This is a genomic window from Pseudomonas deceptionensis (assembly GCF_900106095.1).
Classification (GTDB): Bacteria; Pseudomonadota; Gammaproteobacteria; order Pseudomonadales; family Pseudomonadaceae; genus Aquipseudomonas; species Aquipseudomonas deceptionensis.
This window is the reverse complement of record NZ_FNUD01000002.1, coordinates 2,831,261-2,888,931: the sequence shown is the minus strand read 5'-3', so window position 1 is coordinate 2,888,931 and position 57,671 is coordinate 2,831,261. Positions and strand designations below refer to the sequence as shown.

The window sequence follows — 57,671 nt, the reverse complement described above, 5'->3', positions numbered from 1 at the left end:
CCTGAAAACTGCCGATCGGCTTGCCGAACTGCTTGCGCTGGGCGGCATAGTCCACCGACAAATCCAGCATGCGCTGGGCAAGGCCAACCAATTGCCCGGCCACCGACAGCGCGCCACGGTCCAGGGTTTGCGCCCACAAGGCGCGGCCCTGCTCACCTTGCGCCACCCGTGTGGCGGCGCAAGGTTGCCAACTGACCAGCGCCAGACGCCGCGAGGCATCGATGCTGCTGTGCCCTTGCACATCCACCTGGCTGCGCGGCACGGCGTGAACTTCATCGCCATGGGCCAGCAGCAGCAAATCCGCGTGGGCGGCATCGGCCACCAGCGGGTTCACCGGATGGCCGATGGCAATCCGCAGGCTGCCGTCGGCGATGCCTTCCAGCCATTCGCCGCGACAGGCAACGCTGTCGGGCAACCCGGCGATCAGGGCGCTGGCCACATAGGCGGTGTCGGCCAGGGAGTCCGGGATGGCGTAGTAACCCAGCTCCTGAGTCATCAGGGCCCAGGCCACATCATCCATGCCCAGGCCACCGAAGGCTTCGGGCACCGACAACGCCGTGAGGCCCTGTTCGGCAATTTTGTTACGCAGGTCCGGGGAGCGACCGACGTCGGTTTCCCAGATTTCACGGAGCATTTCCGGCGCTGCTTCGGTCATCAAGAAACGGCTGATGGCTTCGCGGAAGGTGTGCTGGTCGTCAGTAAAGGTAAAGTCCATCCCCGGCCTCACTTCGGCAGGCCGAGCATGCGCTCGGCGATGATATTGCGCTGGATCTCGTTGGTTCCGGCGTAGATGGGCCCAGCCTGGGCAAACAGGAAGCCCTCCATCCAGTCGTGGCCATCTGCCGATTTGCCGGTCAGTTCGCCGCTGGCGCCGAGGATGCGCATTGCGGTTTCATGCATGCGCAAATCCAGTTCCGACCAGATGATTTTGTTGGTGCTCGACTCGGCGCCAATCTGCGCCCCGCGGCTAAGCCGGCCCACCGTGTGGTAGGCGGACAAGGCGTACGCTTGCGCATCCATCCAGGCTTTGCACACGGCCTCACCCAGGCTAGGGTCGCGGTCGGCGCTGGCGCGGTTGGCCTGATACAGCTCGACCAATTTGCGTGCGGTGTACTGAAAGCGCGCCGGGGAACGCAGCAGCAAGCCACGCTCAAAACCGGCGGTGGCCATCGCCACGTGCCAGCCCTGCCCTTCTTCACCGATGCGGTTTTCCAGGGGGATGCGCACGTCGTCAAAAAACACTTCGGCAAACGCATCCTTGCCGTTGAGGGCCTTGATCGGGCGCACGGTCACGCCCGGTGCGTTGAGCGGCACCATCACGAACGACAGGCCGTGATGACGGCTGGACGCGGGGTCACTGCGGAACAGACCGAACAGCCAATCGGCAAAAATGGCCCGAGTCGACCAGGTCTTCTGACCGTTGAGCACATAGCCGTCGCCATCGCGGGTCGCTTTGCTGGTGATCGCGGCCATGTCCGAACCGGCATTCGGCTCGGACCAGCCCTGGGCCCACATATCGGCACTGGCGGCCATGCGTGGCAGAAAGCGTTTTTTCTGTGCTTCGGTGCCGAACTCCATCAGGGTGGGGCCAAGCAGTAACTGGCCGTTCTGATTGACCCGCATCGGTGCGCCGGCACCGTAATATTCTTCTTCGAAAATCAGCCACTCGATCAGGTCGCAACCGCGCCCGCCCAGCTCGGTGGGCCACATCACCATCGACAGGCGGCTGTCGAACAGCTTGGCTTCCCACTGGCGGTGCTGTTCAAAACCTTCGCGGGTGTCGTAGCTGGCCAGCGGTTTGTCCGGCAGGTTGGCGGCCAGCCAGTGGCGCACTTCGTGACGAAAGGCCTTTTGTTTGGGGGAGTAAGTCAGTTCCATCGTCAGCTCCTCAGAACGTGGCGTCGCGTTTTTCAACGAACGCGCGGCGCGTTTCAGCGGAGTCCGCGCTGGTGTACGCCTGGAGCGTGAAACCTTGCTCCCAGCGGTATTTGTCTTCCAGGTTGCCGTCTTCGATACCGTTCAACGCCTCTTTCGCGATGCGGATCATGTCCGGGCTTTTGCTGGCAATCTTGTGGGCGATCTGCAACGCGGTTTCGCGCAGTTGTTCGCGTGGCACTACGCGCTCGATAAAGCCGTATTGCTGGGCTTCGACCGCACCGATCTTGTCGCCGGTAAAGAACAGGTAACGGACTTTTTGCACCGGGAACAGGCGCTGTAAATGCGCACCGCCACCCATGGCGCCGCGATCAACTTCCGGCAAGGCAAACGTGGCGCAATCCGAGGCGACCACGATGTCGGCGGCACCGGTAATGCCGATCCCGCCGCCCAGAACATAACCGTGAACCGCAACGATCACCGGCACCGGGTTGCGATGCACCGCCTTGAAGGTGGCGTAGTTGCCCGCGTTGACCTTGACGATGAGCTCCGGGTGGGCGTCGAGCTCCTTGATATCGACACCGGCGCAAAAACCGCGGCCTTCGGCGCGAATCACGATCACCCGCACCTGCGGGTCCTGGCCCAGCGCTTCGAGGGTGTGCGCCAGATCCAGCCATTCCTGACTGTTGAGGGCATTGACAGGTGGCCTGTCGATCACCAGCTCAGCGACGCCTGCGTCGATACTGGTGTGAAATGCGGTATGAGTTGCGCTGTTCACAGGTGCTCCCGGGTTGGCAAAGGCATGGGGGCAGTATGGGAAGGCGCAGGGGGCGGATCATCGTCCGTTGAGACTAAAACCCGCAGGCGCTGGCAAGGCAGTGCCTGCGGGGAGCATCAAGTAAGCGCTGGCTAGCCGCTCACAATGGCTTTGGCGGTGTTATTGAGCAAATCGTGAACGCGCTGGATCTCTTTCGGGCTCCAGTGCCCCTGATGCAGTTGCAGGGCATGTCGCAGGTTGTGCATTGCCTCGTGAATCTCTGCCGGTCGATCCAGGCCACGAAGTGACCGCCTGCTGACATCAATGCGCATGTGCACACCTTTAAGCGCCACCACTTGCTGCCCGAGATAGAGATGCCCGGCCTCGGTAATGCTGTAACACTTTTTTTCGCCCTGAACCTCAACGCTCACCAACAGCCCGGCCTCGAGAAAAGCCAGTGCCGGGTAAATCACTCCCGGGCTGGGGGTATAGGCACCGTCAAATAACCCCTTGATCTGCTGAATCAAGTCATAGCCATGACGGGGTCGCTCACCAATAAACTCCAATAACAACAACTTCAAGTCACCAGATGCAAAAACCCGCGGGCTGCGCGCCATACGTTCACGGCCCGTGCATTGCGCAAAACCGGAATGCAATTTTTGATTTGCCGATTGATACAAATGATTATTCATTTTTCAAATACCCTCCATTGAAGAACAGAGCCTGAAACTTATGCCAAGCTGCAAGCCAACTCGAAAAAGCTATAACTCACTTCACTTGAAAGGTACAAACAATGCGACATAAGAAGACATATCTTAATTATCAAAAAGACATATAACCCACACAGCAAATAAAAACATAACCTTCATTTCTGCCTGCACACTTCTCAAAAAACCTGTTAAAAGCGGTAACAATTGCACACACACAACTCTCTACACACTAAAGAAACTTCAACAATCCAACGCGAGTCACTCTTGGAATTCTGGCTGCCTGCCTGATGATAGACACTTCAGACAAAGACAGCGCATCAGCAATGTAGGAAATTCCCTTCAATACAAAAAGCAAATAACTACAAGCCACATCGCATACAACTACATCCATTACCTCGCTAAAAAGTAAGAATTCATTCGCTTTAAATTTCAATCAGTCAGCACCAAACGACTGAACATTCAACGCATAGACGACAGGAACGTTCAGCGCTCCCCCCGGGGGCCAAGCAACTGGGTCGTCATTAACCAAGCAGCATTTAAATCAGGTAATTGACATGCTTAAATCAATGGCTATTAAGAGCTCGGCCATCATCCTCGCCATCGGTTCTTCCAGTGCTTTGGCTGCCGAGTCCCGCTCTGAGATCAATATCAAAGCTGTAATCCCGGCCAGTACATTCCACGCCCTGCCGTTCAACAATCCAACATTCGGCCAAGATGAAACACTGAACTATAACCAGGCTACCGGCAGGCTGGATCCCCTGACCCAGATGTACAGCCTCAAAAGCGCGACCCAGGCAATCAAAGCCTACATCGTAGGTGGCCCAGCCATACTGTTCAACGGTAATCCTGCTCAAGATATTCCACTCATCACCACCCTCGGAGGCGTAATACTGTCAGACATCTCACAGGAAATAGCCGCTGCTGGTACCCCAACCGCAGCAGGAGTCCAGTCCCTGCTGGAAATCAAGACAGGGACAGTTCCCGCTGACGCCACCGGTACATTCAACTCAAACTTCACCATCATATTTGAAGAAGGCGCCTGATACCCGTCGCTCGATCGCACCATTGATCCAGCACGGCAAGTATAGCGTCCGGTCGGCACCTGCCGACCGGACGCTACTTGACGTTTATATTGCTTGTTCTCGAGTAATTCGAATATGTTTCCGATGACTCCCATCGCGGCGGCGCTAGCCCTCCTGATCGGTACATCTGCCTTTGCAGCGTCACCCACATCGGCAACGAACGGTACTTCGCCGCGCAGTTTACTGGCTCAGGCCAAGGGACTGCCCGCAGACTTTGAAGAACACTTTTTCGATGTTCCTCTGGCCGTACAAATCGAGCGCAACGGACAACTGATAGGTGAGGCAATGATTGTGCTTAGTCGTGATGATCGATTGACACTTGTTGACTTTACCAACTTCGACGGCAGCGCTGTGCCGGTTGCCGAACGCGATACATGGTCGGACTATCTCAAACAGGGCGTTGCATTGGGCAGCTGTACTATCAAGTGCCCCGAACAATTATTGGCCGTGCATTACAACCTCGATAAATCGCTGGTCTCGATGCTGACTGAAAATGCCGAGCATGAAAGCCAGCAGAGCCAGTACTACGAATTACCAGCAAGCGGCAGCCGTGGCCTGATAGTGCGTAACCAACTGAATATCAATGGCGGCCAGGAAGAGAACCCTGGTGGTCGCTTCGGCCTGGAAGCCAGCAGCAGCCTGGGCAACTGGACCCAGGGGCTGAACCTGCAACTGTCGCGCATGGGTGGGCCTGACAATACCAAGCTTTATCACGCGGTGCATGAGGCTTACAGCCAGCGTGAGTTTGAAGGCAACTTTCTGCGCATTGGCTATTTCACCCCCAACTCCTCTGGCCTGACCCGGCAAATCCGCACATTCGGGGCCAGCCCCGATACTGCGCTAGGTGCAATGTATGGCAGCTCCGACAGCCTGGCCATCGACATGCCCAAGCCCAGCATCTACCCCATTTACATCACGGCCAACCGTGAAGGATCTGTAGAGATTCACCGCAATGGCCAGTTGATCAACACCCAACCTGTGCAGGCTGGCTTGCAAAACATTGACACCAGTTCCCTGCCGGGCGGAATTTATGAGGTCGAAGTGCGCCTTATCGAGGACGGCAAGACCACCAGCACCACTACAGAACTTGTCTACAAACCCAACAACTGGCGCAACCACGATCAGCGCTGGCGCTACAACCTGTTCGCCGGGCGTGAGACCCAGTTGCTCAGCAACTGGGATGAACAGCGCAGTGGTGAAATGACCGGCGGTGCCTCGTTCAACTATCTGCTGCATCCCCGCGTGGTCCTTGGGCTGTCCGGGCGCCAGGTCAAAGGCAAAATGCAACTGGGGACCTCCGTCGACTGGACTCTGGCCAACAACGCCAGCGTTTACGCTAACGTCTACCAAACCCAGGACTACGGCACGGGTGCCGACTTTAACGGGCTGTATAACTACGGCCAAGGCAGCCTGGGGTTTAACCACACCCGCAGTTGGCTAGACACTCGCGACACCTACGAAACCCTGCCGGACGGAACACGCTTGCGCAAGCGCGGGAGTTTCGTCGGTCAGGTCAGCAACTCATCAATCTCGCTGAACCATCGCTTGAGCACCAAGAGCAGCTTCAACGCCCGTGCCTCTTATGCACAAGGCAACACCAAGGGCTATGGCGTTGACCTGGGTCTGACGCAAACCACCCATTTGTTCGGCAGTGACGGCAACTGGCGGCTATGGGTATTTGACCGGCCCGCCAGCCAGAGCAGCGGCACCAGGCGCAGCCGTGGCTTCGACCTGAGTATCAGCCTGGCCCTTGGCGGCCCGGGTGAACAATGGTCTGCCAGCCTCGGCTCGCGCACCTCCCGCGACGGTGCCCGGGACAACAATGCCTCGCTGACCTATAGCAAAACCCTGGAAAACCACCTGCTGCAAAGCGTCTCGGCCACGGCAACCACTGATACTTACGGTGTGGGACTGTCCGGGCGGGCAAGCTTCAAGAACCAATCGGTCAATGGCGACGGCTTTGTCCAGCGCTCCTCGTACAACGGCAAATTGTCCGGTGGCCTGAACCTGGACAACACCTTCGCCGTCGGCGGGGGTAAAGCTGCAATGACCAGTGAATACAGCGGCCGGGGCGCAGGCATGATTGTAGATGTGCAGTCCGATCTGGACGGCATCGCACTGCGCGCGGATGACTTGAGCGGCAGCAGCACGGTACTGCGCCCGGGGCGTAACTTTATTCCGCTCACGGCCTACCAGAACAGCTCGGTGAATTTCGACTTCGAGGGCACGGACGTACCGGCCGCCTCCATTCAACCCGCCCGCAGCCGCTACCACCTGAACAAGGGCGGCGTGGACTACCGCACCATCAAAATTGTGCAAACCGTAACCGTGCTCGGCCGCCTGCTCGACCCACAAGGCAACCCACTCAAGGGCCATCACATCATCAACCACGCCAGCCGGGGCATCAGTGAAGTTGACGGGTTCTTTTCGATGGAAATGAATGCCCGCACACCCACCCTTGAAGTTCGCAAGGGCGACCAATTGTTGTGCCAGTTCAGGATTGATGCCAACAACACCAAAAAAGAGAAAGACGTTTTGCAAATCGGTGATTTGCGCTGCCATCCCGACACCTTGGCAGCCTCGAAAAACACAGCGCCTATCGCAGGCTAGTAGTCGCCGTAATCAAACGTACAACTGTTATTCATGACACGCATGCCCAATAGTGAGATTCAAACATGAAACACCTCTGTTCAATCATTGGCCTTTTACTGATTTCGTTCAATGCCGCTGCAGGCCCCAACATTAACCCCGGCAGCATGCATGACTACATGGACAGCGACAAAAGTACCTATTTGAAACGCATCTTCAATGGCGGCAACAGCACCGCGTTTATCCGCATCAGCATCCTGGAGATTATTTACAAGGCAGACGGTACCTCTGAAGAAGTGCCATTGAAAACCCAGGCAGGCAGTGTTCGCGACGGTTTGATGGCAAGCCCGGCGCGTTTGATTGTGCCCGCCAACGGGACTCAGGGCTCACGCTTGTTGTTCATGGGCAACCGCGACCATGAACGCTACTTTCGCGTACGCTTTGTGCCGGTGGTTCCTGAAAAAGAAGACGAGTTTGCCTTGAGCCAGGAACAAACCGAAGGCTACAAAAAGACCCTGTCTGCCGGCGTTAACGTATTGGCCGGTTACGGCACCATTTTTATGGTACGCCCCAAGAACATCCGTGTTGACACACTCATTGATGACAACAAGGGGCTCTACTCCATCAAAAATAAAGGCAATACCGTGGTGCTGGTCGATGATTTCAAGGACTGCGCAACCAAGGAATTGCAAGACTGCAAACCCGTCACGAAAAACCATGTGTTGCCGGGCCGTACATTCAGCTTCACCAAAGAACCCGGACGCCACTATCGCTTTAACCTGATTGAAGCCAATAAACAGAAAATCATTGAGGTAAAAGGCTAATGCGTGAGCCTGCCTGCAAAATCTCGCACCTGGCTATCGCGGCAAGCCTGGCACTCTGGATGCAGGCAGGGTTTGCAGCCCGTGAAGAGCAAATATTCGAAGTCACTGTGAGCATCCCGACGGCGGACTTTTACGTGCTGCCCGTCGACTCCAGGTTTCTGGAGCACGAGCAGATAATGAGCTGGGATTCAAGCCGCGAAACGCTTAAGCCGTTGCGCGCATTATTCGACGTGCGCAACGTCAGCGGTGGCATCACGGCGCGTCTGGGTCATGAGCCTCAAATATTCAATGGGGAGGACTTGATCGGCCTGAGTGTCAAGTTCAATAACCAATTGCTCACGCTGACTGACACCGTAGTGGTGCCCGAGAGTGAAGCAAAACCCGGTGCAAGGGTCCCGTTGGCAATCGAAGTCATCAAGCCGCAAGGCGGTTTCCGACCGGGGGAGTATTACGGCAGTATGATCATTATTTTTGAGGCGCAGACGCCCTCAGGTTGAGAGCAAACTTGTAAATAAAATTCACTGCAGAGTGAATCTGCTCACTCAGGCTCAGGCAACCAGTGCATGTAAACCGGTGCTCAGAGTCGACACAACGGTATTCACATGAAACACACACTGAAGTTTATAAATAAAACTTTTTTTATTGTACGAACTTAGTAGCTGCCACCGTCATGACTCTCGCCAGCATGGCCATAGCACAAGGTGCCGAACTTAACATCCAGGCGGAATTTAAGCCTGACCCATCAAACCCCTTCTTTAATAAATTCGAAAACAAGACAGAACCTACCGGATATTGCTTTTTCTACCCTAGTAAGTGCCAAGCTAACAACATGTTCAGTTTACGCACACCCATTGCCTTTAACTCAAAACACCCCATCGTAGCCAAGCATACTGACCCGCGCCAAGGCGCAATATTTTACATCCCTACCGAATGGCGAGATTTTATGGTTACCCATAGCCAGACAGGTGCGCAAGAAACCGTTCGAGTTCGAATTGTTGGATTCGGTTCGCAGTACCGAGTCGCTCCGGACGACATCAGGTTACTTGTAAATGACGGCCTTCCCGGCATAGACATAGGCCCGGCACATAGAATGATGTGGGGAGTATCATGGAACACACCACCTGGAAATTGCTCAGGCTACAGCGATACTGTGTCGTACAACCATATTGACTTTACGTTCTTCTGGACAACACCTTCTCAGGCACCTTGTCAAAAGCAGGCACAATTCAAAATCCCTAGATTTCGCTACAACTATCTGGACTTTGCCTATGAACTACAAACGCCCAACCCACTGAAAATGTCAACGGGCAGTTACTTCGGAAACATCACTTATACGCTCGGCCCAAACGAGGATTTTGATATGGGCGATGTCATGATCCCGACAGACTCTCTTTTATCGTTGAATTTCACCCTGAATGTACAACACACCCTTAAAGTCGCTATCCCACCCGGTGGTAACAAAGTCGAATTGACCCCCAAAGGCGGTTGGCAGCAATGGCTGCAAAAGGGCCGTGTACCCGAAAAAATATACCGAGACCAAACCGTTCTGATTTCCGCCAGTTCACGCTTCAAGATGCAACTGAGTTGTGAGCAGATGATGGGCGATACCTGTGCAATCAGTAACGGCAGCCATGAAGTACCGGTAGATGTACTGGTCAGTATGCCCAATGGTATCGCCAATGACGGTGATTCTTCCGCTGTTTCCCGCAAGCCGCTGAGTGTTACTACAGCCCAGGTCTTCAAATCCACGTTTTATGTGGATAACAGAGCCTCTTCGTTGCACTTCGAAATCCAGAAAAGACATGTAGAAGAAATGCTCTCCGAGCAAGGCAATTACAAAGGCAATATCACGGTAATCTGGGATTCCGACCTCTGATGCAGAGCCCTCAAACGGACTAGTCCGGCTCAGGGATTGCACCCGTGCTGGACGCTTTCATGCTGGCGCCTTGATCCGTATTTCTACGACGAGGCCCATATGGAGCTTGCCCTGACTGACGAGCAGCGAATGATTCAAACCGCTGCCGAACGCTTTTTGACCCAGGTTGCCAGCTCCAGCGCCGTGCGCACGGCGATGACCAGCGAACGCGGGTATGACGCCGATACCTGGGCGCAAATGGCTCAAGAACTGTACTGGCCCGCACTGGCGATTCCCGAAGCCTATGGCGGGCTCGGGTCGGGCTTTGTCGAAGTCTGCCTGTTACAGGAGCAATTGGGCCGCCGCCTGCTGCCTACACCTTTTTTTGCCACCTGCTGCCTGGCTACCCCTGCCCTGTTGCTCAGCCGCAATGAAGCACTCAAGCAACGCTGGCTGCCCTTGATTGCCGCAGGCGAAGTTCGCGCCAGCGTGGCCTTTACCAGTGCCCCGCGCTGGGACGACAGCGGCGTGCAGGTCTATGCGCAGAGTTACGCCGGGGGCTATCGCCTCAACGGCGAGTATCGCTATGTGATCGACGGCGCTGACTGCGACCTGCTGATCATTGCCACACGCACCCCGGGCAGCGTCGGTGAAGCCGGTATCCGCCTGTTTGCACTGCCAGCCGACACACCTGGCCTGCAGCGCCAGTTGCAACCGACACTGGATCAGACCCGCCGCCTGGCCACCATCACGCTGCATGACGTTGCCGTCTGCGACGAACAGTTGCTCAGCGAGCCCGGACAGGGCTGGCCCATGCTGCGCGATGTGCTGCAGATCGCTTGCGTAGGCCTGGCCAGCGAGCAGACTGGCGGCGCTCAACAGTCGCTGGACATCACCTTGGGCTACATCAACGGCCGTGAGCAGTTTGGTCGGCGCATTGCCAGTTTTCAGGCCATCAAGCACCGTTGCGCCGACCTGATGCTCGCCATCGAATGCGCCCGCTCGGCCAGTTACTACGCCGCCTGTATTGCCGCCGAGTGCCTGAATATCGATGGAGACCCAAGCATTCGCCAGCAACTGGGGGAAGCCGCGGCCACCGCGAAGATTTTTGCCAGTGAAGGTTTTTTTCAGTGTGCCGCCGAGTCCATCCAGTTGCATGGTGGCGTGGGCTTTACCTGGGAATACGACCCGCATTTGTATTTCAAACGGGCACGGGCCAGCGAGCAAATGCTCGGCACCCCGGCGTTTCATCGCGAGCAACTGGCCCGGCAGATTTTCGGAGAGCGCACATGAATATCGGTTTTAGCGCGGCAGATGAGCAGTTTCGCCAGCAGGTGACGCAATGGATGCACCTGCACTTGAGCGGTGACTTTGCAGCCTTGCGCTTTCGCGGTGGCCCGGGGGATGAGGCGTTTGCTCCCGAGTTGCGCAAGCGCTGGGAACAGGTGTTGGCCCAAGGCCGCTGGGTGGGTGCAGGTTGGGCCACCGAGCATGGCGGTCGTGGCTTGAGCATCAACCAGCAAGTGATCTTTTTCGAAGAGTATGCCCGGGCGGGCGGCCCGGGGCGCATGGGCCATATTGGCGAAGGGCTGGTCGGGCCGACAATTGCGGCCTTTGGCACCCGCGAACAGCAGCAACGCTTTTTGCCGCCGATTCTTGCGGGCCGGCACTTTTGGTGCCAGGGCTACTCCGAGCCGGGTGCAGGGTCGGACCTGGCCAATATCAAGACCCGCGCCAGCTTCGATGAAGACAGCGGGCAATGGTTGATCAGCGGGCAAAAGGTCTGGACCTCGCTGGCCCACGAGTCGGACTGGTGCTTTGTGCTGGCGCGTACCGAACCGGGCAGTGTGGGCCATCGCGGCCTGTCGTTCTTGTTGGTCGAAATGGACCAGCCGGGCATCCGGGTGCAGCCGATCCGGCAACTGACCGGCACCAGTGAGTTCAACGAAGTGTTTTTTGATCAGGCGCAGGCGTCGCCAGACAACCTGATCGGTCAACCGGGCGATGGCTGGAAAATCGCCATGGCGCTGCTGGGGTTTGAACGCGGGGTGTCGACCCTGGGTCAGCAGATGCAGTTTCAGAATGAACTGGACGAAGTGGTGCGTATCGCCAAGGCCAATGGCGCGGCACAAGACCCGGTGCTGCGCCAGCGCATCGCCCAGGCCTGGAGCGGCTTGCGGGTGTTGCGCTACAACTCGCTGCGCATGTTGTCCGGGGTACAGGATGGCAGCCTGCGGCCTGAGGCGACTATCTACAAACTGGCTTGGTCGACCTGGCATGTGGAGCTGGGCAAGCTGGCGATGGATGTGCTGGGGCCAGAGGCCGAATTGCTGGCCGGGGCGCCCTATGAACTGACCCGGTTGCAGGCGCTGTTTCTGTTTACCCGGGCGGATACCCTTTATGGCGGCAGCAATGAGATTCAGCGCAATATCATTGCCGAGCGAGCGTTGGGGATGCCGCGGGAGGCGCGGTAAGACCGCATTGAGTAAAAAAACCTCACCCCAACCCCCTCCCGGAGGTAGGGGGTTGGGGTGAGGGCTGGTCCTGCCGCCCTCCCCTCACCTTCAGAACGTGTACTTGCCGTTAAACGACAGGTAGTCCCTGTCCGCCATGGTCCGCCCCTGGGCGATATCTGCCGAGCTCAGGTACGCCACATAGGTCAGCCCCAACTGAAAGTTGCCCAGGTATTTGAAGTCTCCGCCCAGGGTCAGGCGCTTTTCCGCACGACCCAATCCCGAGTAAGCACTGCCGTCGATGTTCTGGGTCCAGGTGGCCTTGGTGGTCAGGTCCCAACCATTGAACACGTTCGGATGATCGAAGTACGCGCCCAACCCCAGCAGGCTCGATCCCCGGGTCTGGCCGTCGTACACGAATTTGTTGAAGGTCCCGTCAGTTCCCGCACCGCCACCGGTGATGGTCAGGTCATCCACACCCTGAATGCGCTGGTGCACCACTTCGGTCATCAAGGTGGTTTGTTGCGCCAAAAACGATGGCCCCAGGATGTACACCGCGTTCAGGTTGCCTTGCCACACCTGGCCACGGGCCGGGGCGCCATTGCTCAGGTACACCGCCGCACCGTCGCGGTAGCTCAGGTCGCCGGCAAACTGCACGGAATCCCCCACTTTGGTGGTGAAGCTCATGCCAGTCAGTTTGATGTTGTCAAAGTAGCCCAGCTGGTAACTCGGTCCGTTGCCATTACCGCCCACCTTGTTCAGCGAGGAGTAGTGGGTCTGGCCGGTAAAGTCGAAAAACAGCGCCGGCACTCGGTCGTGGTAACGGTAGTGGAACAGGCCGATTTCGGTGTTTTGCGTCACCCGGTAACGGGTGCCAAGGCCCCACTCGCCACTGTTGCCCGGTTTGACCGAACCGCCATACCCCACAGCGGACGCATCCGGCAGGTTGTCGACAATGCCCGGGGCCAAACGAAAGAACTCGGCGCCCGGGCCAAACGTGTCGCTGCCAAAGTAGTCGCCCACCGGGTTGAGTTGTGTCTCTTCCCACTTGTATTGGTAGAAGCCAAGCAAGGCCAGGTCTTCATTCACCGACCACGAGCCCGAAACCTGCCCCACCGGCAGGTAGGCATCCTTGGCTTCTGTGCCCGGCACGTTGAATTTGGTCGCGTCCACCGGTGCCTGGCCCTGGCTGATGTTGGGCCAGAACAGGCTCTCGCCCCAGGCCACCAGATGCCGCCCTGCCTTGAGGGACACATACTGATCGTCGTTGACGGTGAAGTCGCCGTACACGTAGGCGTCCAGCAGGCGCGCCTTGCTGCCGCTGAGTTTGCGTGTGTCCTGGCTGAAGTCGTTGTAGCGACCTGTCTTGTTGACCGTGTCCGGTGAGTCGTTGTCGTTGCGCTGGTGGTAGACCTCGTCATAGAAGTGACTGCCGCGCATCACCGCGCCGAGGTTGTCGTGCTTGAGCATCAACTCGCCAAACACACTGACCCGGTTGTTGATCAACGAACCGCGCTTGAAGTTGCGTGTGGCATCGTCGTAGTTGATGTTGTTGAGATATTCGTGATCCGGCTTTTCAGTTCGCATCGAGGCGGTGTAGTTCACGGTCAGCGACGAATCCAGGGTGGTGTTTTCTCCCAGTTCGAGGGTCGGCGCCCCCAGCGCCAGAGTGCTCAGCCCCGACAGCAAACCGGTGCCCACAAAACGTGTGTAGTGCTTGAACATGCCTTGCTCCTTTTTATTGTTTTTTTGTTTCGCCCAGCCCTCTGCGCACAGGCAGGGCCTGTGGCAGTGGGCGTTGGGCAAAGTCAGGGAGTTACAGGGTTACTTGCCGGCCCGGCGTGCCGCTTCGGGGCCAAAATCCCCCGGAGCAAAACCGCCCTTGTTCAGGACATAGCCGTTGCGCTGCTCGTTGATCAGGTTGAAAGCCAGGTAGCTGCCGGCATTCAGGTCGTGATACAGGCCAACACCGGCCTGCCAGGTCTGGGTTTCCGGGGCGTAGAAGTAGTTGACCATCGAGGTGCGCCACAGCTCGCCACGGTTGTCGTAGTTGTCGCCCATGATCGGGAACCAGCTGTCTTCGTCGATGTACATCGTGCGCTTGCCATACAGGTGGCGGTTGCCGGGTTTGAGTACGCCTTCAAGCACCCACACGCGGTGCAGCTCGTAACGCATGTTGTCCGGGTTGATATGGCCGGGGGTCAGCAGGTTGGCGTATTTCAGGTCGTTGCCGTGCAGGCGCGCGGTGTTGTAGGGGATATACAGCTCTTTTTTACCCACGATGTTCCAGTTGTAGCGCTGGGCAGAGCCGTTAAAGATCCGGACTTCGTCGACGGTGATCGAACCGCCCGAGCCCGGGAATGCCATGTCAAAACCATAACCCGGGGACTGGCGCACGCGGCGAGTGCCCGGGTCGTAGCGCCAGCTCTGACGCGGCTCGGTCTTGTCGTTCCAGTACTCGGTACCAGTGTTGATTTCGCCCTTGTCACGCTGCGGCAGCAGGGTTTCGTTGAGGTAGAACGAGGAGTTGCCGGTGGTGTCGCCAATCTTGCCCGGCTCCAGCCCCGGCGCCATATTGCGTGAGTGCACGCGGCCCCAGTTGATATTGCCGTCCTTGAGCACATAGGCGTTGTCGGAGGTGTACTCCTCGGTCCAGGCCCGCACGGTAAACAGCGAGGCGTTTTTCAGCAGTTCAATGCCGTTTTGCGGGATCGGGAATGCCACACCGCCGGTGCGTGCGACCACGCCTTCGCCGTCGTCAACCAGCTTGGCGACCGATGCGTTTTCAAGGGTGGCCTTGCACACCGTGTCAGAGAAGCGGAAGTCGCGGTGCGACGTGTAAATCGGCATGCGGAAGCTTTGCGGGTAGAGCTTGAACAGGGCTTTTTGCCCCTCGGACAGATGCGCGGCGTACTGGTCGAGATTTTGCGCAGTGATCACAAACAACGGCTTTTCGCTCGGGTAAGGATCAATCGGGTGTTTGCCGGTACCCTCGAATTTCATCCCCGGCGCCGCGCCCAGCCATTGCCCGCCAAACGCCGGGATGGTGCCTTCGGCATTGCCTGCCCTTTGTGCCCCGACGCAGGTCAGGTCCTTGCCCAGCCGGGCGATCTGGTCGGCGGGAGCCTGGGCGGATACCAGCCCGCTGTAACCGTTCAAAACGAGGGCAACTGACAGCCAGCCGCCCATCTGTGTGATACGTCGCATGAGGGGAGTTCTCCTTCTTATTGTATGAATGCAAAACCTCGTAGCAGCTGTCGAAGGCTGCGTTGGAGCGCGAAGCGGTCCTGATCGGGGCCACTCAATCTGTCTGAACAGTTGCATCAAGGGGTTTACGACCGCTTCGCGGCCGGACACAGCCTTCGGCAGCTGCCATAGGGGATCTGTCCGCCACCAACGGTTTGCCCAGGTTGAACCAGGCGGCCAGGGCCGGCAGCAGGAAGATCGCGCCCAGCACGTTGACCATAAACATGAAGGCCAGCAGCAGGCCCATGTCGGCCTGGAACTTGAGGGGCGCAAACACCCAGGTACACACCCCCAGCGACATGGTGAGCGCGGTAAAGACCGCCGCCGTACCGCGCTGGCACATGGCGCGGTAAAAGGCTTCGCGCAGGTCTTGCCCCGCAGCCATTTCATGCTCGATGCGCTCGTACAGGTAGATGCCGTAATCCACCCCCACCCCGACACCCAGCGCCATCACCGGCAGGGTCGCGACTTTGAGGCCAATGCCCAGCAGCGCCATGAGCGCATTGCACAGCACCGCGACTATCGCCAGCGGCACCAGAATGCACAGCACCGCACGCACTGAGCGGAAGGTCAGCAGGCAGAACAGCGCGACCGAGATAAACAGCGCCGCGAGCATCACCACCTCGGCGTGCTTGACCGCTTCGTTGGACGCGGCCATGACGCCGATATTGCCGCCCGCCAGTTTGAACTCCACCCCCGGCACCTCAATCCCGGCAATGATGCGTTTGGCCTCGTCCACTACATGGGCCACGGTGGCACCTTCGTGATCGGTCAGGAACACGAGGATCTGCATCTGCTGGCAACCATCAGTCACCAGCCCCGAATCCGGCGAATAGGCGTAGGCGCCCTGCTGCAAACCCTGGGCAGATCCGGGGATGGCCGCCCACCGCGGGTTGCCTTCGTTGTTGCCGGCGATCACTTGCTTGCTCATGCCCGCCACGCTTTGCACCGACTGCACGCCGGGCACTTCGCGCATCTTGAAGTCGAAGGTTTCCACCGCACGCATCACGGCCGGGTCGAGGCAGGCCTCACTGCGGTCGCGAATCGTCAGGAACACCGACAGCACATCGAGACCGATGGAGTAGTTGCCGATAATCTTCTGGTTGTCCTGGTTGTAGCGCGAGTCGGCGCGCAGTTCCGGGGCGCCGGAGCCAATGTCGCCGATCGCCAGCTCACGGGCCTTGATCGCCCCCACCGCCAATAGCACCAGGCTGAAGGCGAACACCCAGAGGGCCGGCCCCGGCGTGGCGAGCGCGGACAGGCGCCACCACAGCGGATGGCGGGCGTCGCCGGTACGCGCCTTGACCGTCATCAGCCGTGGCTCAAGTTGCAGGTGGGCGATGATCAGCGGCAGCATGATTTTATTGGTGATGATCATCAACATGACGCCAATGCAGGCCGTGACCCCCAGCTCGTGAACGATGGGGATATCGATCAGCATGATCACCCCGAACCCCAGGGCGTTCATCAGCAGCGCCAGGGCGCCGGGGATGAAAATCTTGCTGAACGCCGCCTTGGCGGCACTGACCGAATCACTGCCGGCCAGCACTTCCTGCTTCCAGGCATTGGTCATTTGCACGGCGTGGGATACGCCAATGGAGAAAATCAGGAACGGCACCAGAATCGACATCGGGTCGATCCCCAGGCCCAACAACGGCAACAGGCCCAGTAGCCAGACCACCGGCAGCAAGGCGACAAACAGCGCCACCAGGGTCAGGCGCAACGAGCGTGAATACACCCACAGCAAGGCACCGGTGATCAGGAACGCAATGGCGAAAAAGCCCATTACCGTGTTCAGCCCCTCCACCACATCGCCCACCAGTTTGGCGAAACCGACGATGTTGATTTCGATGTTGGCGTTGCTGTATTTGGTGCGGATATCTTCCAGGCGCTGGGCGATTTGCACATAGCTCACCGGCTGCCCTGTCTTGGGGTCCACGTCCTGTAGATCGGCGCGCACCATGGCCGACTTCAAGTCGTTGGCCAGCAAGCGGCCGATCTGCCCGGAGCGTGCGGCATTGCTGCGCACTTGCTGTAAATCTTCGGGGGTGGCGGCGTATTGCGGCGGCACCACCAGATCACCGACATACCCGTCTTCGGTGATTTCGATGTAGCGCACATTGGGGGTAAACAGCGAGGTCACACTGGGGCGGCTGACCCCGGAGATAAAGAACACGTCATCCGTGACCTGTTGCAGGGTCTGGAGGAACTCGGGGTTGTAGATATCGCCCTCGCCCTTCCAGTGCACGCTCACCAGCAGGCGATTGGCACCGGTGAAAATACGGCTAAAATCCAGAAAGTTGAGCATGTAGGCATGGCGCACCGGGATTTGCTTGTTGAACCCGGGGTCCAACCGTACCTGGGTGGCGCTATAGCCCAGGGCCAGGGTGACCAGCAAAAAGAAGCCGAGCAGGAGTTTGCGCCGGGCCATCAATTGCTCGGCACAGCGGTTGACGAAGCGCTGCATGGGGGTGAGTTCAGGTGCGTTGGTCATTACGACCTCGCACAGCAACTGTAAAGACGATAACGCCCATGCTGTCGATCCCTCGCACACTTGTTGTAAGTGATCGCGATAATCAAACGCCCCCGACCCCTGAACATCGTCCATTGGGGTTAGGCTGTTTGAGGGATAGACACCTATTGAGCCTGTAGTCGCTGCCGACGCATCAGGCTGCGATCAGGGCCGAAGGGCCTTCAGGAGATCGGGGCCGCCATGCGGCCCATCGAAGCCAGGTGCCTCGGTAGCCGCGGCTACGAGTCTTTGCTGGTCTGCAACTGCTCCAGCTCGCGGCGCACCATGCTTGCGTATTCGGCGGGACGCAAGCTGTACAACTGGCCCGCGCACCAGTTGAGCCAGGCGCCTTGCAGGACTGCCTTTTGTGCAAACAGCTCAGCCGCCTGAGCCCGCGCCTGCTCAAGGTGCTGCTGGTGAAACGCGTGGCGTGTCAGGGTCACTCTTTGCTGGCCTTGAACGTCAGCTCGCCCTTGGGCCATTTGGCGGCTTTGGCGGTGACGGCCTTCAGGGTTTTGCTCAGGCCTTCTTTCAATTGTTCCTGGGCCGCGAAGATCAACATCACGGTCTGGCCTTCCTTGAACACGATGCCTTCGCCCAGAGGCGAACTGACATAGGCGTACTCGCCGATGCCGTAGATAGTCATTTTGATATCGCGGAACTTTATTTCGAGCTTGCCGCCTTCACGGCTGGGCAAGACGGCGGCACGAAAATGATCGCCGACCTTGAGCCCAAGGCCCGGTTTGTCATCTACCACCATCGCTGTTTCTGTATCGATCTCAGCGATGTAAATACCTTCTGCGGTCTGCTCTGTGATGTACACAAAACGGGACTGGAACAACTTGACCAAGCGTGCCCGCAAGTCACCCAGAACAAACAACGCATGCATCTCCAAATTGCTGACTGCCAACGAAAAACCCTCGAAAACTTGAAGTGGGACTGCCAGATAAAAGACAGGCAGCAGAAAAAAGGCCGCAGCCACTTGTTGAAGTAAAAAACCGAGTACAACAAGGTCTCCTGACTGTTCGAGTCAGAAGTGACGTATGACATCAGGACTAATAAGTCGCGCCATGGTTAACCCGGCGAACAGGTACCCGCAGCTGAAGGGCATCAACCTGGGCCCGCAACAGCGAAAACTGGCTAAAAAATACTGCCGGGACGCCATTCTACCGGCTCAAACCTGAAGTTGGGTATACACAACCGCGTCTCTATCAGGCAATCGGTGTATTTTTTGCTGCATTAGGGCCCCGTTCGGCAGGGCTTTCGTCGCACCAATGCGTTAACTGCGCCGCTGGCTGTCAACAACTGCCATACTGGCGAAAAATCGGCCTGGCCCATGCCGCCGGGTTGTCTGGCTCCATTACCTCGAAGGGAAAGTGACACGTGACGGAATTTGATATTGGCGAATTTTTTATCCGCGGCGAGTCCAAAGAAGTCGACGGTGAGTTTCAGGCAGTGATTGTGATGCGGGCCAAACCACCGCTAAAAACCGTGACTTACCACCAGGTCGAGAAAGACCGCTGGTTCAAGACAGCCGAACAGGCAGAAATCGCGGCCAAGGGTTCGGCTCAGGAATTGAAACTCGCCGTGGACGCTGGTGCCCTCAACGCCTGAACCGCAGCCACGCAGCCCAGCAACATCCCCCACTGATCACGTCTCAAGCACGCTGAGCCCGAACCTGCATTGCGCAATGGTTGGCGCTCAGCTGCGCCAGCCATGCTGCGCGGCATTCTTCAGCTTCCAGACGGCTGGAAAACGCCGTACCACGCTGTTCGCCATTGACCAGCACCACCCAGCACACCTTTTTCCCCAGGGCTCGCAAGCCCTTGGGTACACCGCTGCCTATCATTACGGCGACATCAACCTGATTGGACATGATGGTCATTCCACCTATTTAGTTAGTTACCTAACGATGTCCGCCATAGTAGAGAGTAAAGGCAACCGGAAAAAGCTATGTACTGCATAGATCCATTGCATCAACGGTAACAATACCCGGGCTTATGCCGGGGCCTTCTGATCATATACAGAGCGCCCGCCCTCTTGCGGTATGTTGAAAAAAGCCTTGTCCAGCATGCCAAGACCGTCGCCCACATTGGCATTCCAGTTGGCCGACTGGTGAACGTAGCGCTGGCGCAACAAGCGCTCTTCGGCAACGCTCAGCCGGATGCTCCCCTGGCGCACCTGCTCCTGTAGCCGCGCCGCAACGGGCAGCAACTCATCGGGCAACCCGGCCTGTGCATCGCTCAATTCGCCAAAAGGCACACCGTTCTCACACGCCAACCCGTGCATGATGCGCAGGTACACCCGTGAAAGCTGGCCCTGTACCCGCCGCTGCATGAAGACGGCAGCCTGCACACGCTTCATCGGGTCTTCACGGCTACCCTCGGGTTGCTCGCGGGTGCGAATCTCCAGCACCGCATCTGTGTCCAGGGGGTCGATCAAGTCTTCAGCCTGCCATGCCAGCAGCTGCGCGTGGGTGAACTTCCAGGCCCGGGTGTGCTGGATCGAGGTGGAGGGGCTGACCAGGTTGCTCTGCCACCGGGTCAGGAACACTTGCTCCTGCATTTCGTTGGGGTAGCCGCCGCCCACATCGGCATGGGCGCCGGGCACTGCCAGATCCACCGGCCATTGCGGGGCGATTCGGTTCAACGAAAAATTGCGCCGCAGCTCATCACGGGCATTCAACTGCACGACTTGCCGTGCGCACTTGGGCCCCAGGTACAGATTAAGCCCCGGGTTGACCTCGTCACCAACATCCCCCAGATCCTCCAGCCCGCCCATTGCCGCGACGGTATCGAACAGGCCCACGAACTGGATGACGCACTCAAAGTCCGGGGCCAGTTTAAATTGCGTTTTGAAGGGAATGCTGGCGACCTGATTGACGAAATGCCGGGCCGCCGCTGCGCCGCGACTAAAACCGAAAATATCCAGTTGCACTCGGGTGATGGGATGGGCGGCATCCAGGCTCACAAAGTGGCGCAGGCACTCAGTCAACTGCGCCCGGGCCTGATCGGCCTTGCCCAATACGCCGGTGCGGCCACGGCCATAGGTCAGGCCCGGGAAAGGTGTGTCGGCCGCTCCCGTGGTGGTGCCGATACCGCTGACATAGAGCGAGGCCACCGCCCGGCCGGCGTCGTCAAAGCCGTCCTGCGTCGGGTAGCAGTGGTACAGCTTGGCGATATTGGTCGCAACGCCGGCATAGCTGCTGCCCGCATCCACCGCCTGGCCTTGGGCCTGACGCACTTGTCCGGTGAGGGTATTGAACGCGTTATTGGCTGTGCCATCGAAAAAAATGCCGACACGCAACACGCGCGCCGTCTTGCTGGAGTGACTCATGACGCTGGCCCTCGATTAATTCCGCTTTGCGCAAAAACGCCGTGCCGAATAATAAGGGGACACAACCGAAACACTCAGCTCAACGTCTACATTAAATTTTAGCGGGGATTACAACAGGCTGTATGGCCGGCAGTGCGAATGACTGCGGGGCCCGGCAAGCTGCCGGAGCCGCATGGTGCGGCCCCGGCAAGGTCAAACGCTTAGGCTTGACGCTGATGCTTGTCGATTTGCTCGTGACGCTCTTGAGCTTCGATGCAGTACTTGGTGGTCGGGCTGATCAGCAGGCGCTTAAGGCCGATTGCGTCGCCACTGTCATCACACCAGCCGAAGCTGTCGTCCTTGATGCGTTCCAGAGCCTGTTCCAGCTGAGGCAACATGCGCTGATCACGATCAATTGCGTTCACCAGCCAGGTGCGCTCTTCTTCAACCGAAGCGGCGTCAGCAGGGTCGGCAGGAGTATCCAGGCTCTCGATCGCGATGCGGTTCTGCTCAATACGCTCGTGGGTTTCGACCTTCATGTTTTGCAACAGCTCACTGAAAAAAGCATGTTGCTCGGCATTCATGTAGTCATCCGCCGGCATGGCCAGCAACTTATCCTTTGTCATTGATTTCTCTATAAAAAATACGTGCATTAAGGCGAATTAGGGAGCGTCCTGACCGTTCTTCATCCCAACCAGTTAGGTGCTATCTATTTCAAGCGCCACCCGGCACTCAATTTACGAGGGGCGGCAGTCTAAGGCCGACTTATCGACTCAGCAACCGAAAAGACAGCTATTTGTCCAGCAAAACCTGAAAAGTGACGAAAAACGTGTTCCGCAGGGGCTAATGGAGTGCGTTTATAGCAAGAAATTCCATCATGGGGCTGAAAATGCGCACACCACGTGCGAAGACGTGGTGTGCCGGAGGGGATTGCCGCGCTATTGCCTTGTGTCTCGCGGGGGGCCTGACTTCAGCTTTTCAGGTATTCCATGATGGGGGCAATGTTGCTGATGGGCGGTGCGCCATCAATCATTTTGCCAGGCAGGCACCACGGATAGTCCAACGCCTGCAGCCAATTCATGACCGGTTCCAGGTCCTGCGCCGTGCAAGCCTGCATGTATTCGATCGTGATGCGTAAATGTTCTGCGAGCCCGGACTGCGGCTCAAAACGCCAGTGATACTCCCCGCAGCCGATACGCAGTTCGCCGGTTTCTTTGACCGACATGCCCACCAGCCATTTGCAGGCATGGCTGCCTGCCCCTGCCTCGGGGGGTGCGCCCAGGCAGAACGTATAGACGTTTTCATAGGTCTGGCCGAAGCGACGAACCAATACGTCAGCGATCCCTGCCCGACCGCTGACCTGGGGCGGAAATGAAATGGCGCCTGTGTGCACGACCATTTCAAGGCTTGAATCGGGTGTGAAAGCCTGGCGCAGAAGGTGTGGGCGGTTTGCGTCCTTGGCAAAAATATAGTGTTCAATCGAACGAGCTGTGGTCGACATTCTGGATGCGTCCTGAAAGTTGAAAGTGATGTGTGCGCAAAAGCAGGAACTGCAATGCGGCGCCAAGCAACGCGACGACACCGGCTCCGATCGCCAGGCTCCAACCCGGCATGTTCAACAGCAACAGCAAACCTCCGGCGCCAGCCCCCAGTGCGCTCCCCAGGTAAAGTGCCGACTCGTTCAAGGCCACTGCCAAATTACCATCGCCATGCTGCTCGCGCTGCAAGAGCAACTCGTTGTTCTGAGGGACCTGCAAGGCCCATCCCACGCATCCCCACATCGCAATGGGCACCATGGCCAACCAGGGTGACACGCCAGCGGCCAGCGGCAAGACCAAGAGCGAAACGGCCAGCACCAGCATGATGATAAATGTCAGCAACGGCCCCTCGATGCGCTCAATCAGTGGGGCGATCAGGAAACTTCCAGCCACCCCGCCAAGGCCCCATACCCACAGATAAGGCGTCACGCTCTCAACCCCTGCGTATGCGGGGTCCGTCAGGAGCGGAGCAATAAACGTGTACATCCCCAGACTGGACACAGCGGCCAGCAGCGAAACCAGCAGGATGCCCACGACCCTTCTGTTCTCAAGTAACAGAAGTTTGCTGTGGATGGTCATTGCCGGCCCGGCAGGGAGCGCTGGCAGGTAGACCGCCAACCCCAGCCACGACCCTGCCCCCAGCAGTGCGATCAGCCACAGAGCTGCCTGCCACCCTGCCTGCTCCGCGAGCAGCAGGCTCAAAGGAACGCCAATCACGGTGCCGCAAGCCATGCCAGCCATGATGATGGCAATCGCCCGACCGCGCTTGTCCGGCGCCGATACCGCCGCACAGGCAGTGATGCCCGTGGCCAGATAAACGCCGGCACCCAGCCCGGCCAATGCGCGGCATACCAGCAGAACGCAGAAGTCATCCACCACGGCACTCACCCCGTTGGCCAGGATAAAAACCCCCAGCGCGGACAACAGCCCGAGCCTTTGGCGCTGCGGGGGCAAGAGGGCCACGCACACGGGCGAGCCGATGCCATACGCCAGGGCAAAGGCCGTCACCAATTGAGCCGCCACCGCCGCCTGCACACTGAATGCCTGCTCGATCATGGGTATCAGGCCGGCCGTGACAAAGGACGCCATGCCCAGCGCAAAGGCGCCGAGGGCTATCCAGTAGACCGATGAGGGTGTTGCTCTGAGCATAAGCATTTTCCTTTGCGAAATCAGGACGCGCAGCCATTGCGCATCCCCTCAACGCGGCGGATTCTTGAGCATGCTTATAATTGTTACAATATCTACCACTTATACTATTACAAGGAGCAACGGTGTAATGGCCAGGACACTCGAGCGCACCCGGGATGAGTTGGCGGCATTTTTGCGCAGCCGCCGGGAGCGCATTTCGCCCGATCAGGCAGGATTGCCTGCCGGCGGTCGAAGAAGGACGCCCGGGTTGCGGCGTGAGGAGGTTGCCGCGTTGGCGGGGGTCGGGCTGACCTGGTACACCTGGCTGGAGCAAGGCCGCGATATCGGGGTTTCACCGGCGTTCCTCGACAGCCTGTGCCGCGTCTTGAAACTGGACGCTACAGAGCGCAGGCACCTTTACCTGCTGACCTACCAACGAGCGCCCGCCGAGCCGGCGCAGACCTGGTGCGTGGTGCCAAAGGTCATCCATCGAATGATGGCAGACATGCCGCTGCGCCCCGCCTATGTGCTGAATCTGCGATGGGACGTTCTGGCCTGGAACAGTGCTGCCGATAAACTGTTCAACTTTGCAGACAAACCGCCAGCACAGCGCAACTTGCTGTGGATGCTGTTCACGGATGAGCCCATGCGTTCGCTGCTGTGCGCGTGGGACCAGCAGGCGATTGAGATGCTGTCCAGCTTTCGCCGTGACTTTGCCCATGCGTCGGCGCAAAGCGATGTGGCTGAGCTGGTACGCGACCTTGAGAAAGTGAGTGCCGAATTCAAACACGGGTGGAACAGGCAAGATATCCAGGGCCCCTGTCAGGGCGTCAGGCGTCTTGATATTCCCGCATTTGGAAATATCTCGCTGGAGCACACCACCCTGACCATTGACGCCGGCAGGCACTTGCATCTGGTGTACTACGCGCCCTGCCTCGAAGACCCCGCCCACAACGCGTTTGAGCGATGGCTCCAAGGCAGTCCCGACAGTCCTGGCGCTTGAGCCCCGGATAGCCCCTAACGATCAGGGCTGGCGAATTAAGGTCAACAGCCATCTACCCCTGTGCGCCTTAACGCTTGAGTTTGCGCTTGTTGCGGTACTGATCGATAACCACCGCAGCGACGATGATCAGGCCCTTGATGATGTCCTGGATGTAGGCATCGACTCCCACAAAGGTAAAGCCGCTGGCCATGACTCCCAGGATCAGTGCACCGATCACGGTCCCGGTGATGCGCCCTACCCCGCCCGCCAGGCTGGTGCCGCCGATGACCGCTGCGGCAATCGCGTCCAGCTCATAGGACATGCCCATGCCCGCCTGCCCGGTGGCAGCCCGTGCCGAAGCAACAACCCCGGCCAGACCTGCAAGCAGACCGGCGATGCTGTAGACGATGATCAGGTGGCGCTTGACGTTGATGCCTGAGGTGCGCGCCGCCTGCATGTTGCCGCCGATGGCGTAGGTGTATTTGCCGTACTTGGTGTAGCGCAGGGCGATGTGGAAAATCAGCGCCACCACCAGAAAGATGATGACCGGCATCGCGCCGTGGCCGATGGCGGTGTAGGAGTCCGAGAGCATGCTCACCGGCTGGCCTTCGGTGTAGTAACGCGCCAGGCCGCGGGCCGACACCATCATGCCCAGGGTCGCAATAAACGGCGGGATGCCGGTAATCGCAATGATGCTGCCGTTGATCGCACCCGCCAGCAGCCCTACCCCAAGCCCCGCAATCACCGGGATCCACACCGGCAGGTCGGTCAGTGACGGGAACACCGCGCGGGTGAAGTCCGAGGTTTGCGCCAGGCTGGCAGCGATCATCGCCGACAGCGCCAGCACCGAACCCGATGACAGGTCGATACCGGTGGTGATGATCACCTGGGTGACGCCAATCGCCAGCAAGCCAATGACCGAGACCTGCAGGATCATCAGGACGAGACGCTGGGAGTTCATCAAAAAGCTCTGGTCACGCACGATCCAGCCAAACACTTCAAACACCAGGCCGATGCCGATCAACACCAGAAAGATGCTCAGCTCAGTGGGAAACCGGCGACGCTGTTTGGGCTTGGACGGAGCTATGGCAGGTTTGTTTTCTGTGACTGCGTTCATGGACGTTTACTCTCTTGTTCTGCTGCGCCAGCGGCCCTGTTGCGGCTGCGGCGAAATCGTTAATGAATCGCCGTAATACCGGACGCCAGTTGCATGACCCGTTCCTGGGTCGCCTCGCTGCGATCCAGCGTGCCCATCAGCTCGCCTTCGTGCATCACCATCACCCGGTCGCTCATGCCCAGCACTTCAGGCAGTTCCGACGAGATCATGATCACTGCCATGCCTTCGCTGGCCAGAAAGGAGATCAGCCGGTAAATCTCGACCTTGGCACCGACGTCGATACCCCGGGTCGGCTCGTCCAGGATCAGCACCCGCGGGTTGGTCATCAGCCAGCGTGCCAGCAGGGCTTTTTGCTGATTACCGCCCGACAGGGTGTCGATGCACTGCTCCAGCGACGGGGTTTTGACCCGCAGCTTTTTGCACATGTCTTCGCACAGGGCGCGCAGGGCTTTTTGCTGGATAAAACCGTTGCCGGCGTAGAGCGGCAAGATCGCCATTTCCATGTTTTCCAGCACCGACAGGCACGGGAAAAGCCCGGTCAACTTGCGGTCCTCGGTGAGCAGCGCAAAGCCTTTTTCAATCGCCTGATTCGGGCTGCTGATCCGCACCGGCAGGCCATCGAGCCGGATCTCGCCGCCGTCGCTCGGGGTGATGCCGAAAATGGTTTCGGCAATGTTGGTACGCCCCGAGCCCATCAACCCGGCTATGCCCAGAATCTCGCCGGCATGCAGGTCGAATGAGACATCCTCGAACACCCCGTCCAGGCGCAAGTCGCGCACCGACAGCAGCAAATCCCCAATCGGGGTTTCACGTACCGGGAACAGCTGGGTCAGCTCGCGGCCCACCATCATGGAAATCAGGCTGTCGCCGTTCATGCTGTCGGCGCGTTGCAGGCCGATGTAGGCGCCGTCGCGAAACACCGCCACTTCATCGGCAATGCTGAACACTTCATTCATTTTGTGGGTGATGTAGATGATGCCTTTGCCCTGGGACTTGAGGTCGGCAATGATCGAAAACAGGTGGGCGACTTCCTTGTCGGTAATGGCCGAGGTCGGTTCGTCCATGATCAGGATGTCCGAGTCATAGGACACCGCCTTGGCGATTTCGACCATCTGACGCTCGGCAATGCTCAGGTTGCCCACCAGTTCCTGGGGATCAAGGTCGATGCGCAGGCGCTCCAGCAGTTGCGCGGTGCAGCGGAACATCGCCTTGTGATCGATCATGTGCAGCCCGTTGAGCTGCTCACGGCCGATCCAGATGTTCTCGGCGATGTTCATGTGCGGCATCAGGTTGAGTTCCTGGTGGATCATCGCGATCCCGGCCTGCAACGCCGCCAGGGGGCCGGCGAAAGTGACCGGCTTGCCCCGCAGGCGCAGCTCACCGGAATCGGGCTGGTAAATACCAGCGATGATCTTCATCAGGGTCGACTTGCCGGCGCCATTTTCCCCCATCAGGGCCAGCACCGAACCCGGACGTACCCGCAGTTGCACGTCATCAAGCGCCACCACGCCGGGGAAGCCCTTGGTGACGTTGATCACTTCCAGCAGATAAGGCGCATCTTCAGTGATGGCCGTGGAAGTGGGAACCACCGCCGGGGTGCTTGAAACCGTCGCTGACGCGAGCATAGCCAGTACTCCTCAGATGCCCCGGCCAGAGACCGGGACAGTGGGCAAGGCTTGAGCCTTGCCACCTATTGTTGTTATTGGATCGAGCTGACGATTACTTGAAGTCCTTGGCGTTCTCTTGAGTGATCAACTGGAAAGGCACCCAGACCGCCTGTTCAACCGGCTGTTTGTTGATCATTTTCATCACGGTATCGACCGAGCCGTAGGCCTGGCCCTTGGCGTCCTGGAACACCGAAATTGCCATCTCGCCCTTCTCCACCGCACGTACCCCGTCCGGAGTGCCGTCAACGCCCGCAATCAACACGGTGCCCGGTTTTACCCCGGCCTGTTTCAGGGCCATGGCCGCGCCGATGGCCATCTCGTCATTGTTCGAGACCACGGCATCGAACTTGCGACCCTGGGTGATCCAGTCGTTGGTCAGGGTCATGCCCTTGTCACGCAGCCAGATGCCGGTCTGTTCCTGATCGATCTTGATATCCGGGTACTTGGCCAGTACCTGCTTGATGCCTTTGGTGCGGTTGGTGGTGGAGTTGTTGGCCAGGTCGCCCAGCAGAATCACGATGTCGCCCTTACCGCCCATTTTGTCGGCCAGATACTGCATCTGCATGATGCCGGCCTCCAGGTCGTTGGAGGCAACGGTGGCGACACCCGGCGGCAGGTTGGTGTCGTCGGGGCGGCGGTTGACGTACACCAGCGGGATCCCTGCCTTGACCGCCGCCTCGGTGATTTTTTTGGTCGCGGCGGTGTCCACCGGGTTGACCACAATGGCATCGACTTTTTGACTGATGAAGTTCTCGACCTGACTCAGTTGCTTGACCACGTCAGCCCGCGCATCTTCAAACTGCAACTGCACGCCTTCAGGGTAGGTTTTGGCTTTGTCGTTCATCGACTCGCGCAGGTAAGTCAGGTAGGTGTCATCGAACTGCGACATGCTCACGCCGATTTTGGTATCGGCCAGGGCTGCGCCGCTGGCAAGCATCATCGACAGTGCAAGGGAAGCAAAAGGTAGGCAGTGTTTCATTGGGGCAGTCTCCACATTCTTGTTGGTTTTATGGATGCGGTACTTGTATGTCACGAGGTTGCTGCAATCTGGAATCGACTCTATTGGAAAATAATTTCCATATCAACCAGATTTAGAATTTAATCGAAAAACAATTCTATTTTAAGCCTTCAGGTCGACCCTGATGACTTGCTGACGTTCAGCACTCAAGCGTGCCGCGTCCAGCACCTGCAGGGCCTGCAGCACATCACAGGGGTCGACGGGCACGGCGCCCTGCCCTTTGACGGCTGCGATCATTTGCAGATAAAACTGCTGCCAGCGGCCGTGTTCGGTAGGCACTCGCTCGCGCTCATCGCCCTGCTCAAACCAGCCCCAGCGCCGATGCTCTTCCGCGCCCCAGCGATCGCCTTCGGTTTTGGGCGACAAACCGGCGAGCACTGCGGCTTCCTGCCCGTCGAACCCTTCGACGCTGTAACAGCCCAGGGTGCCGCTGACCCGAAACCTTGGCCGGGGGCTGCTTTGCAGGCAACTGCCGCCCAAGTGAGAGATCACGCCATTGGCGTGGGTCAGGGCCATAAAAAAGCTGTGGTCGATATCGGGGTGCTGCGGGCTGCAAGTGCGCTCGGCGTAAACCGACTGCACCGGGCCGAACAGCTGCAGCGCCTGATCCACCAGATGGCTGCCCAGATCGCGCATCCAGCCACCGCCGCTGGCATCGCCCACGGCGCCAGGTGAAAAGCGTTCGACGAAGGACTCAAATCGGGCGACCTGCCCCAACGCCCCGGCATCCAGCAGTTTGCGTACGGTCAGAAAGTCCGAATCCCAACGCCGGTTCTGATACACGCTCAACAGCACGCCTCGACGCTGGGCCGCCTCCACCAGTTGCCGTGCCTGAGCCGTATCGGCGGCGAAGGGCTTGTCACTGACCACAGGCACGCCCAGCTCGATGGCCTGCTTCACCAATTGCGGGCGCCCCTGGAGGGTGGTCGAGATCACCAGCAGGTCCACGCCGGCTTCGACCAGTTGGCCGAGGCTGTCATAAGCGTTGACGCCGGGGTATTCATTTGCCAATAGCTGCCGACGTTCAGGGGAACGGGTGACCACCCCGGCAAACGTGACACCGGGCAAGCTGGCGATAAGCGGAGCATGAAAAAAGCGGCCACCGTGGCCGAAACCGACGAGTCCAATACGCATAAAACCTCCTGTTAACAGTCAATCCCTGTGGGAGCCAGCCTGCTGGCGAAGACATCACTGCGATGTGCCTGAAACACCTCGGGGCCTGCATCGCTGGCAGGCCAGCGCCCACAGAAGATCAATCAAACCCGGCTATTGCGGGACCGGATCAACCGTAGAACCGCGGCCGCTCAGGTAACTCAACCTTCACAATCGCCCCGCTCTGCTGCGCTTCGATGCAGGCATCCGCCGCGACGGCTGCGGCAAAACCGTCCCATGCCGAAGGCCCGCCAACGCTCCCGGCCCGTACCGCGTCGATAAAGGCCTGCAACTCGACGTCATAGGCCCCGATAAAGCGATCCTTCCAATCCATCAAAATGGCGTTGGACAGCTTGGCCTCGCTGCGCAGTTGCACTTGTGAGGGTTCGGGCAATTTGGCTATCCCGGTCTCCCCCACCACTTCACATTGAATGTCGTAGCCGTACTGGCAGTTCACAAAGACTTCAACGTCGATCCGCGTGCCCTTGACGGTTTCCAGCAACACGATTTGCGGGTCGCGCAAGTGCGCCAACGCCTTGCTGGTTTTACGCGGGAACACCACTTGCACCGACACGTAATCGTCGTCCAGCAACCAGCGCAACACGTCCAGTTCATGGATCAGGGTGTCGGTGATTGCCATGTCGGTTTTGTAGTTTTCACCCACCCGCGGGTTGCGGTGTGCGCAGTGCAGCATCAACGGCTCGCCGATCTGACCACTGTCGATCACTGCTTTGAGTGCACGATAGCCTTCGTCATACGGGCGCATAAAGCCGACCTGAACCAGACGCTTGCCATAGGCAACCTCAGCATCAACGATGGCGCGGCACCCGGCAGCCGTGACCGCCAGAGGCTTTTCACAGAACACCGGTTTACCCGCCTTGATCGCCGCCAGCACAAACTCTTCGTGGCTAGGGCCCCAGGACGTCACAAGTACCGCGTCAACTTCCGGCGCGTTGATCAGCGCATGACCGTCCGGGTACACCTCGGCCGTCAGCCCCAACTCGGCCACAACCTGGGCCGCTTGCTGCAGATTGATATCGGTCACCGCCACCACCGTGCTGTTAAGCAAGGTCTGGCTGCAACGCCGAATGTGGTCACGGCCGATGGCGCCCGTACCGATCACGCCCAGTTTCAAGGTTTGAGTGTTCAACGACATGTGCCTGCTCCTGTTGGATTTTTTGTCAGAGTTGGGTGATCAGTACTGCCGGGCTTTGGTCAGTGCAAGGTTGGATTTTTGTGCCGCCGCATCGGTACGGGCGCTGGTGGACACCTGGGCCACACCGACCCGCCACCAGGTCAGGTAGCTGTGGATCATGGTTTTGGGCAGCACCTTGATGTCGATCAGGGTCGAGACCGTCTGCAAGCGCGCATCGGCCAGGGCCGCGTGCAGTTGCTCAAGGGTGCTGACCTTGTAGGTTTTGCAGCCGTAGGCCGCCGCGCTCATTGCGAAATCCACCGGCACAAAACCACCGTCCAGCTTGCCGGTTTCAGGGTTGCGGAACCGGAACTCGGTGCCGAAGCTGTCCATCCCGTTGCCCATCTGCAAGTTGTTGATGCAGCCGAAGGTCATGTTGTCGAACAGCACCACGTTGATCTTGCGTCGCTCCTGAATCGAGGTCGCCAGTTCGGAGTGCAGCATCATGTACGAGCCGTCGCCCACCAGCGCGTACACCTCGCGTCCGGGTTCGGCGAGCTTGACCCCCAGCGCGGCGTTCACCTCGTAGCCCATGCAGGAGTAGCCGTATTCCAGGTGATAGGTGTTCACCCCCTTGCTGCGCCACGCCCGCTGCAGGTCGCCCGGCAGGCTCCCCGCCGCCGCCACGATCACCGCATCGTCGGCCAGGGTGTGATTGAGCACGCCCAGCACCTGGCTTTGGGTCAGGCATGAACCGGTCAGCTCGATAAACTCGCGCAGCACGGCCGGGTCCAGGTGGTCGGTGATTTCGGGAGCAAAGTCCGATTGCTGATAATCGACCTGATACACCCGGTCCACTTCAGCGTCCAGCAGGGCCTTGGCCTGTTGCGCAGCATCGCCCCAGCTTGAGCGATAACCGCTGTTTTCGAGAATCTCGGCCAGCGCCTCAAGCCCGGCCTTGGCATCCGCCAGCAACTGCACGCCGTCGAGTTTGAGCGCATCGCAGGGGCTGATATTGAGGTTGAGAAACTCCACCTGCGGGTGCTGAAACAGCGACTTGGACGAGGTAGTGAAATCGGTGTAGCGGGTACCGATACCGATGATCAGGTCCGCGTCCCGGGCCAGCATATTGGCGGCCAGGCAGCCGGTTTCGCCAATACCGCCGACGTTCAGCGGGTGCGCTGAAACGATGGCGCTTTTACCGGCCTGGGTTTCGGCGAACGGAATATCAAAGCGCTCGGCAAACGCCTGCAACGCTGCATTGGCGCCGGAGTACTTGACCCCGCCGCCGCAGATGATCAGCGGTTTGCGCTTGCGCTCAACGATGGCCCGGGCATCCGCCAGCATGGCCGTGGTCGGCAAACGCCGGTCGATGCGGTGCACACGCTTTTGCAAAAAGTAATCGGGGTAGTCGTAGGCTTCGGCCTGTACATCTTGCGGCAGGGCCAGGGTCACGGCGCCGGTTTCAGCCGGATCGGTGAGCACGCGCATGGCCTGGATCGCCGCGCTCATCAACTGCTCGGGGCGGTTGATGCGGTCCCAGTATTTGCTCACGGCCTTGAACGCATCGTTGGTACTGATGCTCAGGTCGTGGAACTGCTCGATCTGCTGCAACACCGGGTCGGGCTGGCGGCTGGCATACACATCGCCCGGCAACAGCAACAACGGGATCCGGTTGGCCGTGGCGGTGGCTGCGGCGGTGAGCATATTGGCTGCACCCGGCCCCACCGATGAGGTGCAGGCGTAGATCTTGCGGCGCAGGTTCTGCTTGGCAAAACCGATGGCGGCGTGGGCCATGCCCTGCTCGTTGCGGCCCTGATGCACCACCAGATCGCCGCTGTCCTGTTCCAGCGCCTGGCCCAGCCCCAGCACGTTGCCGTGGCCAAAAATGGTGAAGATACCGGCAATGAATTTGCTCTGAACCCCATCGACTTCGACGTACTGGTTGTCGAGGAATTTCACCAGGGCCTGGGCCATGGTCAGTCGTGTCGTGCTCATGTTTGCACCTTGTTTTTGTAGGGTGTGCCCGCCGGTTATTTGGCGGTCGGCATGCTGAATTCCGGGCCTTTGGCGATGCTGTCAGGCCAGCGCTGCATCACGCTTTTATAGCGGCTGTAGAAGCGGATGCCTTCTTCGCCATAGGCGTGGTGATCGCCGAACAGCGAACGCTTCCAGCCGCCAAATGAATGCCAGGCCATCGGCACCGGAATCGGGACGTTGATGCCCACCATGCCTACCTTGATCGTGCGCGCAAAGGCTCGGGCCACACCGCCGTCACTGGTAAAGCAGGACACGCCGTTACCGAACTCATGGGCATTGATCAGCGCCACGGCGCTGGCGAAATCCGCCACGCGGACAATCCCCAGCACCGGGCCGAAAATTTCCTCCTGGTAGATGCTCATGTCCGGTGTGACGTTATCAAACAGCGTGGCGCCGACAAAGAAGCCCTCCTCGGCCCCCGGCACTTTCAGGTCGCGCCCGTCGACAATCAGGTCTGCGCCCTGCTCCACGCCCTGATCAATAAAACCGATGACCTTGGCCTTGTGCTCGGCAGTCACCAGCGGCCCCATTTCACTGTCGGGCAGCAAGCCATTGCCAACCTTGAGCCGGTCAATGCGTGGCAGCAGTTTCTCGATCAGCTTGTCTGCGACGTCGCCCACGGTCACGGCAATTGAGATTGCCATGCAGCGCTCGCCCGCCGAACCGTACGCCGCGCCGATCAGCGCATCCGCCGCCTGGTCGAGGTCGGCGTCGGGCATCACGATCATGTGGTTCTTGGCCCCGCCCAGCGCCTGCACGCGTTTGCCGCGGGCCGTGCCCTGCTGGTAGATGTACTGCGCAATCGGGGTGGAGCCGACAAACGAAATGGCTTCGATATCCGGGTGCTGCAACAGGCCGTCCACCGCGCTCTTGTCGCCCTGCACCACGTTGAACACGCCATCCGGCAGACCGGCTTCGGTCAGCAGGCGGGCCATCAGCAAACTGGCCGACGGATCACGCTCGGACGGTTTGAGGATGAAGCAGTTGCCCGTCACCAGCGCCAGCGGAATCATCCACAGCGGCACCATGACCGGGAAGTTGAACGGGGTCACACCGGCGCACACGCCCAAGGGCTGGCGCAGGTTCCAGTTGTCGATGCCGCCGCCGATGTTGTCGCTGAAGTCGGTCTTGAGCAACGCCGGCGCGCCACAGGCGTACTCGACGATTTCGATGCCGCGCGTCACTTCGCCCTTGGCATCGGAGAACACTTTGCCGTGTTCGCGGCAGATGATTTCGGCCAGCTCATCATGGTGCTCGTCGAGCAGTTGCTTGAACTTGAACATCACCCGCGCACGGCGCAAGGACGATTGCTCGGACCACGCCGGGAACGCCTTGAGCGCTGAAGCCACGGCCTCGTCTACCGTCTGCTGGCTGGCCAGTGCCACCCTGGCCTGCACGGCACCGGTAGCCGGATTGAATACATTGCTGAAGCGCTCGGCGCCTGAATCCTGAACCTGGCCGTTGAGGTAGTGGCCGATCACCGGGGTAATGCTCATGCTTGTTGTTCTCCGAAAATGGTTAAAGATCCATCAGCCAGCTGTGCTGCGGGTCGTTGTGGAATTGCCAGACGCGTTTGGGCCCCGCCATGACGTTCAGGTAGTAAGACTCATAGCCATACGGCACGCTGACCGGGTGATACCCCTTGGGCACCACCACCAGGTCGCTGTTTTCCACGGCCATGGCCTGGTCGAGGCTGCGGTCGTCGGTATAGACCCGTTGAAACACAAAGCCCTGGGGCGGGTTGATCTGGTGGTAATAGGTCTCTTCGAGAAAGCTCTGGTGCGGCAGGTCGTCGGTGTCGTGCTTGTGCGGCGGGTAGCTGGACGAGTGACCGGACGGCGTGCGGACTTCGACCACCAGCAGCGAATGCGCAGGTTCGGTATCAGGCAGGATGTCGCACACATAGCGGGTGTTGGCGCCTTTGCCGCGCACGCTGCGTTTCATTGTGTCTGGGGTGATCAGGCGCGCGGGCAAATCGGCAGTCGCCGAGCCCGGCGCCTTGCAGACGGCGATCTGCACATCGCTCAAGGCCCGTATCTGAGCCTGACTGCCCGGCGGCAGGTAAGCCGCAAACGGTGACTTATCCTCAAACACCGAGGTCCGGTCGCCGATGTCTTCCCAGCTGAACGCGCCCCGTGGCTCTTCACCCTTGATCGTGACCCGTCCGCTGAGCAGCACCAGGCACAATTCATGCTCACAGGCACTCACCGGCAACAACTCACCGGGGGCCAGGCGATAGGCACCAAACCCCACATAGTCCAGGGCCCCTTGCGGCAACTCGACCATGGTTTGACCTGCGGCGTTGCTTTTGATCAGCAGGCTCATCGGGCAACCCTCGCATCCAGCAACCCGCGCAGGGTCTGATAACCCTTTTGCGCATAGGCAAAACTCGGCGCGACGGCCGGGTCCTGTTCGGCTTCGACCACCAGCCAGCCGTGGTAATCGGCCGCCAGCAGTACGTCGAGCAACGCGGCGAAATCAATATCGCCATCCCCCGGCACGGTGAAGGTGCCGTTGATGATGCAGTCCGGGAAGCTCCACAGATTATTGCGCGCCAGTTGCACCACGGCTTTGCGTACATCCTTGAAGTGCACATGGCAGACGCGGTCGATGTGTTTGCGCAACACCTCGATCGGCTCGCCGCCGCCCATGTAGCAGTGGCCCGCGTCGAACAGCAGGCCCACATCGGGGCTGGTCAGGCGCATCAGGGTGTCGATGTCGGACGGCGATTCGACGTAGGCGCCCATGTGGTGGTGGTAGGCCAGACGAACGCCTTTGGACAAGGTGAACTGCGCCAGCTCGCTGAGTTTGTCGGCGTAGGTTTGCCAGGCCTGTTCGGTGTGAAACCGCGGGCGCTCCACCAGCGGGATACGCTGACCCTGAATCGAGTCGGCCACTTCGCCGTACACCAGCACCTTGGCGCCGTTTTCTGCCAGCAAATGCACGTGGCTGGCGATAGCGTCGATTTCTTCGGCTGCCGAGCGGCGGGCCAGACGGCTGGAATACCAGCCCGACACCAGCGCCAGATCATAGGGGCGCAGTACATCGCCGACGCCCTTGGCGTCCTTGGGGAACTTGCCGTTGAGCTCGAAGCCTTCGTAACCGATTTGCTTGCCTTCGGTGAGTGCAGTGCTCAACGGCGTCTCGCCGCCCAATGACGGCAAGTCATCGTTGCTCCAGGAAATCGGGTTGATGCCAATACGGATAGCGGGCATGGCTGCACCTATTATTGTTTTTAAAATTAAACCTTTGATGACTTGTGGGAGCGAGCCTGCTCGCGATGGGGGCGCTGCGGTGTGTCAGATACCCCGCGTTGGCTGCATCGCGAGCAGGCTCGCTCCCACACAAGGGACTTACCTGCGGGCCACTTGCCAGGATTCGATCAACTGCACAAAGGTCCCTTGCACACGTTCGATCAGCGTCTGGTCGTCTATCTCACCCGCCAACCAGGCGCGGCTCGGCTCCTGGAAGATCGTGCGGCCCACGGCAAAACCTCGACAGGTGGTGCTCTGGCGTGCCTGCCTGAAGCCTTCGGCCAGCACCGAGGCCGGCGCATTCAGACCCAACAGCACCACGCCCCGACAATACGGGTCGCGCTCGTTGATCAGCGCGTCGAGTTGCTCCCACACCTGCGCGGTCTGCGCTTCGATTTTCCACCAGGCCGGGAAAATGCCCAGGTTGTACAAACGCTTGATGGAGCGGTACAGCACGTCCGGATGAGTTGAGGGATGGTCTTTGGGCGGGATGATTTCCAGCAGCAGTTCATGCCCGCTGATCAGTGATGCGTCATACAGCCCCTTGATCTGTGCTTCCTGCTCAAGGCGCAGCAGCGGCTCGTCATCGGGGTGGAATTGCACCAGGCATTTGATGATGTGTTCTTGTGGCCAGGCAATCAGGTTGCTGCCGATCGAACGGCCATGCTCAAAGGCCAGTGGCCGCGAGCCTTGAACCTCTACCGGACGGGCAATCCACCAGCCGCGACCGGTGGCGGCGTTCAGTGAGTCCTGCCCGAAACGCTGGTCGGCCAGCAACCCGATATCGGCGTCGATGCCCTGGCGGCGCAAGTCGGTTTCGACCCGTTCCACCGCTTGGATAAACAGCTGTTTGAGGGCGCAGATGCTGTCGTGATCGCGGCCGTACTGCTGGGCAACTTCAACCAGCTGCCAGCGGTGATCGAATGCGAACACAAACAGCTGCTTCCACTGTTTGCGCGGCACGCTGACCTGATGCAAACGCTGCAACGCCACATCCTGATCAGGCCGGGTAATCGGCACCGGGCTGTTGAACAGGTAATCGAGCTCGGCGCGCGTCGGCATGGCCGGGGCGCAGGCATGGCGCGACACCACCAGCCCACCGCAGGCATTGGCCAACTGGCAGCAACGCTCATCGCTCGCGTCCTCCAGCCAGCCACTGAGAAAGCCGGACATAAAGGCATCACCCGCACCCAGCACGTTGAGCACTTCAACCTGCACACCCGGGTAAATGGCGCCATCTTCCAGCCGGGCCGGGATTTCACCGTGGATCACGGTGCACCCCTGCGGCCCCAGCTTGACCACCAGCGTGGCAGCGGTCAGGCCGCGCACTGCGCGCAATGCAGCCAGCAAGTCAGTGCCGCCACCGGCAATCAGAAACTCTTCTTCGGTGCCAACGATCAGGTCAAAGCGCGGCAGGATCGATTGCACGTGGGCAGTGACCTTGTGGTCTTCGACAAAACGGGTCTCGCCATCGGCCTTGCCCGCCAGCCCCCACAGGACAGGGCGATAGTCGATATCCAGCACCCGCCGTACGTTGTGCTGCCGGGCATAGTCCAGCGCCTGAATGCTGGCCTGGTACACGCCCTCGGTGGAGAAGTGGGTGCCGGTAATCAGCAATGCCTTGCTAGAAGCGATAAAGGCCGGGTTGATGTCCTCTGCCCGCAGCGCCATGTCGGCACAGTTTTCGCGGTAGAACACCAGCGGGAAGGTTTCGCGGTCCTTGAGGCCCAGCAGCACCAGCGCGGTCAGGCGCTGCGTATCGATGGTGATGGCGCTGACGTCACAGCCTTCGCGGGCCAGGGATTCGGTCAGAAAGCGGCCCATGTGGTCATCGCCCACCCGGCTCAACATGGCTGAGCGCAAGCCCAGTCGCGCAGTACCGAAAGCGATATTGGCCGATGAGCCGCCAAGGTATTTGGCAAAACTGCTGACGTCCTCCAGGCGTGCCCCTACTTGCTGCGAGTAGAGGTCGACGCCCAGGCGTCCAAGGCAGATCAAATCCAAATCACGCCCTGTGGCAAAACGAGTCTGTCCCATGCTGGCTCCTGTTATTTTTATCAGCCTGCACTCATCGCACCTAAGGCCTGAGCGCTCTTTGTGGAATGAAGACTAAAACGTCCGCACACAATAAACAATATTTATTCCATAAAATTTTAATGTAGAATTTTTGTTCCATATCCGTCGGCGGGCTCTGTTTTTCGACCCTGTATCGATTCAGCGATCGGGTCATTGAACGGCTGGTCAGGATTTTTTAAGCGCCTACGCTGTAGACTGCGCACGCTAATCCGCTACCTGCCCTACAAGAGCCATCTATAAGGACTCATCTATGCCATCCACTGATCAGCCGGCCCACACGCCAGAGAGCGAACCGGTCAGCCCACCGATCAATGCCGAACGCCTTCTGCAGCTAATAACCGAGGAATACGAGAGCCTGCCGCGCCAGCTCAAACGTATTGCCAGTTACATGAGCCAGCAAAGCGACCGGATCATGGTCGACCGGATCAGTGATATCGCCCGTGAGTGCGAGGTGCACCCTTCGGCCATCGTGCGTTTCTCGCAACGTTTTGGGTTCAGTGGTTTCAGTGAAATGCAGGCGCTGTTTCGCGAGGCCTATACCCACAAGGCGACGCCGGTTCAGAACTATCAACAGCGCATTCGCAGCATGATCGCCAACAAGTCGCAAAAGGCCAGTGGCGGCGACCTGGCGCGTGAGTGCATCAATGCCACGCTGTCAGGCATCGAGCGACTGGGGCTGGAGCTCGACGATCAGGCGTTCGACAAGGCGGTGGACCTGGTGGTCAACGCCGACAACATTTATGTGGTCGGGGTGCGGCGCTCGTTCGCCGTCGCCGATTACCTGGTGTACAACCTGCAGCACACCAACAAGCGCATTCACCTGGTGTCCGGGCTGGGCGGCAGTTATCGCGAGCAGATGCGCAGCGTGCGCGCCAATGACCTGGTAATCGCCATCAGCTTTACCCCCTATGGCAAGGAAACCCAGCATTGCTTGCGCATCGCGCAGTTGCATCAGGCCAAAACCCTGATCATCACTGACAGTAACCTGTCGCCCTTGGCCAAGCGGGCCAACAGCGTGTTGCTGGTCAATGAGGGCAGCTCGTTCGCGTTTCGCTCACTGAGCGCCACGCTGTGCCTGTGCCAGGCGCTGTTTATCGCCGTGGCGTATCGGCTGGAACTCAAAGTGGATGAAATTCACGAGCAAGTAGGGTTTGACGACTAACCGCCCAAAGTATTTCAACGCTTATCCGCTGATGTAAATTCAAGTAAGACGTTACATCAGCACTAATGCGCTTATCGCGGCATGATTTTTCCCCGCCGCCACGCCCACTATTGGGACTGAACACTCCTACGAACTTCTCCGTAGATCTTATCTCTAGCTGCGCATTTCCTGACAACACCTCGTTGTTTTGGCACTTTACAATCACCGGCGCAAATCCTAGATCCCTTGCCGAGTAAATGGCCGATATGTCACTTCTTGTATCGCAATGCCCGGCATTGACGACAGCGTCGCCATGCACCCATCTGAATGTTTTCAAGGATCTGAACACCCTACCCATACCCTTCATTTATGGAGCACGACGTCATGCGTTATTCCTTATTGGCCACGTGTGAACCCTCACCGGAGCAGCGCCCTTTTGCCCCTGCTCCGGCCTGTGCAAAGGTGATCTGCATGCCAGAGCTCAGCACGTTGATGAAACTGCGTGATGCCTTGCTCGTGTTGAAGGGACCGCTGGCCAACAGCCCAGGCGTGCGCAGCCTTATGGAGCAGCGGCTGTTGAGCAATGAGGTGCATGAGCGTGTATTGGGCAAGCTGGCCAGACCGGTTTCGCCCCCGTAAAGCCACCGCATCCAGGGCCTGACGCTACCAAGTATCAAAAATATTGCAGTTAACCAGCATTATTATGCATTTGCAGACTGCACCATAACGGGGCAGACTGCAGCTGTTCCTCCCCCAAATGAAGGGACATTTTCAAGGGCTTGTCGGGAAACCCGCAGGCCCTTTTTTTTCGGCTACGCCTACAACACCGGATTGTCCTTACCATGCAAACCCGCTGGATCAGCCGCCTGTTGCCTGCGGCTACGAACACCCGCCCTACCGAATGGAGCCGTGCCGCCATTGGTGTATCCCTTGGCACACTGTTCAGTGTCTGGGTGTGCAGCCTGATGTTTGGCCTGCCCGTGGCCATGCACTTGATCGGCCCGTTGGGGGCATCGGCCATTTTGTTGTTTGCCGTGTCTTCAGGGGCCCTGGCGCAACCCTGGTCGATTGTCGGCGGCTACCTGTGCGCAACGCTGGTCTCGCTGGGGGTGGTGCACTTTTTCGGCCGCACCCTCGACACAGCGTGCCTGGCCGTCGGCCTGGCCCTGGTGTGCATGTGCCTGTTGCGCTGCCTGCATCCGCCTGCCGGTGCGCTGGCGTTGCTGGTGGTGCTCGCCGATCCGGACAGCGCCAGTCTGGGCTGGGGCCTGCTGGCACCGGTGATGCTCAGCGCGGTGTGCATGCTGCTCGCGGCACTGGCCTATAACAATCTGACCCGGGTGCGTTACCCGAAAAAAGCAGCCGAACCGGACCCGGCATTCGCCAACCCTCCCGTCCCCGGTGATCCGGGCATTACCGCTGAAGACTTGCAAAAAGCCCTGGAGCAGATGGACGCGTTCATAGACGTGACCCCCGAAGACCTTGAAGCCTTGATTCGGTCCAGCGAACACTACGCGCGCCGGCGCAGTGTCGGCGAGGTGTTCACCCACAGTGGCTGAAACAGACATGTGCGCCAGGCTCGATCTGCATAGATAAGCCGCCAAGTCCTGCTAGGGTTATTGATGTGTAACCCGGGCCAGGAAGACGTTTAAAGGTCTTTGCGCGCCCGGGTCCCGTCATCCGACAGTGACCCAGGCTCGCAATGCTCAAGACCATTGAAAAAGAGATTTCGAAACAAGCCGCGCCACCTGCCTTGCAAGCCGAATTTGCCCAACATGATTTTGAAAAGCTGCGCAATTTTTGCCGCCTGACCTACATCACGAGCATTGCGATCTGGTTGCTGTTCAACCTTATTATCAGCACCAAGGGCGGCCAGGGTTTTACCGGCCTGTCCCTGCTGTTTATCAGCGTCATGGTGGGGCTGACCGTCATTCTTGGCTTTATTCACAACTACCGGCACTTCGACGTACTCAACCTGATTTTCGTCCTGGTCATCACGCTCGGCTTGCGTCTGATCATCTTTGGCCTGCCCGCAGAGACACAGCCAATCTGGCTGGCACTTGCCAGTTCCAGCATCCTTTACAGCGCATCGGTTTTACCCCTTAGCCGCTGGGCCTTTCTCAGCGTTGCGGCCATCAACTGTGTGATGCTCAACCCTTTCCTGATGACCCAGGCGTCGATCATGGATCTGCGCGGCCTCTTGATCCTGTGCTACTTCGCCTTTTTGTGCAGCCTGACGATCTACAGCTTTTTCAAACTACGCCGGGTCAAACTGCACAACTACACAATGTCCAAATTGCTGGTGGCCCAGGCTTATCTGGATGCCCTGACCGAGATTCCCAACCGACGCTCCTTCATGCTTCAGGCAGGCCATGAGTTACAGGTCCTGCCCCGGGAACACGACCACTATCTTGCGATGATCGATATCGATAACTTCAAGAAGGTAAACGACCAGTTTGGCCATGATATTGGCGATGAAGTGCTCAAGCGCACTGCCGCAAACATCGAGGCGGTGATGACTGGCTACGAATACGCGCGGTTGGGCGGCGAGGAATTTGCGGTGTATATGTCGGGGGTGCGGCGCTCGGACGTCGAGATCCTGATGGATACCCTGTGCCGCCGGGTGCGCGAAGATCCCGACGAACACCCGGTGACCATCAGCATCGGGCTGACCCGTGTGGAAGAGGATGACACCCTCAACCAGGCCCTGGCCAAGGCCGACAAGGCGCTGTACCGGTCCAAGAACAGTGGCAAGGACCGGTTCAGTTTTTATCAGTAGAGACCTGTGGGAGCGAGCCTGCTCGCGATTCTGGCACCGCGGTGCATCCGAACAATCGCGGTGATGCCATCGCGAGCGGGCTCGCTCCCACAAAGGCGCTGAAATCATCAGGGTGGGTGAGCACAGCAGGCCCCCAAGCAGCTCATAGAATCTGGATCTTTCCTCAATTCACCGTGGGAGCGAGCCTGCTCGCGATTCAGGCGCCGCAGTGGATCCGAACAATCGCGGTGATGCCATCGCGAGCGGGCTCGCTCCCACAAGGACGCTGCAACCATAAGGATGGGTGAGCACAGCAGGCCACCAAGAAACTCATAGAATCTGGCTCTTTCCTCAATTCACCGTGGGAGCGAGCCTGCTCGCGATTCTGGCTCAGCTGTGCATCCGAACAATCGCGGTGATGCCATCGCGAGCGGGCTCGCTCCCACAAGGACGCTGCAACCATCAGGATGGGTAAGCACAGCAGGCCCCCAAGCAGCTCATAGAATCTGGCTCTTTCCTCAATTCACCGTGGGAGCGAGCCTGCTCGCGATTCTGGCACCGCGGTGGATCCGAACAATCGCAGTGATGCCATCGCGAGCGGGCTCGCTCCCACAAAGGCGCTGAAATCATCAGGGTGGGTGAGCACAGCAGGCCCCCAAGCAGCTCATAGAATCTGGATCTTTCCTCAATTCACCGTGGGAGCGAGCCTGCTCGCGATTCTGGCACCGCGGTGCATCCGAGCAATCGCGGTGATGCCATCGCGAGCGGGCTCGCTCCCACAAAGGCGCTGAAATCATCAGAGTGGGTGAGCACAGCAGGCCCCCAAGCAGCTCATAGAATCTGGCTCTTTCCTCGATTCACCGTGGGAGCGAGCCTGCTCGCGATTCTGGCACCGCGGTGCATCCGAACAATCGCGGTGATGCCATCGCGAGCGGGCTCGCTCCCACAAAGGCGCTGAAATCATCAGGGTGGGTGAGCACAGCAGGCCCCCAAGCAGCTCATAGAATCTGGATCTTTCCTCAATTCACCGTGGGAGCGAGCCTGCTCGCGATTCTGGCGCCGCGGTGCATCCGAACAATCGCAGTGATGCCATCGCGAGCGGGCTCGCTCCCACAAAGGTGCTGCAACCATCAGGGTGGGTGAGCACCCGCGGGGCAGGATTTATTGTTCCCGGGCACTCAGGTCGGTGTTGCCATCCCAACCACCGCCCAGCGCCGCGATCAGTTGCACGCTGGCGATCAGACGGCTTTGCAGCAGGTTGAGCACGCTGCGCTCGGTGCTCAAGGCCGTGGTTTGCACCGACACCACATCCAGATAGGCAATCAAACCCGCCTTGTACTGGTTATTGGTCAAACGCAGCGACTCCCGGGCGGACTCCAGCGCCTGCTCTTGCACCACCGACTCATCGCCCAGCACCTTGAGCTGAACCATGTAGTTTTCCACTTCGCGCAAACCGTCGAGCACGGTCTGGCGGTACTTGGCCACGGTCTGGTCATAGACGGCCTCGTTGCGGTCCACTTCCGCCGAACGCTGGCCACCGTCGAACAACGGCAAGGCAATTTTCGGCCCCACCGACCAGAAGCGGTTAGGCACGCTGATCCAGTCTTCATACTTGCTACTGCTGTAGCCGCCCTGCAGGCTCAGGCTGAAGTCCGGATAGTAAGCGGCTTTGGCCACGCCGATATTGGCGTTGGCGGCGATGATCGAGCGCTCCGCAGACGCGATGTCCGGGCGGCGCTCCAGCAATTGTGACGGCAAGCTGGCAGGGATCTGCGGCAACTCGGGTACGTTTTTGGTTTCAGCCAGAGCAAACCCGGCCGGTGCTTGCCCGGTAAGTACCGCAATCGCGTTTTCAAACTGCGCACGCTGCCAGATCAGGTCGATCAGGCTGGCCTGGGTAGTACGCAACTGGGTCTGCGCCTGGGCCACCGCATCCTTGCCGGAAATCCCCGCCCGGTACTGGTTTTCACTCATCTTCAACGAACGCTGATAGGCCTCGACCGTGGCTTGCAGCAAACGCTTTTGCTCGTCTATCACCCGCAGTTGCAGGTAGTTCTGCACCAGCTCCGACTGTTGGCTCAAACGCATCGCCGCCAGATCGGCCAGGCTGGCCTCGGCACTGGCTTCGTTGGCTTCCAGACCGCGACGCAACTTGCCCCACACATCGGCTTCCCAGCTCACGCCGACTTGCGCGTTCAAGGTGTTGCGGATCCCGCTGCTGGAGCTGCTCAAACTGGAGCTGGAGCTGCCGGTGCCCTGGCTGGAGCGGGTTTTACCCACCGTCAGGTCGGCACTGGGCAGGAACGCCCCGCGCGCACTGCGCACCAGGGCTTGCGCCTGGCGAAACTGCGCCTCGGACTGAGCCACGCTCTGGTTGGCACTGTTGAGTCGCTCCACCAGCCCGTTGAGCTGCGGGTCGCCATACAGCTCCCACCACGCGCCACGCTCCAGCGCATCGCTCGGGTTGGCCTGGGTCCAGCCTGCGGCTTCTTTAAATTGGGCGGGCGACGCGGCCTCGGGACGCTGGTAGTCCGGGCCAATCGCGCATGCGCTGAGCAACAGGCCTGATAACACCAGGCCCAGCAAGCGCGAGCCGCGGGCAAGCGCCCAGCGTTGGGACGACAGGGCCGGGGCAAGATCAAGCAAACGAGAGGTCATAGCGGAGTTTCCAGAGCAGCATCAGTACGCACGCCGCGCCATTTGTTGAAGCGACGGCGCATACGGTCGAGATAGAGGTAAACCACCGGGGTGGTGTAAAGGGTCAGGATTTGGCTCAGGAGCAGCCCGCCGATAATGGTCAGGCCCAGGGGCTGGCGCATTTCCGCGCCTTCGGCGGTACTGAGCATCAACGGCAAGGCGCCGAGCATGGCCGCCAGGGTGGTCATCAGGATCGGCCGCAAACGCTGCAGGCACGCGCTGCGGATCGACTCTTGCGGGCCAAGGCCCGCGTGCCGTTCCAGTTGCAGCGCGAGGTCGATCATCAGAATCGCGTTTTTCTTCACCACACCAATCAACAGAAACAGGCCCAGCAGCGAAATCAGGCTGAACTCGCCCCCTGTCAGGTAGATGCTGAGCAACGCACCCACCCCGGCCGAGGGCAAGGTGGACAGAATGGTCAGCGGGTGGATGTAGCTCTCATAGAGAATCCCCAGCACCAGATACACCGCCACCAACGCCCCCAGAATCATGAAGGGCTGACTCTTTTGGGTGGCGGCAAAGGCATCTCCGGTGCCGGCCATTTTCACAATCACCTCTTCGGGCAAGCCGAGTTTGGCGATGGCGTGCTCAATGGCCGTGGTGCCCTGCTCCACCGTTACGCCGGGGGCCATGTCAAACGAGATGGTCTCCGATGCAAACTGGCCTTCGTGCTCCACCCGGTCGTTCTGCAAGCTGTTCTCGTAGTGGGCGATGGCCGACAACGGAATACGCTGGCCATCGGCCGTGATGACTTGCACCTGGTTCAGGGTTTCGGGGTCCTGGGCGTATTTGGGGTTGACCTCCATCACCACTTGATACTGGTTCAGGCTGTCGTAGATGGTGGAAATCTGCCGCTGGCTGTACGCGTTGTTCAGCACCGCAGTGACCATGTCCATGTCCACGCCCAGGCGCTTGGCCTGATCGCGGTCAACCACCAGCGTCACTTGCTGCGCGCCACGGCCTTCGCGGGCGTCGATGGCTGTCAGCTCGGGCAGTGCTTTAAGTGCGGCCACCACTTTCGGGTACCAGGCACGCAGTTCGCCAAGGTCGCCACTTTGCAGGATGTAAGAGTATTGCGAACTGGTTTGCTCGCGTCCGCCGCCAAACTGCAAGTCCTGGTCGGCCATCAGCATCAGGCGGCCACCGGGCACTTTGGGCATGTTTTCGCGCAGGCGCTCAATGACCTTTTGCGAAGACACCTTGCGCTCCGATACCGGCTTGAGGCGCACGATCATGAAGGCGTTGTTGGTGCCACCGTTGCCGCCGATAAAGCCGGCAACACTCTCGACCGCAGGATCGGCCAGCACGGCCTTGCGGAAGATTTCCATCTTGGGCTGCATCACGCTGAACGACAGGCCGTCATCACCGCGCACAAAACCGATCAGTTGCCCGGTGTCCTGTTGCGGCATAAAGGTTTTGGGCACCACCACGTACAGCGCCACATTGACGCCAATGGTCACCAGCAGGCTGAACAGCGTCAGGCGCTGGTGGCGCAATACCCAGTCCAGGCTGCGGGCATAACCGCTGACCATGCGTTCGTTAAGGCGCATGCTCCAGCGTTGCATGGCGTTTTCAGTGCCCGGCACATGGGGTTTGAGCCAGCGCGCACAGAGCATCGGGGTCAGGGTCAGCGACACCACCAGCGACACCACAATCGAGGCGGCCAGGGTGATGGAAAACTCGCGGAACAGGCTTTCGACGATCCCGCCCATAAACAGGATCGAGAGGAACACCGCCACCAGCGAGACGTTCATCGACAGCAGGGTGAAGCCGACTTCTTTGGCGCCCAGCAGCGCCGCTTTCATCGGGGCGATACCGTCATCGATATGCCGCGAGATGTTCTCCAGCACCACGATGGCATCGTCCACCACCAGCCCGGTGGCCAGAATCAGGGCCATCAGCGACAGGTTGTTCAGCGAAAACCCGTACAGGTACATGATGGCGAAAGTGCCAACCAGGGACACCGGAACTGCCAGGGTCGGGATCAACGAAGCACGCCAGTTCCCCAGGAACAGGAACACCACCAGAATCACCAGCGCCACGGCAATCAGCAAGGTCATCTCGGCTTCGTGCAGCGTGGCCTTGATCACCGGCGAACGGTCCATCGCCAGGTTCAGTTGCACGCTGGCCGGCAGCACTGCCTGCAAGACCGGCAACTGGGCCTTGATTGCGTTCACGGTTTCAATGATGTTGGCCCCGGCCTGGCGGTTGACCACCAGCAGCACGGCCGCATCGTTATTGAAGAAACCACTGTTGTAGCGGTCTTCAACGCTGTCCTTGACCTTGGCCACGTGGCTCAGGCGCAGTGCCGCGCCATCCTGGTAACGGATGATCAGCGGTTCGTAATCCTTGGCTTTTTCCAGCTGGTCGTTGGCCTGGATCTGCCAGTTGCGATCACCGTCGGACACCGCGCCCTTGGGGCGGCGCACGTTGGCATTGGCGATGGTGTTGCGCACGTCATCCAGCGACACGCCGTACTGGTTGAGCAGTTGCGGCTCCAACTCGATACGCACCGCCGGCAGCGAACTGCCGCCGATTTGCACCTCACCCACCCCGGGCACCTGGGACAGGCTTTGGGACAGAATGGTCGAGGCCAGGTCGTAAAGTTCGCCCTTGGACAAGACATCGGAGGTCAGCGACAGCACCATGATCGGTGCCTGTGACGGGTTGACCTTTTTGTAGGTCGGCATGCTTTTCATGCCGCTGGGCAGCAGGTTGCGCGAAGCGTTGATCGCTGCCTGCACTTCCCGAGCCGCGCCGTTGATGTCACGGTCCTGATCGAACTGCAAAATCACCCGTGTCGAACCCTGGCTCGAACGGCTGCTCATGGTGTTGACCCCGGCAATCGCACCGAAAGATCGCTCCAGCGGCGTGGCGACGGTGGACGCCATGACCTCGGGGCTGGCCCCCGGCAAACTGGCCGAAACCACGATCACCGGAAAGTCCATTTGCGGCAAAGGCGACACCGGCAGCAAACCAAAGCTCACCCCGCCCAGCAACATGATTGCCAGGCTCAGGAGCATGGTCGCTACCGGGCGCTTGATGAAAGGGCCGGACAGGTTCATACCGGGGCCTGCTCAGCGCTGGCTGCGTCACCCCGCCAGCGGCGGCCCAGTCGATCGAAGTACAGATAGATCACCGGCGTGGTGAACAGGGTCAAGACCTGGCTCACCAGCAAACCGCCGACCATCACCAGACCCAACGGCTGGCGCAGTTCAGCGCCGGAACCGGTGGCCAGCATCAGCGGCACGGCACCAAACAGCGCCGCCAGGGTGGTCATCAGGATCGGACGGAAGCGCAGCAGCGCCGCCTGATAAATCGCCTGCTCGGGCGCCATGCCCTGGTTGCGTTCAGCATCAAGGGCGAAGTCGATCATCATGATCGCGTTCTTTTTCACGATACCGATCAGCAGGATGATGCCGATAATCGCGATCATCCCCAGGTCATTGCCACTGAGGATCAGCGCCAGCAAGGCACCGACCGCCGCCGAGGGCAGAGTCGAGAGAATCGTGATCGGGTGAATGTAGCTCTCGTAGAGCACACCAAGCACGATGTACATGGTCACCACGGCCGCCAGGATCAACAGCAAGGTGCTCGACAGCGAAGCCTGGAACGCCTGGGCCGCGCCCTGGAACTCGGTCTTGACTCCCACCGGCATGCCGATGTCCTTTTGCACCTGATCAATCAGTTCCACTGCTTGCCCCAGGGCAACGCCGGGGGCCAGGTTGAACGACACCATCACCGAGGGGAACTGGCCGATATGGGAGATCGCCAGTTGCGCCTGACGCTCTTCGACCTTGGCCAGGCTCGACAAGCGCACCTGACCGCCATCGGTGGTTTTGACGTGTATCTGGTCGAGCGCCTGCGGGCCGATTTTTTCGCCATCCTTGGCCTGCAGCACCACGCGGTACTGGCTGGCCTGGGTGTAGATGGTCGAGATCTGCCGCTGGCCGAACGCGTCATACAGCGCGTCGGTGATATTGGCGACCGACACCCCAAGGCGCGAGGCCGCATCGCGGTCAATCACCAGATAAACCTGCAAGCCCTTGTCTTGCAGATCACTGGCCACATCGGCCAGCTCAGGCTGGCTGGACAACGCCGTCACCAGTTTCTGGCTCCAGGTGCTGAGCAGATCGGCATCCGGCGATGACAGGCTGAACTGATACTGGGTACGGCTCACGCGGTCTTCGATGGTCAGGTCCTGCACCGGCTGCATGAACAGGCGAATGCCCACCAGCTTGTCGAGTTGCGGTTGCAGGCGCGCAATCACCTCAGAGGCACTGTCACTGCGCTCGCTGTGGGGCTTGAGGTTGATCAGCATGCGCCCGCTGTTCAGCGTCGGGTTATCACCGTCCACCCCGATATAGGACGACAGGCTTTCAACGTCCGGGTCTTTCAGGATGATCTGGCCCAGCTCCTGCTGACGCTGGCTCATGGCACTGAACGAAATAGACTGCGGCGCCTCGGAAATGCCCTGGATCACGCCGGTGTCCTGCACCGGAAAGAAGCCCTTGGGCACCGCCATGTACAGCACCACGGTCAGCGCCAACGTACCGACGGCCACCAGCAGGGTCAGCGGCTGGTGCTTGAGCACCCACTGCAACATACGGCCGTATTCGGCGATCATCCAGTCAATGACCGCGCCGCTGGCCCGGTAAAAACGCCCCTGTTCTTCTTCCTTGGGCTCGGCTTTGAGCAAGCGGGCACACATCATCGGCGTCAGGGTCAGCGAGACCACCAGCGAGATCAGGATCGCCACCGCCAGGGTGATCGCAAACTCGCGGAACAGGCGCCCCACCACGTCGGCCATAAACAGCAGCGGGATCAGTACCGCAATCAGCGACAGGGTCAGCGAGATCAGGGTAAAGCCGATTTGCTTGGCCCCCTTGAGCGCCGCCTGCATCGGGCTGTCACCCTCCTCGATATAGCGCGAGATGTTTTCCAGCATGACGATGGCGTCATCCACCACAAAGCCGGTGGCGATGGTCAGGGCCATCAGCGTCAGGTTGTTGATCGAGAACCCGGCCAGGTACATCACACCAAAGGTGCCCACCAATGACAGTGGCACCGCAATGGACGGAATCAGCGTGGCGCTGGCCCTGCGCAGAAACAGGAAGGTCACCATCACCACCAGTGCGATGGCGATCAACAGCTCATGCTGCACATCGCGCACCGAGGCGCGGATGGTTTGCGTGCGGTCAGTCAGAACCGTGACGTCGATACCGGCCGGCAGGTTGTCGGTGATGCTCGGCAGCAGCGCCTTGATCCGGTCCACCACCTCAATCACGTTGGCGCCGGGCTGGCGCTGAATGTTAAGCAGCACGGCCTGGTTTTCATTGGCCCAGGCGGCGAGGCGTTCGTTCTCGGCGCCGTCCACAATCTCGGCCACGTCTTTAAGTCGCAGCGGCGCGCCGTTGTTGTACGCCAGGATCAGTTCGGCGTATTCCTCGGGGGTTTTGAGCTGGTCGTTGGCGTCGAGCATCGACACCCGGGTCGGGCCGTCAAAGTTGCCCTTGGGCTGGTTGACGTTGGATGCGCCGATCAGTGTGCGCACATCCGCCAGGTTCAGGCCATTGGCGGCCAGCGCCTCGGGATTGACCTTGATCCGCACCGCTTGGCGTTGACCGCCGGCAATGCTGACCATGCCCACGCCGCTGATCTGGGCAATTTTTTGCGCCATGCGGGTGTCGACCAGATCATTTAGCTTGGGCAACAGCATGGTCTTGGACGTAATCGCCAGCGTCAGCACCGGGGTATCGGCCGGGTTGACCTTGTTGTACACCGGCGGTGCCGGCAAATCCTTGGGCAGCAAGTTGCTGGCGGCGTTGATCGCGGCCTGCACCTGTTGCTCGGCGACATCCATGTTGATGTCCAGGTTAAAGCGCAGGGTGAGTACCGATGCGCCACCGGAACTGGTGGAGGCCATTTGCGTCAGGCCCGGCATTTGCCCGAACTGGCGCTCAAGCGGCGCCGTGACCGCACTGGTCATCACATCCGGGCTGGCGCCGGGGTACAGCGTCATCACGCGGATTGTCGGGTAGTCGACCTGGGGCAAAGCCGAAACGGGCAGCAAGCGATAGGCGATGATCCCGGACAACACGATGGCCAGCATGCACAGCGTGGTTGCGACCGGGCGCAGGATAAACAGCCGCGACAGATTCATTCGTTCGCCTTGGCCTTGGCCTTCTCGGGGGCGGAGGCAGGAGCCGCATCATCGTCGACGCCTTGCAGTTGCTCAGCAGCGGTTGCAGGCACCTGGGCGCTGTCGTTGACCACTTCCACCGCGCCACCGTCACGCAGACGGTCAGTGCCTTCGAGCACCACACGATCGCCCGGCGCCAGGCCGTCTTCGATCACCGTGATGTCACCGTCGGTGGCACCCACTTTGACGCTGCGGATCTTGACCTTTTTGTCGCCGTCCATTGCATACACGAACGAGCCATTGGTGCCGTACTGGATCGCGGCTGTCGGCGCCAGCACGACGTCTTTGAGGGTGTCAGCCAGCAAGTGCACATTGACGAACTGGTTGGGGAACAGTGCCTGATCACGGTTCTCGAACAGCGCCTTGAACTTCAGGGTGCCGGTGGTGATGTCGATCTGGTTGTCGATGCTGCTCAACACACCCACTGCCAGCTCTTTGGTGTCGCCACGGTTCCAGGCTTGCACCGGCAATTTGGCGCCGCTGCGATAACGCTCAAGTACCAGGGCCAGGTTGTTCTCGGGCAGGGTGAAGCTGACCACGATCGGCTCGGTTTGGGTAATGACCACCAGGGCCGTGGTGTCATTGGCCGCCACCAGGTTGCCGACGTCCAGTTGACGCAAGCCCACACGGCCACTGATAGGCGCGCGGATCTTGGTGAAATCAAGGTTCAGCCTGGCGTCGTTGACCGCTGCCTGGTTGGTTTTGACCGTACCCTGATACTGGCTGACCAATGCTTCGGCGGTGTCCAGGGTTTGCTTGGCGATACTGTCTTCGGCATACAGCCCGCGATAGCGTTGCACATCGACCTGGGCGTTTTTCAACTGGGCCTGGTTTTGCATCAAGGTGCCTTCGGCTTGCAGCAGCGCGTTTTGATAGCTGCGCGGGTCGATCTCAGCCAGCAGCTCGCCCGCCTTGACCATCTGCCCTTCCTTGAAATAGACCTTGACCAGCTCCCCTGCCACCCGGCTGCGCACATTGATGGTGTTGAGTGCGGTCACAGTGCCCAGGGCCTTGAAGTACACCGCAAAATCACCCAGCGTCACTTCTGAGACCCGCACCGGCACCGCTTGCGTCGAGCCACCAAAGCCGGGACGCATCATCCCCGAGCGGCCGGTGTGCCCGGCGGGCTGCTCGGCCCCTGCCTTTTTCGAGGCCGACGGCCATAGCCACCAGCACAGGCCGAGAACAATCAGCAAGACCAGCAGACCAATTGGCCAGAGACGGGATTTGTGGGAAACAGAGGATTGCATGGAGTGATCAACCATTAGGCGCGAGCGATTATTAACAGGAGGGGGAACGATAAGCAGTGTGGACGGTTATGAAAAGGTTCTTTACCGGCTATTTACGTTATAGAGGTGTAACCGGCCAAATTCTGTGGGAGCCAGCCTGCTGGCGATCGCATCACCGCGGTCACTCAGCTACACCCTGGGGCCTGCATCGCTGGCAAGCCAGTTCACACAGGTGTTGTGTGATTTTTTTGGAGTGCAAAAAAAACGGCCTGGCATTAAATGCCAGGCCGCTTTGGGCAGTACGGTGCAACTTACTTCAAAACAGCCAGCGCTGCTTCGTAGTTCGGCTCTTCAGCGATTTCTTTAACCAGCTCGCTGTGCAGCACATTGTCGTTCTCGTCCAGTACCACGACCGCGCGGGCAGTCAGGCCAGCCAACGGGCCATCTGCGATTGCCACGCCGTAGTTTTCGATGAACTCACGGCCGCGCAGGGTCGACAGGTTTTGTACGTTTTCCAGGCCTTCTGCGCCGCAGAAGCGTGCCTGGGCAAACGGCAGGTCAGCCGAAATGCACAGTACAACGGTGTTGGCCAGTTCGTTGGCCTGGGCGTTGAACGTGCGAACCGAGGTGGCGCACGTCGGGGTATCAACGCTTGGGAAGATGTTCAGTACTTTGCGCTTGCCGGCAAAGCTGGACAGGGTTACGTCGGACAAATTACCCGCAACCAGCGAAAACGCCGGTGCCTTGGAGCCTACTGCTGGCAGTTCGCCGTTGACTTGAACAGGATTGCCTTTAAGCGTCACTTGAGCCATGAACGATGTCCTTCTTAACAGTTTTTGAAGAGGCCGAAGTTAAACATGAATCACTCGCACGACCTACGGTCCGAACACAAAATCACATACCTCCCATGACAAAAAGACTATTCCTACGCATCTTCCACGTTTAGAGAGATTAACGATTACCCAAACCCTGTACTTTTTCTGTGCAGTTCTGCGCAAATACGCCGTAAATACTACCCCCCCAACTGGCTAAGCCTTGAGGTGCTGCTAGCGTTCATGCCTACAACCAAGGACTTGGATAGCCATGAACACCAGTCAAATTGCCCCGGGGTTATTGCTCACGCTCGCCCTTTTCCCCTTCGCCGGCGCGCAGGCAGATAACGCAGAAACAGCCAACAAAAGTAACAACCCCCTCAGTTTGGCACCCGGCCTGAACCTTCAGGACTATTACACGCCACAGGTTTACGACAGCAACATCCACACCAACGACGCCCTGCTGCGCGGCGCATTGCCCATGGCGCCGAACGACTTTGTCGGGGTGCCGCAACTGCTGCGCGTAACCCTGCCGATCAGCACCCGCCCTGATCCGCACAGTGGCTACAGCACCGGGATTGGCGACCTCAATGTGTTCGATATTTTCCTGCTCAAGACCGAAGGCGTTCAGCTGGGCATCGGCCCGCAAATCACCGCGCCGACCGCCGAACATGACGAGCTGGGCACCGGCAAATGGCAAGCCGGGCTGGCGGCAATCGCCATCGACTCCTCACCCCGGGGCTTGCTCGGCGCACTGGTGCAATACCAACGCTCATTCGCCGGTGACAGCGATCGCCAGCATGTCGAAAGCGCCACCTTCCAGCCGTTCATCATCCACAACCTGCCCAAGGGCTGGTACCTGCGCTCCACCGGCACCTGGACCTACGACCTGAAAAACAACACCCACTACATCCCCGTCGGTTTGGGTGTCGGCAAAGCCTGGAAGGCCGGAACCAATATCCTCAACGCGTTTGTTGAACCCCAATGGACCGTGGAGCGCAAGGGCGACAACCTGCCGCAATTCACGTTGTTTGCCGGTATCAATGTCACCTTCGGAAAATAAGGAAACCCCATGAATCCGTTACTCCGAGCCGCAGGCCTTGGCGTGCTGGCGCTTGCCACCAGCTGTGGTCTCAGCGCCAACGCCCCCACCAAGAGCCTTCAAACCCGAATCGGCCCGATACCGATGGTTCGACAAAAGCTGGAAGCTTGACGACATCACCCTCACACCATGACTCGCCAACCGAGAGCAAAGGACACTGCCATGTACCTCAAACGCCCTGCTTTTCTGCTCGCGACCTGCCTCTGTTTATGGGCGGGCAACGTGCCTGCCATGAACTTCAGTGCCACGCCTGACGAGGCTCGGAGCATCGCCAGGGAAGCTTATCTGTACGGCTTCCCGGTAGTGGAAATGTACAAGACCCTCTACACCCAGGCGGTGGACAAGGACGGCAAAAACTTCAAGGCACCGTTCAATCAGATCGGCAATACCGCCATGGTATTCACGCCCAAGGACACGGCCTTCGTGACGCCCAACTCGGACACGCCCTATTCGTTTCTGTGGATGGATCTGCGTGCAGAACCGCTGGTGCTGACCCTGCCGCCGATTGAAGACGAACGTTATTACTCCACCCAGCTGATTGATCTGTACACGCAAAACTTTGCGTACCTGGGCACCCGCACCACCGGCAACAAAGGCGGCAATTTCATGATTGTCGGCCCCGGCTGGAAAGGCGAAAAACCGGCCAATATCGACGCAGTGATCCCCAGTGAAAGTGCCATTGCCTACGGCCTGTACCGCACACAGCTGTTTGATGAAAAGGACCTGCCCAAGGTCAAGCACATCCAGAGCGGTTATGGCGTACAGCCTTTGAGCCAGTTCCTGCACCAGCCTGCGCCGGCTGCCGTACCCGCCATTGATTGGCCGGCGCCGGTAGCAGACATGAGCGACAGCCCTGAACTGTTCAAGTACCTGAGTTTCATGCTGGCATTTGCCGAAACACAACCCGGCGAAAGCGCACTGCGCGAGCGCTTCAAAAAGATCGGTATTGAGCCGGGCCAACCCTACGCACTGGACCAGTTGAGCAGTGAGCAGCGCAAAGCACTGCAAGACGGGATTGCGGCCGGCAAAGCCGAATTCGGGCAATTCAAGAAGGAGCAGGTCGACACCCACAAGATCAGCAGCGGCGATCTGTTCGGCTCACGCGAACACCTGAACAACAACTACCTGTACCGCTATGCGGGCGCGAATATGGGGATCTTCGGCAACTCGGCAGAAGAGGCCGACTACATCGGTTACTTCGTCGACAACCAGGGGCACCCGGTAGACGGCTCCAAACACCGCTACACCTTGCACTTCGCCAAGGACGCCCTGCCCCCGGCCAATGCTTTCTGGTCGCTGACCCTGTATGACGGCAAAAGCAAACTGCTCGTGGACAACCCGCTTGATCGTTACCTGATCAACTCGCGCATGCTGCCCGAGCTCAAGCGCGATGCGGATGGCGGCCTGACGCTGTATGTACAACATCAGCCACCGGCCAACGAGCTGCAAAGCAACTGGTTGCCGGCACCGGATGGTCCGTTTTATGGGGTTCTGCGTATTTACATGCCAAAGCCAGAAGTGGCCAAGGGGCAGTGGAAAATGCCGTTGCTGACACCGGTTGGCGGGTAATCAGGCAGCAACTGTTTTGAGCAACTTTGTAGCCGCTGCCGAAGGCTGCGATAAGGTCCGCAGGACCTTCAACATACCGGGGCTGCTTCGCAGCCCATCGCAGCCTCGTATCTCGTCAGCGGTTACACAAGAGACGCTTACTTTTTCAGTTTCAGATACGACTGGTGCATGTCCGAGGCCCAGCTATCAATGACCTTTTTCACGTCATCGGCCTTCATCACCTGACTGTCGTTAGCCAGCGGCTTGCCGGTGCCTTTGCGCACTACCTGCGCCACAACGTCCTGGCTTTGCCCGTCGATAAATACAGCTTCGGTCGCCAGTTGGGTTTCCTGATCACGAATCCCCGACGCCGTGCTCACCGCCGCAGCCACCAGGGCAACCGGAATATATTCATACGGTGCCAGGCTCTCGGTCTCGCTGCTGACTGCCGTGATGGCTGCCCGCACCACAATCACGCCCGGCCCCGGGGCACTGGCCAACGGCAATGATTTCACCATCTCGCGCTTGAGGGCCTGATCGTAGTAGTTGGTGATCCCGTTCAGGGTGCTTTGCGGGATTTTCTCCGTCGGCTTCGGTGCCGGGTAAAGCTGAGTCGGCTCGATATACACGCTGGTGTACTTGTTCAGATTGAGTTTAGGGTCAACCCAACGCATGACCTCAACACCGGAAGGGGATTTGCCCTCTTTCAGCCGGCTGTAATCTTTCAAAAATCCGGAGTATTCATCCGGTTGCTGGACCTTGCTCGCACAACCGACCACCCCGATAGAGGCGATGCACAACGTACCAATCATTAAGCCAAGCTTCATGCTGTAACTCCTGTAGGGGGTGCAACCGCAGGTACACGGAATTATAGGTATAGCCAAGCCGTAGGAAATCACCGCAGATCCCGGTTTTATTCGGTGTTTATTGTGATCGAGCACCCACTACAGAACGCAGGAAACTGAACAGCTCAGTTTTAAATAAATTTTTACATGGTTCGAAAAACCATATCAGATCAATCAACAAAGCTTTGAAACAGCGATTAAATCTGCTCCGCATAATTTCTGTTTTTCTGAATCTGTTTTGTTTCTCTCAAGCTTCCTAGAGTTCACCCTGCGCCAGACCACGAGGCCTGGCAGGACTTTGAACCGTGGAAGACTTGAGCATGAGCACAGCACTAAACGGGCAGGCCTATAACTATAAGGTCGTCCGCCAATTCGCCATCATGACCGTGGTATGGGGGGTTATCGGCATGGCCATGGGGGTGTGGATCGCCTCGCAACTGGCCTGGCCGCAAATGAACCTCGACCTGCCCTGGACCACCTTCGGCCGCCTGCGGCCGTTGCACACCAGCCTGGTGATTTTCGGCTTTGCCGGCAGCGCGCAATTTGCCGCCAGCTACTACGCCGTGCAACGCACCTGCCAGGTCCGGCTGTACTCGGACAAGCTGGCAGCCTTTACCTTTTGGGGCTGGCAGTCGGTGATTGTGATCATGCTGGTCACCCTGCCCCTGGGCTACACCACCACCAAGGAATACGCCGAAATCGAGTTCACCGGTGCCGTCTGGCTGACTGTGGTCTGGGTGGCCTATGCCATCGTGTTTTTCTCCACCGTGGTACGGCGCAAAACCAAACACATTTACGTCGGCAACTGGTTCTTCGGTGCCTTTATTCTGGTGATCGCCATGCTCCACGTGGTCAACCATCTGGCAATCCCCGTGGACTGGTTCAAGTCATATCCGGTGTACTCCGGCGCCACCGACGCCATGGTGCAGTGGTGGTACGGGCATAACGCCGTAGGTTTCTTCCTGACCACCGGCTTTCTCGGAATGATGTACTACTTCGTGCCGAAACAAGT

47 protein-coding genes (2 of these 47 running past the window's edge) are annotated in these 57,671 nt (G+C 59.1%); 17 read left to right on the top strand and 30 right to left on the bottom strand.

Going from position 1 to position 57,671, the window contains the following annotated elements:
* The 4 genes from BLW11_RS13195 to BLW11_RS13180 form a co-directional block, all read right to left on the bottom strand.
* Positions 1-715, bottom strand: partial view of an acyl-CoA dehydrogenase family protein gene (locus BLW11_RS13195; RefSeq protein WP_048358319.1) — the 5' portion only. The gene continues 344 nt to the left of window position 1, outside the view; 715 of the gene's 1,059 nt are visible here — the first part of the coding sequence; it begins with the start codon at positions 713-715; the stop codon falls past the left edge of the window.
* An 8-nt stretch (positions 716-723) separates the two neighbouring features.
* Positions 724-1,878, bottom strand: coding sequence for an acyl-CoA dehydrogenase family protein (locus tag BLW11_RS13190; protein WP_048358320.1), 1,155 nt, complete (start codon positions 1,876-1,878; stop codon positions 724-726).
* A 10-nt stretch (positions 1,879-1,888) separates the two neighbouring features.
* Positions 1,889-2,653 (bottom strand): enoyl-CoA hydratase family protein, encoded by a 765-nt coding sequence (locus BLW11_RS13185; protein ID WP_048358321.1) that lies wholly within the window; start codon positions 2,651-2,653, stop codon positions 1,889-1,891.
* A 131-nt stretch (positions 2,654-2,784) separates the two neighbouring features.
* Positions 2,785-3,324 carry a PadR family transcriptional regulator gene (locus BLW11_RS13180; RefSeq protein ID WP_048358322.1) on the bottom strand — a complete coding sequence of 180 codons (540 nt, stop codon included), beginning with the start codon at positions 3,322-3,324 and terminating at the stop codon, positions 2,785-2,787.
* A gap of 572 nt (positions 3,325-3,896) precedes the next feature.
* On the opposite strand from BLW11_RS13180, the gene BLW11_RS13175 reads away from it, so the two are divergent.
* The 7 genes from BLW11_RS13175 (at position 3,897) to BLW11_RS13145 (ending at position 12,166) form a co-directional block, all read left to right on the top strand.
* Positions 3,897-4,385, top strand: coding sequence for a hypothetical protein (locus BLW11_RS13175; protein ID WP_048358323.1), 489 nt, complete (start codon positions 3,897-3,899; stop codon positions 4,383-4,385).
* A gap of 114 nt (positions 4,386-4,499) precedes the next feature.
* Positions 4,500-7,034, top strand: a complete 2,535-nt coding sequence (locus BLW11_RS13170; RefSeq protein WP_048358324.1) for a TcfC E-set like domain-containing protein — start codon at positions 4,500-4,502, stop codon at positions 7,032-7,034.
* A gap of 65 nt (positions 7,035-7,099) precedes the next feature.
* Positions 7,100-7,837, top strand: a complete 738-nt coding sequence (locus BLW11_RS13165) for a pilus assembly protein (protein ID WP_048358325.1) — start codon at positions 7,100-7,102, stop codon at positions 7,835-7,837.
* Complete coding sequence (locus tag BLW11_RS13160; RefSeq protein WP_048358326.1) at positions 7,837-8,334, top strand: CS1 type fimbrial major subunit; 498 nt, start codon at positions 7,837-7,839, stop codon at positions 8,332-8,334. Before BLW11_RS13165 ends, BLW11_RS13160 begins: the two co-directional genes overlap by 1 nt.
* Before the next feature lie 173 nt (positions 8,335-8,507).
* A complete protein-coding gene (locus BLW11_RS13155; RefSeq protein ID WP_048358327.1) occupies positions 8,508-9,713 on the top strand; it encodes a hypothetical protein in 1,206 nt (401 codons plus the stop codon).
* 99 nt (positions 9,714-9,812) lie between these two features.
* Positions 9,813-10,985: an acyl-CoA dehydrogenase family protein gene (locus BLW11_RS13150; protein ID WP_048358328.1), complete on the top strand. Its 1,173-nt coding sequence runs from the start codon at positions 9,813-9,815 to the stop codon at positions 10,983-10,985.
* Positions 10,982-12,166, top strand: a complete 1,185-nt coding sequence (locus BLW11_RS13145; RefSeq protein ID WP_048358329.1) for an acyl-CoA dehydrogenase family protein — start codon at positions 10,982-10,984, stop codon at positions 12,164-12,166. The genes BLW11_RS13150 and BLW11_RS13145 overlap by 4 nt, the downstream gene beginning before the upstream one ends.
* A gap of 90 nt (positions 12,167-12,256) precedes the next feature.
* On the opposite strand, the gene BLW11_RS13140 is transcribed toward BLW11_RS13145, so the two are convergent.
* From BLW11_RS13140 to BLW11_RS13120, 5 genes are all read right to left on the bottom strand, one after another.
* On the bottom strand, positions 12,257-13,870 hold the full coding sequence (locus BLW11_RS13140) for a DUF1302 domain-containing protein (RefSeq protein ID WP_048358330.1): 1,614 nt from the start codon (positions 13,868-13,870) through the stop codon (positions 12,257-12,259).
* A 99-nt stretch (positions 13,871-13,969) separates the two neighbouring features.
* Positions 13,970-15,352, bottom strand: coding sequence for a DUF1329 domain-containing protein (locus BLW11_RS13135; RefSeq protein WP_082136229.1), 1,383 nt, complete (start codon positions 15,350-15,352; stop codon positions 13,970-13,972).
* 94 nt (positions 15,353-15,446) lie between these two features.
* Positions 15,447-17,858, bottom strand: a complete 2,412-nt coding sequence (locus tag BLW11_RS13130; RefSeq protein ID WP_074836925.1) for an efflux RND transporter permease subunit — start codon at positions 17,856-17,858, stop codon at positions 15,447-15,449.
* Positions 17,859-18,142: 284 nt separating this feature from the next.
* Positions 18,143-18,346: a hypothetical protein gene (locus tag BLW11_RS13125; RefSeq protein ID WP_420912187.1), complete on the bottom strand. Its 204-nt coding sequence runs from the start codon at positions 18,344-18,346 to the stop codon at positions 18,143-18,145.
* Positions 18,343-18,813: a hypothetical protein gene (locus BLW11_RS13120; RefSeq protein ID WP_048359483.1), complete on the bottom strand. Its 471-nt coding sequence runs from the start codon at positions 18,811-18,813 to the stop codon at positions 18,343-18,345. The genes BLW11_RS13125 and BLW11_RS13120 overlap by 4 nt, the downstream gene beginning before the upstream one ends.
* Positions 18,814-19,286: 473 nt before the next feature.
* Between BLW11_RS13120 and BLW11_RS13115 the strand changes: the two genes are divergently transcribed.
* Positions 19,287-19,517: a hypothetical protein gene (locus tag BLW11_RS13115; RefSeq protein WP_048358333.1), complete on the top strand. Its 231-nt coding sequence runs from the start codon at positions 19,287-19,289 to the stop codon at positions 19,515-19,517.
* Between the two features lie 43 nt (positions 19,518-19,560).
* On the opposite strand, the gene BLW11_RS13110 is transcribed toward BLW11_RS13115, so the two are convergent.
* The 5 genes from BLW11_RS13110 to BLW11_RS13090 all read right to left on the bottom strand — a co-directional run bounded on the left by BLW11_RS13110 (position 19,561) and on the right by BLW11_RS13090 (position 23,905).
* Positions 19,561-19,779, bottom strand: coding sequence for a hypothetical protein (locus BLW11_RS13110; protein ID WP_048359484.1), 219 nt, complete (start codon positions 19,777-19,779; stop codon positions 19,561-19,563).
* Positions 19,780-19,901: 122 nt separating this feature from the next.
* Complete coding sequence (locus BLW11_RS13105) at positions 19,902-21,239, bottom strand: T6SS phospholipase effector Tle1-like catalytic domain-containing protein (protein WP_048358334.1); 1,338 nt, start codon at positions 21,237-21,239, stop codon at positions 19,902-19,904.
* A gap of 200 nt (positions 21,240-21,439) precedes the next feature.
* Positions 21,440-21,844, bottom strand: a complete 405-nt coding sequence (locus BLW11_RS13100; RefSeq protein WP_016780464.1) for a TraR/DksA family transcriptional regulator — start codon at positions 21,842-21,844, stop codon at positions 21,440-21,442.
* Between the two features lie 344 nt (positions 21,845-22,188).
* A complete protein-coding gene (locus BLW11_RS13095) occupies positions 22,189-22,719 on the bottom strand; it encodes a hypothetical protein (protein WP_048358335.1) in 531 nt (176 codons plus the stop codon).
* Positions 22,694-23,905, bottom strand: coding sequence for an MFS transporter (locus tag BLW11_RS13090; protein ID WP_074836783.1), 1,212 nt, complete (start codon positions 23,903-23,905; stop codon positions 22,694-22,696). Before BLW11_RS13090 ends, BLW11_RS13095 begins: the two co-directional genes overlap by 26 nt.
* 127 nt (positions 23,906-24,032) lie before the next feature.
* Between BLW11_RS13090 and BLW11_RS13085 the strand changes: the two genes are divergently transcribed.
* On the top strand, positions 24,033-24,887 hold the full coding sequence (locus tag BLW11_RS13085; RefSeq protein ID WP_048358336.1) for a helix-turn-helix transcriptional regulator: 855 nt from the start codon (positions 24,033-24,035) through the stop codon (positions 24,885-24,887).
* A gap of 67 nt (positions 24,888-24,954) precedes the next feature.
* On the opposite strand, the gene BLW11_RS13080 is transcribed toward BLW11_RS13085, so the two are convergent.
* The 10 genes from BLW11_RS13080 to BLW11_RS13035 form a co-directional block, all read right to left on the bottom strand.
* On the bottom strand, positions 24,955-25,983 hold the full coding sequence (locus tag BLW11_RS13080) for an ABC transporter permease (protein WP_048358337.1): 1,029 nt from the start codon (positions 25,981-25,983) through the stop codon (positions 24,955-24,957).
* A 59-nt stretch (positions 25,984-26,042) separates the two neighbouring features.
* On the bottom strand, positions 26,043-27,608 hold the full coding sequence (locus BLW11_RS13075) for a sugar ABC transporter ATP-binding protein (protein WP_048358338.1): 1,566 nt from the start codon (positions 27,606-27,608) through the stop codon (positions 26,043-26,045).
* A gap of 94 nt (positions 27,609-27,702) precedes the next feature.
* Positions 27,703-28,629, bottom strand: a complete 927-nt coding sequence (locus BLW11_RS13070) for a sugar ABC transporter substrate-binding protein (protein ID WP_048358339.1) — start codon at positions 28,627-28,629, stop codon at positions 27,703-27,705.
* Between the two features lie 141 nt (positions 28,630-28,770).
* Positions 28,771-29,802 (bottom strand): Gfo/Idh/MocA family protein, encoded by a 1,032-nt coding sequence (locus BLW11_RS13065; protein ID WP_048358340.1) that lies wholly within the window; start codon positions 29,800-29,802, stop codon positions 28,771-28,773.
* Positions 29,803-29,950: 148 nt separating this feature from the next.
* Positions 29,951-30,976 (bottom strand): bifunctional inositol 2-dehydrogenase/D-chiro-inositol 1-dehydrogenase, encoded by a 1,026-nt coding sequence (gene iolG, locus BLW11_RS13060; RefSeq protein ID WP_048358341.1) that lies wholly within the window; start codon positions 30,974-30,976, stop codon positions 29,951-29,953.
* A 39-nt stretch (positions 30,977-31,015) separates the two neighbouring features.
* Positions 31,016-32,953 (bottom strand): 3D-(3,5/4)-trihydroxycyclohexane-1,2-dione acylhydrolase (decyclizing), encoded by a 1,938-nt coding sequence (gene iolD / locus BLW11_RS13055; protein ID WP_048358342.1) that lies wholly within the window; start codon positions 32,951-32,953, stop codon positions 31,016-31,018.
* A 35-nt stretch (positions 32,954-32,988) separates the two neighbouring features.
* On the bottom strand, positions 32,989-34,491 hold the full coding sequence (locus BLW11_RS13050; RefSeq protein WP_048358343.1) for a CoA-acylating methylmalonate-semialdehyde dehydrogenase: 1,503 nt from the start codon (positions 34,489-34,491) through the stop codon (positions 32,989-32,991).
* Positions 34,492-34,513: 22 nt separating this feature from the next.
* Positions 34,514-35,320, bottom strand: a complete 807-nt coding sequence (gene iolB / locus BLW11_RS13045; RefSeq protein WP_048358344.1) for a 5-deoxy-glucuronate isomerase — start codon at positions 35,318-35,320, stop codon at positions 34,514-34,516.
* The gene (iolE, locus tag BLW11_RS13040; RefSeq protein WP_048358345.1) at positions 35,317-36,210 is read right to left on the bottom strand and encodes a myo-inosose-2 dehydratase; all 894 of its coding nucleotides are present in this window, start codon (positions 36,208-36,210) and stop codon (positions 35,317-35,319) included. Before iolE ends, iolB begins: the two co-directional genes overlap by 4 nt.
* Before the next feature lie 138 nt (positions 36,211-36,348).
* The gene (locus BLW11_RS13035) at positions 36,349-38,286 is read right to left on the bottom strand and encodes a bifunctional 5-dehydro-2-deoxygluconokinase/5-dehydro-2-deoxyphosphogluconate aldolase (RefSeq protein WP_048358346.1); all 1,938 of its coding nucleotides are present in this window, start codon (positions 38,284-38,286) and stop codon (positions 36,349-36,351) included.
* 289 nt (positions 38,287-38,575) lie between these two features.
* Here BLW11_RS13035 and BLW11_RS13030 point away from each other — a divergent pair, with 289 nt between their 5' ends.
* The 4 genes from BLW11_RS13030 (at position 38,576) to BLW11_RS13015 (ending at position 42,245) form a co-directional block, all read left to right on the top strand.
* On the top strand, positions 38,576-39,487 hold the full coding sequence (locus BLW11_RS13030) for a MurR/RpiR family transcriptional regulator (protein WP_048358347.1): 912 nt from the start codon (positions 38,576-38,578) through the stop codon (positions 39,485-39,487).
* 363 nt (positions 39,488-39,850) lie between these two features.
* Positions 39,851-40,105 carry a type VI secretion system contractile sheath small subunit gene (locus BLW11_RS13025; protein WP_048358348.1) on the top strand — a complete coding sequence of 85 codons (255 nt, stop codon included), beginning with the start codon at positions 39,851-39,853 and terminating at the stop codon, positions 40,103-40,105.
* Positions 40,106-40,308: 203 nt separating this feature from the next.
* Positions 40,309-41,025: an HPP family protein gene (locus BLW11_RS13020; protein ID WP_048358349.1), complete on the top strand. Its 717-nt coding sequence runs from the start codon at positions 40,309-40,311 to the stop codon at positions 41,023-41,025.
* Positions 41,026-41,168: 143 nt separating this feature from the next.
* On the top strand, positions 41,169-42,245 hold the full coding sequence (locus BLW11_RS13015; protein ID WP_048358350.1) for a GGDEF domain-containing protein: 1,077 nt from the start codon (positions 41,169-41,171) through the stop codon (positions 42,243-42,245).
* 1,140 nt (positions 42,246-43,385) lie between these two features.
* Here BLW11_RS13015 and BLW11_RS13010 read toward each other — a convergent pair.
* The 5 genes from BLW11_RS13010 to tpx form a co-directional block, all read right to left on the bottom strand.
* Positions 43,386-44,882: an efflux transporter outer membrane subunit gene (locus BLW11_RS13010; protein WP_074836779.1), complete on the bottom strand. Its 1,497-nt coding sequence runs from the start codon at positions 44,880-44,882 to the stop codon at positions 43,386-43,388.
* Complete coding sequence (locus BLW11_RS13005) at positions 44,879-47,986, bottom strand: efflux RND transporter permease subunit (protein WP_048358351.1); 3,108 nt, start codon at positions 47,984-47,986, stop codon at positions 44,879-44,881. Before BLW11_RS13005 ends, BLW11_RS13010 begins: the two co-directional genes overlap by 4 nt.
* Positions 47,983-51,084 carry an MdtB/MuxB family multidrug efflux RND transporter permease subunit gene (locus BLW11_RS13000; protein ID WP_048358352.1) on the bottom strand — a complete coding sequence of 1,034 codons (3,102 nt, stop codon included), beginning with the start codon at positions 51,082-51,084 and terminating at the stop codon, positions 47,983-47,985. The genes BLW11_RS13005 and BLW11_RS13000 overlap by 4 nt, the downstream gene beginning before the upstream one ends.
* On the bottom strand, positions 51,081-52,388 hold the full coding sequence (locus tag BLW11_RS12995; protein WP_048358353.1) for an MdtA/MuxA family multidrug efflux RND transporter periplasmic adaptor subunit: 1,308 nt from the start codon (positions 52,386-52,388) through the stop codon (positions 51,081-51,083). Before BLW11_RS12995 ends, BLW11_RS13000 begins: the two co-directional genes overlap by 4 nt.
* Positions 52,389-52,663: 275 nt before the next feature.
* The gene (gene tpx, locus BLW11_RS12990) at positions 52,664-53,164 is read right to left on the bottom strand and encodes a thiol peroxidase (protein ID WP_048358354.1); all 501 of its coding nucleotides are present in this window, start codon (positions 53,162-53,164) and stop codon (positions 52,664-52,666) included.
* Positions 53,165-53,435: 271 nt separating this feature from the next.
* Here tpx and BLW11_RS12985 point away from each other — a divergent pair, with 271 nt between their 5' ends.
* The 3 genes from BLW11_RS12985 to BLW11_RS12980 are packed head-to-tail and all read left to right on the top strand — an operon-like array spanning position 53,436 to position 55,835.
* A complete protein-coding gene (locus BLW11_RS12985) occupies positions 53,436-54,227 on the top strand; it encodes a hypothetical protein (protein ID WP_048358355.1) in 792 nt (263 codons plus the stop codon).
* A 9-nt stretch (positions 54,228-54,236) separates the two neighbouring features.
* Positions 54,237-54,377, top strand: a complete 141-nt coding sequence (locus BLW11_RS23990; RefSeq protein ID WP_157395865.1) for a hypothetical protein — start codon at positions 54,237-54,239, stop codon at positions 54,375-54,377.
* A 51-nt stretch (positions 54,378-54,428) separates the two neighbouring features.
* Positions 54,429-55,835 (top strand): DUF1254 domain-containing protein, encoded by a 1,407-nt coding sequence (locus BLW11_RS12980; RefSeq protein ID WP_420912188.1) that lies wholly within the window; start codon positions 54,429-54,431, stop codon positions 55,833-55,835.
* Positions 55,836-55,972: 137 nt separating this feature from the next.
* Here BLW11_RS12980 and BLW11_RS12975 read toward each other — a convergent pair whose 3' ends face one another.
* On the bottom strand, positions 55,973-56,641 hold the full coding sequence (locus tag BLW11_RS12975) for a DUF3313 domain-containing protein (protein ID WP_048358357.1): 669 nt from the start codon (positions 56,639-56,641) through the stop codon (positions 55,973-55,975).
* A gap of 338 nt (positions 56,642-56,979) precedes the next feature.
* On the opposite strand from BLW11_RS12975, the gene ccoN reads away from it, so the two are divergent.
* Positions 56,980-57,671, top strand: partial view of a cytochrome-c oxidase, cbb3-type subunit I gene (ccoN, locus tag BLW11_RS12970; RefSeq protein WP_048359487.1) — the 5' portion only. Its footprint extends 736 nt past the window's final position; the window shows 692 of its 1,428 coding nt (coding positions 1-692); its start codon is at positions 56,980-56,982; the stop codon falls past the right edge of the window.

Coding starts and splice junctions, on each gene's coding strand:
- BLW11_RS13190 (WP_048358320.1), bottom strand. CDS start 1,878: ATGGAACTGACTTACTCCCCCAAACAAAAGGCCTTTCGTCACGAAGTG.
- BLW11_RS13180 (WP_048358322.1), bottom strand. CDS start 3,324: ATGAATAATCATTTGTATCAATCGGCAAATCAAAAATTGCATTCCGGT.
- BLW11_RS13175 (WP_048358323.1), top strand. CDS start 3,897: ATGCTTAAATCAATGGCTATTAAGAGCTCGGCCATCATCCTCGCCATC.
- BLW11_RS13170 (WP_048358324.1), top strand. CDS start 4,500: ATGTTTCCGATGACTCCCATCGCGGCGGCGCTAGCCCTCCTGATCGGT.
- BLW11_RS13165 (WP_048358325.1), top strand. CDS start 7,100: ATGAAACACCTCTGTTCAATCATTGGCCTTTTACTGATTTCGTTCAAT.
- BLW11_RS13160 (WP_048358326.1), top strand. CDS start 7,837: ATGCGTGAGCCTGCCTGCAAAATCTCGCACCTGGCTATCGCGGCAAGC.
- BLW11_RS13155 (WP_048358327.1), top strand. CDS start 8,508: ATGACTCTCGCCAGCATGGCCATAGCACAAGGTGCCGAACTTAACATC.
- BLW11_RS13150 (WP_048358328.1), top strand. CDS start 9,813: ATGGAGCTTGCCCTGACTGACGAGCAGCGAATGATTCAAACCGCTGCC.
- BLW11_RS13145 (WP_048358329.1), top strand. CDS start 10,982: ATGAATATCGGTTTTAGCGCGGCAGATGAGCAGTTTCGCCAGCAGGTG.
- BLW11_RS13140 (WP_048358330.1), bottom strand. CDS start 13,870: ATGTTCAAGCACTACACACGTTTTGTGGGCACCGGTTTGCTGTCGGGG.
- BLW11_RS13135 (WP_082136229.1), bottom strand. CDS start 15,352: ATGCGACGTATCACACAGATGGGCGGCTGGCTGTCAGTTGCCCTCGTT.
- BLW11_RS13130 (WP_074836925.1), bottom strand. CDS start 17,858: ATGCAGCGCTTCGTCAACCGCTGTGCCGAGCAATTGATGGCCCGGCGC.
- BLW11_RS13110 (WP_048359484.1), bottom strand. CDS start 19,779: ATGTCCAATCAGGTTGATGTCGCCGTAATGATAGGCAGCGGTGTACCC.
- BLW11_RS13105 (WP_048358334.1), bottom strand. CDS start 21,239: ATGAGTCACTCCAGCAAGACGGCGCGCGTGTTGCGTGTCGGCATTTTT.
- BLW11_RS13100 (WP_016780464.1), bottom strand. CDS start 21,844: ATGACAAAGGATAAGTTGCTGGCCATGCCGGCGGATGACTACATGAAT.
- BLW11_RS13095 (WP_048358335.1), bottom strand. CDS start 22,719: ATGTCGACCACAGCTCGTTCGATTGAACACTATATTTTTGCCAAGGAC.
- BLW11_RS13090 (WP_074836783.1), bottom strand. CDS start 23,905: ATGCTCAGAGCAACACCCTCATCGGTCTACTGGATAGCCCTCGGCGCC.
- BLW11_RS13085 (WP_048358336.1), top strand. CDS start 24,033: ATGGCCAGGACACTCGAGCGCACCCGGGATGAGTTGGCGGCATTTTTG.
- BLW11_RS13080 (WP_048358337.1), bottom strand. CDS start 25,983: ATGAACGCAGTCACAGAAAACAAACCTGCCATAGCTCCGTCCAAGCCC.
- BLW11_RS13075 (WP_048358338.1), bottom strand. CDS start 27,608: ATGCTCGCGTCAGCGACGGTTTCAAGCACCCCGGCGGTGGTTCCCACT.
- BLW11_RS13070 (WP_048358339.1), bottom strand. CDS start 28,629: ATGAAACACTGCCTACCTTTTGCTTCCCTTGCACTGTCGATGATGCTT.
- BLW11_RS13065 (WP_048358340.1), bottom strand. CDS start 29,802: ATGCGTATTGGACTCGTCGGTTTCGGCCACGGTGGCCGCTTTTTTCAT.
- iolG (WP_048358341.1), bottom strand. CDS start 30,976: ATGTCGTTGAACACTCAAACCTTGAAACTGGGCGTGATCGGTACGGGC.
- iolD (WP_048358342.1), bottom strand. CDS start 32,953: ATGAGCACGACACGACTGACCATGGCCCAGGCCCTGGTGAAATTCCTC.
- BLW11_RS13050 (WP_048358343.1), bottom strand. CDS start 34,491: ATGAGCATTACCCCGGTGATCGGCCACTACCTCAACGGCCAGGTTCAG.
- iolB (WP_048358344.1), bottom strand. CDS start 35,320: ATGAGCCTGCTGATCAAAAGCAACGCCGCAGGTCAAACCATGGTCGAG.
- iolE (WP_048358345.1), bottom strand. CDS start 36,210: ATGCCCGCTATCCGTATTGGCATCAACCCGATTTCCTGGAGCAACGAT.
- BLW11_RS13035 (WP_048358346.1), bottom strand. CDS start 38,286: ATGGGACAGACTCGTTTTGCCACAGGGCGTGATTTGGATTTGATCTGC.
- BLW11_RS13030 (WP_048358347.1), top strand. CDS start 38,576: ATGCCATCCACTGATCAGCCGGCCCACACGCCAGAGAGCGAACCGGTC.
- BLW11_RS13025 (WP_048358348.1), top strand. CDS start 39,851: ATGCGTTATTCCTTATTGGCCACGTGTGAACCCTCACCGGAGCAGCGC.
- BLW11_RS13020 (WP_048358349.1), top strand. CDS start 40,309: ATGCAAACCCGCTGGATCAGCCGCCTGTTGCCTGCGGCTACGAACACC.
- BLW11_RS13015 (WP_048358350.1), top strand. CDS start 41,169: ATGCTCAAGACCATTGAAAAAGAGATTTCGAAACAAGCCGCGCCACCT.
- BLW11_RS13010 (WP_074836779.1), bottom strand. CDS start 44,882: ATGACCTCTCGTTTGCTTGATCTTGCCCCGGCCCTGTCGTCCCAACGC.
- BLW11_RS13005 (WP_048358351.1), bottom strand. CDS start 47,986: ATGAACCTGTCCGGCCCTTTCATCAAGCGCCCGGTAGCGACCATGCTC.
- BLW11_RS13000 (WP_048358352.1), bottom strand. CDS start 51,084: ATGAATCTGTCGCGGCTGTTTATCCTGCGCCCGGTCGCAACCACGCTG.
- BLW11_RS12995 (WP_048358353.1), bottom strand. CDS start 52,388: ATGGTTGATCACTCCATGCAATCCTCTGTTTCCCACAAATCCCGTCTC.
- tpx (WP_048358354.1), bottom strand. CDS start 53,164: ATGGCTCAAGTGACGCTTAAAGGCAATCCTGTTCAAGTCAACGGCGAA.
- BLW11_RS12985 (WP_048358355.1), top strand. CDS start 53,436: ATGAACACCAGTCAAATTGCCCCGGGGTTATTGCTCACGCTCGCCCTT.
- BLW11_RS23990 (WP_157395865.1), top strand. CDS start 54,237: ATGAATCCGTTACTCCGAGCCGCAGGCCTTGGCGTGCTGGCGCTTGCC.
- BLW11_RS12980 (WP_420912188.1), top strand. CDS start 54,429: ATGTACCTCAAACGCCCTGCTTTTCTGCTCGCGACCTGCCTCTGTTTA.
- BLW11_RS12975 (WP_048358357.1), bottom strand. CDS start 56,641: ATGAAGCTTGGCTTAATGATTGGTACGTTGTGCATCGCCTCTATCGGG.